General features: G+C 49.1%; 53 protein-coding genes, 2 tRNA genes and 1 pseudogene (1 of these 56 running past the window's edge). 18 read left to right on the top strand and 38 right to left on the bottom strand.

The features are described from left to right. The 5 genes from C9J03_RS20920 to C9J03_RS20905 all read left to right on the top strand — a co-directional run. Positions 1–402 carry the end of a dicarboxylate/amino acid:cation symporter gene (locus tag C9J03_RS20920; protein WP_044621593.1) on the top strand. The gene continues 864 nt to the left of window position 1, outside the view, so the window shows 402 of its 1,266 coding nt (coding positions 865–1,266); its start codon lies off the left edge, out of view; it ends in the stop codon at positions 400–402. A gap of 640 nt (positions 403–1,042) precedes the next feature. Further along, positions 1,043–1,255 (top strand): transcription antiterminator/RNA stability regulator CspE, encoded by a 213-nt coding sequence (gene cspE / locus C9J03_RS20915; RefSeq protein ID WP_082060516.1) that lies wholly within the window; start codon positions 1,043–1,045, stop codon positions 1,253–1,255. 378 nt (positions 1,256–1,633) lie between these two features. Beyond that, entirely contained in the window at positions 1,634–1,771 is a 138-nt protein-coding gene (locus tag C9J03_RS26770; protein WP_162845586.1) for a hypothetical protein, read from the top strand. 14 nt (positions 1,772–1,785) lie between these two features. Beyond that, positions 1,786–1,989 carry a hypothetical protein gene (locus tag C9J03_RS20910; RefSeq protein ID WP_044621594.1) on the top strand — a complete coding sequence of 68 codons (204 nt, stop codon included), beginning with the start codon at positions 1,786–1,788 and terminating at the stop codon, positions 1,987–1,989. A gap of 344 nt (positions 1,990–2,333) precedes the next feature. Then, complete coding sequence (locus C9J03_RS20905) at positions 2,334–2,735, top strand: H-NS family histone-like protein (RefSeq protein ID WP_044621595.1); 402 nt, start codon at positions 2,334–2,336, stop codon at positions 2,733–2,735. 74 nt (positions 2,736–2,809) lie between these two features. On the opposite strand, the gene C9J03_RS27035 is transcribed toward C9J03_RS20905, so the two are convergent. From C9J03_RS27035 to fdrA, 9 genes are all read right to left on the bottom strand, one after another. Further along, a complete protein-coding gene (locus C9J03_RS27035) occupies positions 2,810–2,935 on the bottom strand; it encodes an IS3 family transposase (protein WP_420813020.1) in 126 nt (41 codons plus the stop codon). 177 nt (positions 2,936–3,112) lie between these two features. Beyond that, a complete protein-coding gene (gene allB / locus C9J03_RS20895; protein ID WP_044621596.1) occupies positions 3,113–4,474 on the bottom strand; it encodes an allantoinase AllB in 1,362 nt (453 codons plus the stop codon). Between the two features lie 54 nt (positions 4,475–4,528). Further along, positions 4,529–5,992 carry an allantoin transporter gene (locus C9J03_RS20890; RefSeq protein WP_044621597.1) on the bottom strand — a complete coding sequence of 488 codons (1,464 nt, stop codon included), beginning with the start codon at positions 5,990–5,992 and terminating at the stop codon, positions 4,529–4,531. Between the two features lie 311 nt (positions 5,993–6,303). Beyond that, on the bottom strand, positions 6,304–7,557 hold the full coding sequence (locus C9J03_RS20885; RefSeq protein ID WP_044621598.1) for an MFS transporter: 1,254 nt from the start codon (positions 7,555–7,557) through the stop codon (positions 6,304–6,306). 15 nt (positions 7,558–7,572) lie between these two features. After that, the gene (allC, locus tag C9J03_RS20880; protein ID WP_044621599.1) at positions 7,573–8,799 is read right to left on the bottom strand and encodes an allantoate deiminase; all 1,227 of its coding nucleotides are present in this window, start codon (positions 8,797–8,799) and stop codon (positions 7,573–7,575) included. A 98-nt stretch (positions 8,800–8,897) separates the two neighbouring features. Next, positions 8,898–9,947 carry an ureidoglycolate dehydrogenase gene (gene allD, locus C9J03_RS20875; RefSeq protein WP_044621600.1) on the bottom strand — a complete coding sequence of 350 codons (1,050 nt, stop codon included), beginning with the start codon at positions 9,945–9,947 and terminating at the stop codon, positions 8,898–8,900. 181 nt (positions 9,948–10,128) lie between these two features. Next, positions 10,129–10,929 carry an oxamate carbamoyltransferase subunit AllH family protein gene (locus C9J03_RS20870; protein ID WP_044621601.1) on the bottom strand — a complete coding sequence of 267 codons (801 nt, stop codon included), beginning with the start codon at positions 10,927–10,929 and terminating at the stop codon, positions 10,129–10,131. Between the two features lie 50 nt (positions 10,930–10,979). After that, positions 10,980–12,245 carry a YlbE family protein gene (locus tag C9J03_RS20865; protein ID WP_044621602.1) on the bottom strand — a complete coding sequence of 422 codons (1,266 nt, stop codon included), beginning with the start codon at positions 12,243–12,245 and terminating at the stop codon, positions 10,980–10,982. A 12-nt stretch (positions 12,246–12,257) separates the two neighbouring features. Beyond that, positions 12,258–13,919, bottom strand: coding sequence for an acyl-CoA synthetase FdrA (fdrA, locus tag C9J03_RS20860; protein ID WP_044621603.1), 1,662 nt, complete (start codon positions 13,917–13,919; stop codon positions 12,258–12,260). Between the two features lie 363 nt (positions 13,920–14,282). Between fdrA and allS the strand changes: the two genes are divergently transcribed. Further along, positions 14,283–15,209 carry an HTH-type transcriptional activator AllS gene (allS, locus tag C9J03_RS20855; RefSeq protein WP_044621604.1) on the top strand — a complete coding sequence of 309 codons (927 nt, stop codon included), beginning with the start codon at positions 14,283–14,285 and terminating at the stop codon, positions 15,207–15,209. On the opposite strand, the gene C9J03_RS20850 is transcribed toward allS, so the two are convergent. After that, positions 15,198–16,139, bottom strand: a complete 942-nt coding sequence (locus C9J03_RS20850) for a carbamate kinase (RefSeq protein WP_044621605.1) — start codon at positions 16,137–16,139, stop codon at positions 15,198–15,200. The two genes, allS and C9J03_RS20850, sit on opposite strands and share 12 nt — an antisense overlap. A gap of 309 nt (positions 16,140–16,448) precedes the next feature. On the opposite strand from C9J03_RS20850, the gene allE reads away from it, so the two are divergent. After that, positions 16,449–17,237, top strand: coding sequence for a (S)-ureidoglycine aminohydrolase (allE, locus tag C9J03_RS20845; protein WP_044621606.1), 789 nt, complete (start codon positions 16,449–16,451; stop codon positions 17,235–17,237). Positions 17,238–17,488: 251 nt separating this feature from the next. Continuing rightward, the gene (locus C9J03_RS20840; protein WP_044621607.1) at positions 17,489–18,718 is read left to right on the top strand and encodes a pyridoxal-phosphate-dependent aminotransferase family protein; all 1,230 of its coding nucleotides are present in this window, start codon (positions 17,489–17,491) and stop codon (positions 18,716–18,718) included. A 61-nt stretch (positions 18,719–18,779) separates the two neighbouring features. Here C9J03_RS20840 and C9J03_RS20835 read toward each other — a convergent pair whose 3' ends face one another. Together C9J03_RS20835 and C9J03_RS20830 are read right to left on the bottom strand one after the other, a co-directional pair. Beyond that, positions 18,780–19,274 carry a peptidylprolyl isomerase gene (locus C9J03_RS20835; RefSeq protein ID WP_044621608.1) on the bottom strand — a complete coding sequence of 165 codons (495 nt, stop codon included), beginning with the start codon at positions 19,272–19,274 and terminating at the stop codon, positions 18,780–18,782. A gap of 69 nt (positions 19,275–19,343) precedes the next feature. Beyond that, a complete protein-coding gene (locus tag C9J03_RS20830) occupies positions 19,344–19,835 on the bottom strand; it encodes a MarR family winged helix-turn-helix transcriptional regulator (RefSeq protein WP_044621609.1) in 492 nt (163 codons plus the stop codon). A gap of 91 nt (positions 19,836–19,926) precedes the next feature. Here C9J03_RS20830 and C9J03_RS20825 point away from each other — a divergent pair, with 91 nt between their 5' ends. After that, the gene (locus C9J03_RS20825) at positions 19,927–21,132 is read left to right on the top strand and encodes a multidrug effflux MFS transporter (RefSeq protein WP_044621610.1); all 1,206 of its coding nucleotides are present in this window, start codon (positions 19,927–19,929) and stop codon (positions 21,130–21,132) included. 87 nt (positions 21,133–21,219) lie between these two features. On the opposite strand, the gene C9J03_RS20820 is transcribed toward C9J03_RS20825, so the two are convergent. The 6 genes from C9J03_RS20820 to C9J03_RS20795 form a co-directional block, all read right to left on the bottom strand. Next, the gene (locus C9J03_RS20820; RefSeq protein ID WP_044621611.1) at positions 21,220–22,365 is read right to left on the bottom strand and encodes a glycerate kinase; all 1,146 of its coding nucleotides are present in this window, start codon (positions 22,363–22,365) and stop codon (positions 21,220–21,222) included. A gap of 68 nt (positions 22,366–22,433) precedes the next feature. Continuing rightward, positions 22,434–23,321 carry a 2-hydroxy-3-oxopropionate reductase gene (locus C9J03_RS20815; protein ID WP_044621612.1) on the bottom strand — a complete coding sequence of 296 codons (888 nt, stop codon included), beginning with the start codon at positions 23,319–23,321 and terminating at the stop codon, positions 22,434–22,436. A 17-nt stretch (positions 23,322–23,338) separates the two neighbouring features. Further along, positions 23,339–24,121, bottom strand: a complete 783-nt coding sequence (gene hyi, locus C9J03_RS20810; protein WP_044621613.1) for a hydroxypyruvate isomerase — start codon at positions 24,119–24,121, stop codon at positions 23,339–23,341. Positions 24,122–24,198: 77 nt separating this feature from the next. Continuing rightward, positions 24,199–25,938, bottom strand: a complete 1,740-nt coding sequence (gene gcl / locus C9J03_RS20805) for a glyoxylate carboligase (protein ID WP_044621614.1) — start codon at positions 25,936–25,938, stop codon at positions 24,199–24,201. Between the two features lie 70 nt (positions 25,939–26,008). Further along, the gene (locus tag C9J03_RS20800; protein WP_044621615.1) at positions 26,009–26,494 is read right to left on the bottom strand and encodes an ureidoglycolate lyase; all 486 of its coding nucleotides are present in this window, start codon (positions 26,492–26,494) and stop codon (positions 26,009–26,011) included. A gap of 331 nt (positions 26,495–26,825) precedes the next feature. Beyond that, positions 26,826–28,268 (bottom strand): sucrose-specific PTS transporter subunit IIBC, encoded by a 1,443-nt coding sequence (locus C9J03_RS20795; RefSeq protein WP_044621616.1) that lies wholly within the window; start codon positions 28,266–28,268, stop codon positions 26,826–26,828. Positions 28,269–28,686: 418 nt separating this feature from the next. Between C9J03_RS20795 and C9J03_RS20790 the strand changes: the two genes are divergently transcribed. The 5 genes from C9J03_RS20790 (at position 28,687) to C9J03_RS20770 (ending at position 34,087) form a co-directional block, all read left to right on the top strand. Then, on the top strand, positions 28,687–29,676 hold the full coding sequence (locus C9J03_RS20790) for a LacI family DNA-binding transcriptional regulator (protein WP_044621617.1): 990 nt from the start codon (positions 28,687–28,689) through the stop codon (positions 29,674–29,676). A gap of 170 nt (positions 29,677–29,846) precedes the next feature. Next, entirely contained in the window at positions 29,847–31,493 is a 1,647-nt protein-coding gene (locus C9J03_RS20785) for a glycoside hydrolase family 32 protein (RefSeq protein ID WP_044621618.1), read from the top strand. A gap of 196 nt (positions 31,494–31,689) precedes the next feature. Next, on the top strand, positions 31,690–32,127 hold the full coding sequence (locus C9J03_RS20780; protein WP_082008669.1) for an ATP-dependent zinc protease family protein: 438 nt from the start codon (positions 31,690–31,692) through the stop codon (positions 32,125–32,127). Positions 32,128–32,133: 6 nt separating this feature from the next. Continuing rightward, positions 32,134–33,039, top strand: coding sequence for a 30S ribosomal protein S6--L-glutamate ligase (gene rimK, locus C9J03_RS20775; RefSeq protein ID WP_044621619.1), 906 nt, complete (start codon positions 32,134–32,136; stop codon positions 33,037–33,039). Then, positions 32,999–34,087, top strand: a complete 1,089-nt coding sequence (locus tag C9J03_RS20770) for a succinylglutamate desuccinylase/aspartoacylase family protein (protein ID WP_419761182.1) — start codon at positions 32,999–33,001, stop codon at positions 34,085–34,087. The genes rimK and C9J03_RS20770 overlap by 41 nt, the downstream gene beginning before the upstream one ends. Before the next feature lie 172 nt (positions 34,088–34,259). Here the strand turns inward: C9J03_RS20770 and C9J03_RS20765 are convergent, their stop codons facing one another. The 14 genes from C9J03_RS20765 to C9J03_RS20700 form a co-directional block, all read right to left on the bottom strand. After that, entirely contained in the window at positions 34,260–35,186 is a 927-nt protein-coding gene (locus C9J03_RS20765; RefSeq protein ID WP_044621620.1) for an aminoimidazole riboside kinase, read from the bottom strand. A 124-nt stretch (positions 35,187–35,310) separates the two neighbouring features. Further along, on the bottom strand, positions 35,311–36,006 hold the full coding sequence (locus C9J03_RS20760) for a TetR/AcrR family transcriptional regulator (RefSeq protein WP_162845585.1): 696 nt from the start codon (positions 36,004–36,006) through the stop codon (positions 35,311–35,313). 86 nt (positions 36,007–36,092) lie between these two features. After that, the gene (locus C9J03_RS20755) at positions 36,093–38,687 is read right to left on the bottom strand and encodes an efflux RND transporter permease subunit (RefSeq protein ID WP_044621622.1); all 2,595 of its coding nucleotides are present in this window, start codon (positions 38,685–38,687) and stop codon (positions 36,093–36,095) included. 3 nt (positions 38,688–38,690) lie between these two features. Beyond that, entirely contained in the window at positions 38,691–39,512 is an 822-nt protein-coding gene (locus C9J03_RS20750) for an outer membrane lipoprotein-sorting protein (protein ID WP_044621623.1), read from the bottom strand. 9 nt (positions 39,513–39,521) lie between these two features. Then, on the bottom strand, positions 39,522–40,733 hold the full coding sequence (locus C9J03_RS20745) for a DUF1302 domain-containing protein (protein WP_044621624.1): 1,212 nt from the start codon (positions 40,731–40,733) through the stop codon (positions 39,522–39,524). Next, positions 40,721–41,485, bottom strand: coding sequence for an SDR family NAD(P)-dependent oxidoreductase (locus C9J03_RS20740; RefSeq protein ID WP_044621625.1), 765 nt, complete (start codon positions 41,483–41,485; stop codon positions 40,721–40,723). Before C9J03_RS20740 ends, C9J03_RS20745 begins: the two co-directional genes overlap by 13 nt. 13 nt (positions 41,486–41,498) lie before the next feature. Beyond that, complete coding sequence (locus C9J03_RS20735; protein WP_044621626.1) at positions 41,499–42,257, bottom strand: SDR family NAD(P)-dependent oxidoreductase; 759 nt, start codon at positions 42,255–42,257, stop codon at positions 41,499–41,501. Then, positions 42,257–45,127 carry an aminotransferase class III-fold pyridoxal phosphate-dependent enzyme gene (locus tag C9J03_RS20730; RefSeq protein ID WP_044621627.1) on the bottom strand — a complete coding sequence of 957 codons (2,871 nt, stop codon included), beginning with the start codon at positions 45,125–45,127 and terminating at the stop codon, positions 42,257–42,259. The genes C9J03_RS20735 and C9J03_RS20730 overlap by 1 nt, the downstream gene beginning before the upstream one ends. Continuing rightward, the gene (locus C9J03_RS20725; protein WP_044621628.1) at positions 45,124–45,999 is read right to left on the bottom strand and encodes a beta-ketoacyl synthase N-terminal-like domain-containing protein; all 876 of its coding nucleotides are present in this window, start codon (positions 45,997–45,999) and stop codon (positions 45,124–45,126) included. The genes C9J03_RS20730 and C9J03_RS20725 overlap by 4 nt, the downstream gene beginning before the upstream one ends. After that, positions 45,992–47,278 (bottom strand): beta-ketoacyl-[acyl-carrier-protein] synthase family protein, encoded by a 1,287-nt coding sequence (locus C9J03_RS20720; protein ID WP_044621629.1) that lies wholly within the window; start codon positions 47,276–47,278, stop codon positions 45,992–45,994. The genes C9J03_RS20725 and C9J03_RS20720 overlap by 8 nt, the downstream gene beginning before the upstream one ends. Then, entirely contained in the window at positions 47,271–48,470 is a 1,200-nt protein-coding gene (locus tag C9J03_RS20715) for a beta-ketoacyl synthase N-terminal-like domain-containing protein (protein ID WP_044621630.1), read from the bottom strand. The genes C9J03_RS20720 and C9J03_RS20715 overlap by 8 nt, the downstream gene beginning before the upstream one ends. Before the next feature lies 1 nt (position 48,471). Next, the gene (locus C9J03_RS20710; RefSeq protein WP_052829663.1) at positions 48,472–49,722 is read right to left on the bottom strand and encodes a beta-ketoacyl-[acyl-carrier-protein] synthase family protein; all 1,251 of its coding nucleotides are present in this window, start codon (positions 49,720–49,722) and stop codon (positions 48,472–48,474) included. A gap of 19 nt (positions 49,723–49,741) precedes the next feature. Continuing rightward, positions 49,742–50,200 (bottom strand): acyl carrier protein, encoded by a 459-nt coding sequence (locus C9J03_RS20705; protein WP_052829664.1) that lies wholly within the window; start codon positions 50,198–50,200, stop codon positions 49,742–49,744. A gap of 283 nt (positions 50,201–50,483) precedes the next feature. Next, positions 50,484–51,068, bottom strand: a complete 585-nt coding sequence (locus tag C9J03_RS20700) for a hypothetical protein (RefSeq protein ID WP_044621631.1) — start codon at positions 51,066–51,068, stop codon at positions 50,484–50,486. 200 nt (positions 51,069–51,268) lie between these two features. On the opposite strand from C9J03_RS20700, the gene C9J03_RS20695 reads away from it, so the two are divergent. Both C9J03_RS20695 and C9J03_RS20690 read left to right on the top strand, forming a co-directional pair. Next, entirely contained in the window at positions 51,269–51,826 is a 558-nt protein-coding gene (locus C9J03_RS20695; protein ID WP_044621632.1) for a hypothetical protein, read from the top strand. A 99-nt stretch (positions 51,827–51,925) separates the two neighbouring features. Then, a complete protein-coding gene (locus C9J03_RS20690; protein WP_044621633.1) occupies positions 51,926–52,375 on the top strand; it encodes a DUF3429 domain-containing protein in 450 nt (149 codons plus the stop codon). A gap of 50 nt (positions 52,376–52,425) precedes the next feature. Here the strand turns inward: C9J03_RS20690 and C9J03_RS20685 are convergent, their stop codons facing one another. The 5 genes from C9J03_RS20685 to C9J03_RS20665 all read right to left on the bottom strand — a co-directional run bounded on the left by C9J03_RS20685 (position 52,426) and on the right by C9J03_RS20665 (position 55,661). After that, complete coding sequence (locus C9J03_RS20685; RefSeq protein ID WP_044621634.1) at positions 52,426–53,721, bottom strand: ATP-binding protein; 1,296 nt, start codon at positions 53,719–53,721, stop codon at positions 52,426–52,428. Between the two features lie 9 nt (positions 53,722–53,730). Beyond that, positions 53,731–54,453 (bottom strand): response regulator, encoded by a 723-nt coding sequence (locus C9J03_RS20680; RefSeq protein ID WP_044621635.1) that lies wholly within the window; start codon positions 54,451–54,453, stop codon positions 53,731–53,733. Between the two features lie 236 nt (positions 54,454–54,689). Then, positions 54,690–54,766 (bottom strand) — tRNA-Asp (locus C9J03_RS20675). 128 nt (positions 54,767–54,894) lie between these two features. Further along, positions 54,895–54,985, bottom strand: a tRNA-Ser gene (locus C9J03_RS20670). A gap of 100 nt (positions 54,986–55,085) precedes the next feature. Further along, the gene (locus C9J03_RS20665) at positions 55,086–55,661 is read right to left on the bottom strand and encodes a dioxygenase family protein (RefSeq protein WP_044621636.1); all 576 of its coding nucleotides are present in this window, start codon (positions 55,659–55,661) and stop codon (positions 55,086–55,088) included. Positions 55,662–55,781: 120 nt separating this feature from the next. Between C9J03_RS20665 and C9J03_RS20660 the strand changes: the two genes are divergently transcribed. Beyond that, a complete protein-coding gene (locus C9J03_RS20660) occupies positions 55,782–56,144 on the top strand; it encodes a hypothetical protein (RefSeq protein WP_044621637.1) in 363 nt (120 codons plus the stop codon). 121 nt (positions 56,145–56,265) lie between these two features. Beyond that, positions 56,266–57,441 carry an iron-containing alcohol dehydrogenase gene (locus C9J03_RS20655; protein ID WP_197078557.1) on the top strand — a complete coding sequence of 392 codons (1,176 nt, stop codon included), beginning with the start codon at positions 56,266–56,268 and terminating at the stop codon, positions 57,439–57,441. A gap of 140 nt (positions 57,442–57,581) precedes the next feature. Here C9J03_RS20655 and C9J03_RS27205 read toward each other — a convergent pair. Then, positions 57,582–57,671, bottom strand: a pseudogene (locus C9J03_RS27205) (group II intron maturase-specific domain-containing protein); the annotation flags it as partial.

Here is a 57,671-nt window from a genome sequence, read left to right as displayed (position 1 = left end):
AAAGTAGCCGACTTCACCGGCCCTATCACGATGTCAATGAATGCCAACGGTGCGGTGATGTGCTACGTCTTGGCGATTTTCTTCATGAGCCAAGCAACCGGTATTGTGCTTGAGCCCTTCCAGATGGGGATGGCTATCCTGCTGTCTGTGCTGATGTGCATGGGAACCATTGTCGTGCCCGGCGGGATGATTATCGTCTATACCTTCCTTGCCAGCTCAATGGGCCTACCGCTAGAAAGCGTGGCGATCCTTATCGGTATCGACTGGTTCTCAGGGATGTTCAGAACCCTGCTCAACAATGTGGTGGATGTGATGATAGCCATGCTTGTGTCCGACAAACTGGGTGAGTTTGACCGGGAAGTCTACAACGATAAGAAGACAGCCGAGTACGTCCAAGCTTAATGCTTGCTTGCCATTAAAGGCATTTGACACAAAAGCCAGCAGATACATACCTGCTGGCTTCTTTTATTTTTTGCAATTCTGAATACTATCAGCTGGTCCGTATCTATCTTTCAACAAGCTCTCAAGGGAGCCCTCATCATCCCTTCTATCCAATAGCATTTCAGAGTGGTCTTTTCGCTAGCCTTTGCTTCAAGCAACATAACCAACACAGTTTACTGTATGAGAATTGAACTACTTTTCTAATCAATAGGAGATCAGGCCTCAACTGTCAGAAGTCGCTTCTGCTTTTGGGGTTCTCGGTCCTAAAAATATAATTGACAGCTTAATGGACGAGTTTTGATTAGCCTGGAGGAGAAAAAATGATGCATTGGTTGAGCCACGCGATTTAGATAACTTAACAGCGAATAGGCTAAGCTGTTGTTTTCAATTAAAATTAAAAATAAAAAAGAAATAACTATCTATTATGTATACAACGTGTATAGTAGCTGGAGCTCAATTGGCTTGGGCTATTAATGAAATATTTAGTTCAAGATTTTCTCAGTTTACTTTCGATTCAGTTCGTCATATTTATCCTGTGATACCTTTTTCTTCATTCTCGATTTAATAGCTATTTAAATTAATTCAATATATCGAGGTATATATGTCAAATAAGACAACAGGTTCAGTAAAGTGGTTTGACGAAACGAAAGGTTTTGGTTTTATCACTCCAGATAATGGTAGTGCTGATGTTTTTGTTCACTTCAGAGCTATCGCTACAGATGGTTTCAAAACGTTGGCTGAAGGCCAAAAAGTAGCTTTTAATGTAGAGCAGGGTGGCAAAGGCCCACAAGCTGCGAACGTTACTTTAGCTTAATCGATATTCAGGGAGGTTTCGTTTATTGCCTAGTTATAACGAGATCTCTCTACCCAACGTTTAGTAGGTATTAATTTGAAGCGAAGAACCAATAGAAAAATATATTGGTACTATACAGTACGCGAACATAACAATATCAAACGGGAAAAGATCTTCCCCATAATAAATAGTCACCTTTCTTATGGTGAAGCCACTTAGCCTGCCACCATACACTTGATAAATAGATATGTATAAACGCAATATCTTATTCAGTGTAAAGACAAATAGCTTTGATATGAGCTTTTCATTTGGTGAGTCGATCAACGCAGGTGAAATTAAAGATTCACAAGAGTTGAGTTTCGGAACATTTCATATTCACTCAAAAAGGGAAGTAAAACCTTGAAAAAGAAAGTACCTAGTGAAAAGTCGCATAAAGATAATAATAAAAATGACAAGCCAAATAACATTCATCAAGTAAGAAGAAAAATTGAAGACATTCTGTTAGAGCGTGAACAGAAAAAATTATTAGACCTTTAATGGAATATAAAATTATGCGTAAACCAGTAAAAAAAGCCAGCAAAAAGATGCGAAAAAGTGATTTCGAAGAAAAGTTCACAAAAATGGTTGAGGAATACCAGAGAGCAAAAGAAGTTCTTGATTCCTTGGAAGTAGGCACTACCGAGTATGCGAAAAAGAAAAAACAGTGTGATATCCTCTTCGCGAGTGCCGAACGTTTCATCAATGCACAGAAGTAGCTGTAATTGATTTTTGCTAAGCCTAACGCCCCTAAAGTGAGCAACTTCGTTCTAAAATTCTAATGTCTTTATATCGATGATATTCAAATTAGGTTGAAATGATAGTAGGCATTTACATAGTATATCTATATGAATAGCATGTTTCAGAGACGGTTTGACTATAATTGTAAGAGCATTCTCACTAAAGTACGAAGTCATAGTTCATGTAAGAGTAAATATACAGTATTATGCTTTCTTCACAGCAACGTCTAAAACGGTGCAAGATTAATTTTTATTAATTGTGAGTAGTCTAAACCCTTAATTTAGAGTAAAGTGACACTTTATCTTCTAATAAAGTTATAATTATGAGCGACGTTTTTAAGACATTATTAAACTTACGTTCTTTGCGCGCGGTTGCACGTGAAGAGTTTACGCTAGAACAACTTCAAGAAGCCCTTGAGAAGCTGCAAACTGTGGTCGCTGAGCGTAAAGAAGCTGAAGCAGAATCTCGACAAGCAGAGAAAGAAAAAGAAGAAAAACTGAAGGCATACCGCCAAATGCTAATTGCAGATGGTATCGACCCAGAAGAGTTACTGGCAACCCTAGCTGACACGCCAAAAAAATCTAAGCGTACACCTCGCCCAGCTAAGTATAAGTTCACCGTTAATGGTGAAGATCGCACCTGGACAGGCCAAGGTCGCATGCCTGCTCCCCTTAGGGAAGCAATCGAAAATGAAGGAAAATCACTCGATGATTTTCTGATTTAATTGGTGCAAAGCCTCAATTATGAACTGACCCCGTAAAGTTGGACATTTCTTTTAGAGATTTTCAAGGCCTGATTTCAATATTCTATCGGAGTCAGGCCTTTTAGTGTCACTTTAATGCGTTTGGTATTGTAGTAGTCGATATATTCTTTAATTTGCCCTATCGAGTCATTCGCATCTTCAAAGCTTCGATTGTGGTACATCTCTGTTTTTAAGCCTCTCTTCCTCGCCATCCCTGTCTTTGCTATTTGGGCAGAGCCTAACGAATATCCCCAGTTGAAGTTGGTGGTTCAGAGCTGAAAAAAATCCCCAGCGCTTAGCTGGGGATTTTTTAATAGACAGGCCAACGGCCAGGTTTACATATCGATACCGCCTGTTCACTATACCGTGACGAACTCTCCCTGGAACGGATTGATTACCCCAGCCTCAATATCGTAGACAACCTGGCCTCTCAGCAGCGTCTTCGCCACCTGGGCACCAATAGTCCTGCCCTCATAGGCACTGAATTTATTGCGATACTCCAGATCGTCTGCAGTCAATACATAGGATGAATCCGGTTTAATCATGACAATGTCAGCATCTTTACCGACAGCAATGCGTCCTTTCTGCTCCAAACCGAAGAGATCGGCTGGGTTAGTCGCCATCAGCTTGGCGAATTGGGTCAGTGCCATACCGCGCTTTTGTACCGCTTCATCGAACATGATATCGACGCTGTTCTGTAACGAAGAAATACCGCCCCAAGCATCAAAAATCCCGCCTTCTTTGAGATCAGGCGTACAGGGCGAATGGTCAGAGGTAATAAAGTCAATCTCGCCGTTCAGCAGCTTAGCCCACATGCGATCTTGGTTGTCCTTATCACGGATCGGCGGTGAACACTTGGCCTTGGTACCAATTTCTTCAAACTGGTTGTCGTCAATGGCGAAGTAGTGACCGCAAGACTCGCAGGTCACGTCCTGACCGCTGTTACGGGCTTTGGTCACTTCCTCAATCGCTTCTGGGCTGCTCAAGTGGCAAAGGTGGAGCTTACAGCCGGTTTCCTTTGCCAGGTAAAGTGCACGGCGCACCGCCTCGACCTCCGTGAAGACCGGACGGGAGGCGATGTAATCCTTGGCGGTAAGGCGCCCTTCTGCCACTGCTTTTTTGCCCAAACCATCGCAAATCTCGGCATTTTCAGCATGCATCAGCAAAATCTTGCCCAAGCGTGCTAGCTCGGTCATGCCTTCATAAAGCTCGTAGTTGTTTACGTTACAAAAATCCCCGGACTCCGGATCGGGATTGCCGCATGTTGACACAAAACATTTATAGCCAACCACGCCTTCCTCTGCCAGCTCATGCAAGCGATCAATATTATGAGGTACCAAGCCCCCCAGCGAGGCAACATCAACCGTCAGTTTACCCTTTCCGGCTTCGTATTTGATATGCAGTGTTTCACGGTCAATCGTCGCCGGCACTTGGTTCAGAGGCATTTCGACACAGGTGGTAACGCCTCCTTTCGCCGCCGCTTTGGTTGCGGTTTCATACCCCTCCCACTCGCTACGCGGACCTCCTGGGTCGGTAATATGGACATGGCCGTCGACCATACCAGGCGAAACAATCAACCCAGCAGCATCAATATACTCGTTGGCAGTCCCCAAATCCCTGCCTATTGCCGCAATGACACCGTCTTTTATCGCCACATCTGTTTTAATCGCATCATGTTCTAAAATGACGGTACCGTTTTTAATAATTCTATCGTAAGACATGTTTCACTCCATTTTTATTGGTTAAATTTCAATTTTTTAACAAATGTTCATGTATTATCGGAACGAAAGGTAAAGCTCTGGATTGCGTTTCTCATCCAGTTTCATCAAAACAACGTAGAGCACAAAAGCGGCAATAACACCGGTAAACCAAGACACACTATTCAAAGCACTCAACACAGAGATATATTGGCCGCCAAGTGAAAGAATGCAGGCAAATATCGTCGCATAAAAAGCAATGAGGTTGATGCCATTTTTGTAGTAGTTGAAACTGTCTTCAGAAACATAAAGCGAGTCCAATTTAATGTTCTGCTTCATGATAATGAAGTAGTGGCCGAGCATTACCCCAATCACTGGACCAAGAATACCGCCAATCGTATTCAGGAACAGGAAAATACTGTCCTGGTTTTCCATCAGTTTCCACGGGCAAATAATGACGCTGATCACCCCGGCAATAATGACACCTTGGCGGTAGGTGAGACGGGGAAAGACTGCCACGAGCTGATAACCGGCCGGGATGATATTACCTGTGGCATTAGTCGATATCGTGGTCATCAGTACCACTGTACCGGCAAAGATAACTAGGAATAAGCTGTCCCACTTGGCAATGATATCCAACACATTCCACGTATCCGTTTCAAAATGAATGCTGGCACCGGCAAGCACGCATACACTCGACACCGCGAACAGCAAGTAAGCAAGCATCAAACCACCGAGCTGGCCGGTAGCCTGATCGCGGAAACTGCGAGCATTCTGGGTGAAGTCCGAAGCACTAACGGCAGGCGCAGCCCATACGGCAACAATGGCATTAATGACAATCAGAAACTCGAAGAATCCGGCATCCACCTGCTGTACCTTGGCTGGTACATAGGCGAGGATGCTTTCAAAGCCCACCAGGTACACCGCCCAAATTGCCATACCGCCGAAGACTAGGTAGATGCACGGGTTGAGAATGGCGGTGAAGCGGTTAAGGATCGCCCCTCCTCCCAAGCCAATCAGCATATTGATGGCCCAGAACACCAAAAAAGCAATCAGCCCGGGCGCTGAAATCCCCAAGAAGCTCCAATCTCCACCAATAGCCAAAAACTCGGGCCAAATCTTAGCGATGATGATCAACAAAGCGATGGAGCCAGCATAATTTTGTAAGCCGAACCACATAATAGCGGCAATACCACCACGCAAAATACCGGGAAAAAGGGCACCTTTAACACCGTATGAGGCACGAAGTAGCATGGAAAAGGGAACACCATATTTAGACCCCGGGGCACCGTTAAGGATCATCGCCAGTGCGATAACGATGCCGCTTAGCAAAATAGCAGCCATGATCCCTGACGTGCTCAAACCGAGCATAAAGAAACCACCAACCGCAACGTAATTCGGCACGTTGTGTACCGACCCCTGCCAAAGGGTAAAGTAATTCAGTGCTCGCCAGGTTCTTTTATTTGCTTGCTTGGGTAATAAATCATCGTTATATCCCCTAGAGCGATATTCGTCGATAATCTCCTTGGTTATTTCATTCATCGTATTTCCCTCTGTTATTTATATCAAATCTTCATGTTCAAAAACTATACAGCGACGTATTCTGTATGTATCAGAAGAAAGCCACACAAAAGGTAATGTTTTTGTTTTTTTGCTTATTAACAGAGCATTGTTCAATTCTTTTTTATAGTGAAAAGTTATTTCTTAAAAAACAATCCATTAAGTTTATTAAAATTTATTATTTATATTTTCCTACAAATTTCATGGTTTACTAAAACCAACTGTTAATCATGTTTAATAAACCAAAAAAGCCAGCTAACACCGTTAGCTGGCTTATATAACATTTAATTCGATTATGCAGTTTGCACTTCTGGTTTTTTACTCGCCCTGAGGTTAATCAGCACAAAGAATACCGCTCCTGCCACCAGCAAACCTGCTGATAAATAGAACCCAATCGCTTTAGAGCCTGTCAGATCGGATATTAGCCCTGTCAGTGGCGGTGCAATGATTGATGACGACATGCCGGCGAGGTTGAAGACCGCAAGAGCCCTGGCCATTCTCACTTTCGGAGCACGCTCAGTGACGTACGAGATCAAAATTGGATCCAGTGCCATCTTGCCTAGGAAGCCATAGACCAGAAGGCTGATCATCAACGCCGTGGTATTGGGAGACAGCACCGTGAAGGCCAGCATAAGGGCACCCGCGATCTCTAGTGTCACTACCATCTTCACCGCTTTGGCCTTGAACTTGTCGGCCAAGGAGCTGAAGAACAGTGCGCCGGGTACGGCAATCATTGCCACCAGGGCCGATGCCCCACCAATTGCGGCTCCTTCGAATCCACGCTCCGTCTGCAAGTAGCTCGGAAGCCAGGTCACAATCATGTAGTAGCCATAGCAGGTACAGAAGTACAGGAAATAGACCGCAACCAGTTCCGGCTTGAGCAGTGACGTACCTTGTGGCTCTGCAGCTGTTGTCGCGGTATTTGTATCCGCTTTAGCTTCGGTAGCCTGCTTGGCTGCCTGGTTGGGTTTAATCACCAAGGCAAACACAATGACCATGACAAAAATGATCGCGGCTGAAATGTACAGCACGTTATTCCACGCCATGTCCATGTTCTTTACCAGTACACTGGAGCCAACAAGCCCGATCCCCATACCCACGGCCGACCCACTGTTAACGATTGCAGAGGCAAAAGCCCGGCGCTCCTGGGGCACATGCTCGCCCGACAGTGAGTAGGCGGAGCAGAAGAACGTCGCACAACCCAACCCAGACAGCAATGAACCTGCATACACCATGTTAATTGACGCAGCATTGGCGATCACAAGGGTACCTATGGTGAATAGGCTGAAACCGCAGAGCAGTGTCAGTTTCTGCCCCATTTTTTCGACCACTATCGAGGCGGGGATCTGCCCACCGCAGTATGCAGCAAAATAAAAGGTCGCAATAAGGCCTATCTGGGTATCGCTAATATCACCAAGAGCCGATTGAATCTCTGGATAAATGGGCGTCAGGACAGTTCGATAAATCCAAATAGCAACCCAGCCCAAACAGAGAATAACGACAAGCTTTTTCCAGTACTCAACACCGGACTGATTTTTAATTTCCATTTTCATTCCCGTGTATTAGTTGTAGGCCAGCTCATAAAGCACGTTGATAAGTGCTTCAACACCCACGGTAAGATCATCGATATCGGTTTGCTCTGCAGGGTTGTGGCTGATACCCGCAATACTTGGGATAAAGATCATTCCGGTTGGTACGCGAGGTGCAAAAATCTGGGCATCATGTCCCGCGCCACTGTGCATACGCTTGTAGTTGGCCCCTTTGGCTTCTAGGGTAGAATCAATCAGATCAACCAGGGCAGGATCCATTGGGATCGGCTCTTCGTCCATCCAAAGGTCTACGTCGATTTCAATCTCCATCTCCGCGCAGATCTGCTTCATGTCTTCAATGATCTGATCGCTAAAGCCGATGAGCTTTTCCTTGTCGGTATGGCGGCAATCCATGGTGAACAAAATATCGCCAGGAACAACATTGACCGTATTCGGCTTCGGAACCACCTTGCCAAAGGTCAGGACCAGCGGATCCCCTTCTGCTTTGGCTTTATCTATGGACTGGCAGCAGATCTTGCTGAAGGCGTAAACGGTATCTTTACGGTAGCCCATCGGCGTGGTACCGGCATGGTTCGCTTCACCTTTGAGGGTAATGTTGTAGCGACGCTGGCCGGCAATACTGGTCACAACCCCCAGCTGCTTGCCTTCCGTTTCCAGCACCTTGCCCTGCTCGATATGCAGCTCTACAAAGGCCTTGATATCCTTCCTGACCGTCCGCTCAGTGGCAAAGTCGAAGCCGCATTGTTTCATGGCATCGACGAAGTTGACGCCCTTGTTATCGGTCAAGCCTTTAACGGCGTCATTATCCGCAATACCGACGATGTTCTTGCTGCCCCAGAACACATAAGGAAAGCGGCTGCCCTCTTCTTCGGCCAGCGAGACCACTTCCAGGGTACGCTTGGGCGAGCCATGTTTGTCTTTAAGGTATTGCATCGCAATGAACGCGGCCTCGATACCGAACTGGCCGTCGAGATTACCGCCGTTGACCACGGTATCCACATGCGAGCCCGACATAATGACCTGATCGGGATACTCCGTACCCTCAAGGCGACCATAGATATTACCGACGTCATCGGAATAGGCCTGGAAGCCACTTTTTTCAAATAGCTCCAAGAAGGTGTTTTGGGCTGACAGCCACTCTTTGGTGTAAAGCAGGCGCGTCATACCCGCCCCTTCTTCATAGCCAAACTGGGTAATTTTCTTCGAGGTTTCTTCTACCTTACTTTTTAATAGCTCCATCTTTTCATTCCTTATTTTGTTTCAAAATATGTATTAACGACAGGCTGCTGGCAAACAGGCCCTTAATAATTCGCTTTAATAATATTTATTATTTCTGCTTATCCATTAAACGCAGATTTATGATCGTAGGAGTTGATGAATGTGTGCTCTGATATTAAATACTCATAGACATCATCCACAATCTCTATTCCATTTTCTTTTGACTTAGCTTCAATTAAATCGCTATTTTGACCTGGATAAAGCACTTTATTAAAACCCGGTGCTGGTCGAATCTCGCCTAACTCTTTCATGGTTTGGGCAATAGATTCAATAAAGTAATCTCTTGTCGTGAAGAACTCCGGATTAAGCACAATGTGCAATTGACCAAGATTACGCCCTTCGCTTAAGTCCTCATACATCGAGCTGACACTGCGGCCAAACGGCAGTCCCAGCATGACACCGGATAAAATGTCCACCATCATCATCAAGCCATAGCCTTTGGGGCCGGCGATCGGCAACAGAGCCCTAACGGCATGTGGGTCGGAAGTCGGGTTCCCGGCTTCGTCAACGGCCCAAGTATCAGGTATAGTCTGATTTCGGGATCGGGCATCAAGGATCTTGCCCCATGCCTGTACGGTCGTCGCCATATCGAAATTGATGGTCTTGCCCTCTGGGCCCGGCGCAGAAAATGCGATGGGGTTGGTCCCGTAATACACTTCGCTGCCACCAAACGGGACGACCATCGGGTCTGATTGACACATGGAGATCGCCACCAGGCCGCGCTCTGCCGCCAGTTTGGTAAAGTAACCCAGCGCGCCGCTATGGCTCATGCGCTTAACCCCAACCACGGCCACCCCTTTGGCCTGTGCCATCTCAATGGCTTTTTCCATGGACTGCTTTGCCACAACATGGCCTGCCCCATTGTCACCATCAAACACAGCACTGCATGGGCCCGTTTCTTCATAGCTAAATTGGGGGGCCGAGTTAATACCTCCTTTCGAGATACGCTCCGAATAGTACTCAACCCTAACTGCACCATGCGAATGAACGCCGCGCTCATCCGCAAACACCAGGACATCAGCAACAGTATCAGCATGTTCATCAGATAAACCGGCTTGCATAATTTTTGCTTTAATTAACTGATGAAGCTGAACACTTGAAAGATTCATAATTTACTCCATGATAAATTCACTATTTCGCGGGCTAATAGGTTTATGTCATTTATCTATAAATCTATACTAGCTAAAGAAATATTTTGTTTTGTGATCTATAAACACCTCAATTAACTTCATGATATTTTCTTCTTATATTCAAACTATCATTAAAAGGATTTATATAGTGTTTATAATTTTATTTTTTAACATTTAAGAACAGCCACATACCTAATAATGTATCGGCACCGGAATAGTGGCCATGACATAACAGCCGCGAAGCGTAAAAGTTAAAATCTTCTGGGCTTGAATGTATTAGGTCTAACAGGGAAATCGAAAAATAACCATTTCTGGCTTGCTCTAAATATCCAGCACTAACTGACGTTGTCCAATAATCTAAATCTAATGTCGAAGGCAACAGGCTATGGGCCTTTTCCCTGAGGTTGGGGGAACTATAAGCGCAGGCGAGCATGCCAACCAGCATATCATCGTGACTGGGTGTTAAACCCGGCCCGGCACCAATAACTCCCTCCCAGCATGGTGGTTGCCCATCGAACCACCGGTAAACTTGACTCAGTATCGACTCAAAAGGCTTCTTGTCCCCAGCCTTTGCAATAGTCGACAATGAGCCATATAAACCGGTTTCCTTTGTTTGCTTACTCAGATAATCGGTAAGTTGTTCCAGGGAAATTGATGATACATCCCGCGCTTTGAGCCACACGCCATTTTCCCCTTTGCGCAGGTGAAAATGGTTAACAATCATGCCATTGCTTACCAAGCGGATCGTACGTGCGTCCGGTACAAGCTGGCTCAGATGACTGAACATCTGCGGTGAAACGGCCCACCCCGAGGGGCTCATTCCTGCATCGCTGCGATGGAGTGTCAGCACCTTATGATCTTCGGTCAGGAAATTAATCGCCTTGCTGCCACCGCCGGCAAAACGCAACGAGCCTGGCCTCGACGGTGCCGACAGACTGTAGGCTAGCGCTTCATGTACCATCCAATTCTCCCTCTGAAAAATCGAGGCAGCCCATGGGCCGCCCCATGACATTACTCAGCCTGCAGACCCATGTCTTGGGCAAGGGCCTCCAGGGCCTTTTCGAAACAGGCCAGTGGGGCCCGTACCGTTCCGGCGCCAATTTGACCGATGCCCGCTTCCTTGTGGGCAATACCAGTGTTAATGATCGGCGTGATACCGGTTTCGACAACATGGCGGACATCCAGGCCGAGGCATGCGCCTTGGAAATTCCATGACGGGATCTGCAGCAGTGAGTTTTGCTCCACGAAAATCTCGGCCATCTCTTCAGAGAAATCCAGCGCCGCATCCACACCGCCAACACCGACAAATCGTGTTACGCCAGGCGCGGCGACCATCGCAGCCCCGCCGACACCATACGTTTCGGTAATGGCACTGTCGCCAACATCCGTATTCGCCTGCTCTTGGGAATAGCCGGTAAAATACAATCCTTCAGGGGTATTCACTGGCGCAGTAAACCACTGGTCCCCCATGCCGCTGACACGAATACCAAAGTCCTTACCGTTGCGGGTCATCGCAGTCACAATGGTGCCCGCTTTGATAGTGGCCCCGGCGTCCATCGCACACTTACAAAATGCCATCGCCAAGTTGAGGAAAAACTGATCGGTAATGCTCAGGAAATCAAACACTCTTTTCAACACATCCTTGCTGGCATCCACTGCCGCTATGCTCGGCGCTAGCGTACGGAGTAACAATGAAGAGGTCGCAATGTTACGCTGGTGGAATTCATCCCCCATGGTGATCCCCTGTGCCATAATGGCTCCTAGATCAACACCGCCCTCGGTATTTGCCAGCGCATCCTTGAGCACAGGCATCAGCTCTTCACGCATCCAGTGCAGACGCTGCTGGACTTCGTCACCGTAAGCGCCAAAGCGCATTACTTTGCCGATCCCTTCATTCAGGTTGCAGTAGGCAAAGTTACCATCGGCTTTGTTTTCAACCACAATGACCGGCATGTTGGCCGAGGTGATCCCGCCCATTGGCCCTACGGCGTTATGGTGATGACACGGACTGAATTGCACCTCCCCCCCGGCAAGCATCGCCATTGCATCGGTGTCGGATGTCGCCCATCCCTCGTATAGGCAAGCACTGACACAGGCCCCCTGCATCGGCCCGGTCATCTCTTCCCATTTGATCTGCGGGCCGGCATGGAGCAGGTGCTTACCTTCTGCCAACCATGGGATAACTTCGCCGGCAGAGGTAACATCCACCCAAAATGGGCGCGCAGATTTTACTTTTTCCAAAACGGCTGCGTTGGCTTCACTAATTGATGAATACATATCTTTAATTCCCTATTGCATTTGCTTTAATAGACTGGCCAATTTTGCGTTCCCGCCTGCGATGGGGGCCCACTGGTAATGCACGACTGGCGTCGCGGCAGACTGCAAATCGTCGGCAAAACTGCGCAGTCCTACATTCACTACCCTGATCCCATCGAGCAAAGCGGGTCGCTCTTCAACCGCCTTTGTTCCTTGTTGTTCAATCAGAGCCTCTGACAGCAGCACCGCTTCTTCCAAGGTATTCACCACAGCCACACCGGCCTCAACCAAGGTTTCGATTTGCTGCGAGCGCTGCTGCGGATCCGCCTCTGTTCCTGTTACCGTCGCGATGACGTGCAGCGGGCTTTGGCGCTTCGATTTTGCGCTTTCAACTGCCTCCACCAGCGCTGCCGCCGGATCCGCTGTTGCGCCATAGCCGATAACGACATCGAGCAATAGCACCCCAACCTGCTCATCGACTGCGCGTTTTTCAATTTCGAGGGTACGTGTGGTTGGATCAATCATCGGGTGAGGGCGACCGACGGTATAGTGATCATCACCGAGGTCGATAATGAGGTGGCCGCCATCATTGAGCATAACGCCCTGGTCATGGGCATCATCGACAGCCAAGCCAAGTTGCTCCGCGGTAAGCATCGCGGCCTCGGCAGCCAGAGTCCCGCCCGTGTATAGGCCGAGGATTTTCTTCCCAGCCGTTTTATTACAACCAGGCACATACTGGCGGACATTGGCCAGCATCGCGGCAAGCCTGCCGGCTTCGGCAAGGCTGTTGGCAAAAAAGACATTGCCATCACGCGCCTTTTCACGGCGGGTACCGAGGAACAGCGCCACCACCGGCTTGCTCATCGCTTTCATGGCTTGGATGACCGCTTGTTCAACTTCTGGAGCTGGCGGTTTGGAGACAAAAGCGACAACCTCGGTTTCCTGATCGTTATCCATCATCGCAAGCGCACTCAAGGCACTGGCACCACCGACGTCTGCCGATAAATCACGGCCCCCCAAGCCGAGCGCATGGGTAATACCTTGGCCTGCCAGGCAAACCTGGGACGCCAGTTCCTGAATCCCGGTACCGGAAGCCCCGACAATACTGATCGGCCCTTTCGGCAACACGTTGGCAAAAGCCAGCGGCGCCCCCGCAACCATAGCGGTACCGCAGTCAGGCCCCATCACCAACAACCCCTTTGCAGCAGCTTTTCTCTTTAGCGCGACCTCTGACTCAAGCGGGACATTGTCTGAAAACATCATCACATTCAGATCATTGTCCAGAGCCTCATCAGCCAAGTCGGCGGCATAATCACCCGCCACAGAAATTAATGCCAAATTGGCCTCGGGCTGCTTTGCCAATGCCGTTTGCCAGCGGCGGACGACATCCAACCTCTGCCCGCCGGCGGATGCCTGTGCGATGGATGCCAGTGCGCTATCGAGCTGAGCTGCAATCTCATCGGACACATCGCCGCTTTCAGCATTGGGGTGAATCGCCACACAAATATCATTGGGTGTGGCTTCGTCGAACAGTGGATGCCATAGGCCTGTGGACTCCAGCAGAGATTTGTTTGCCGGAGTGCCCATCATGACAGACACCTCCTCAACATTATCACCATTACTCAATTGCCTTGATATCAGCATCAGGCTCACCGAGTCCTGAAAACAACCTTTTTTTAAAAATGCCTGGATCATGTATGGCCACCTTTCTCATCCCAAAATAAATAACGTTGAAAATTTTATTTTTCTTCAGCGTGATTCCCTGTATTTAGCTAGAGGTTAAGGCAGTCATGGAATTAAAATATTGAGCAATATCACACACAATATATTGTTATAATATTTTCAAAAATAGACTGACTATCGTTCAATCATTATTTATGACACTGGATATAAGAACCTCGACTATTAAAATCTTTTATCAAATCAAGCAATCATTTTAAAAAATATTTTTTTACATTTATATTTGTAACGCATATTAAAATATCGACGTAGATCATTTTTTTTAAGTAATATTCTTTTATAAGATGTTGTGAGTCTCATTCATTTTCAAGGACGCACATGCTAGACAGGGAAACAATCCGATCTTTTATGAAAGTAGCTGAATATGCTAATTTCTCCAAAGCGGCAGAAGTACTGCATAAGACACCTGCCGCTATCAGCTATCGAATAAAGGTGTTAGAAGATGCTGTAGATACCCAGCTTTTTATCCGTACCACACGCAGCGTGCACCTTACCGAAGCGGGTGAGCACCTACTTAGCCAATGTCAGAAGTGGCTCGACTGGATGGAAAGCATGCCGGATGAGCTACGCCAGATAGCCGACGGTATTGAGCGAAATATTAATATAGTCATCAATAATTTACTATTCGACCAACATGCCGTCTCCCAGCTCATTCTGGCATTGCATGAGGCCTTTCCGTTTACCCAAATCAATATCTCCAGCGCGGTATACATGGGGGTATGGGATGACTTATTAAACAACGATTACCACTTGGCTATTGGCGTACCAGGGCTCGATACTATCGATAACACGGTAAAGTTAAGCCCTTTGGGTAAAATGAGCTGGACCTTTACACTGACCCCCAAGCACCCGCTTGCAACCCTCAACGCTCCGCTCAAAGAGTCCCAGCTCAGGCACCACCCTGCGATTAACATTGAAGATACCTCCCAACACATCAACAAACGCACGGCCTGGCTGTTGCGGGATCAAAAAGAGATTAAAGTGCCTGACCTGTCGACCAAAGTCGCCTGCCATATCAATGGAGCGGGTATAGGTTTCCTACCCAAAAACCTAGCTAATCCACTGATTAATGAGGGGTTACTGATTGAAAAAGAAGTGCAGTGGAGCCGTGCTCCGTCTCCACTTTCTATTGGCTGGCGCCAGGACTCTACCGGGGAAGTGACCCAGTGGATTATAGAATTATTCAAAAAAAACGATCCTATAATCCAAGGTTTTTTAAAGAATATCGACCAGTTACACCACTAAAGACGCATCGGGGACAACGGTACAAGCCGGTCTTACACAGGTCCCCTTTTCACCTACCAGAATTTGTTCCACATCCTGAAGGGCACCAATGAATGCAATCTGGCCCGTCCGCTCTACGAACTGAATCACCGCCTCAGCCTTTGGCCCCATAGCACCGTCAGGAGCGGCAAAAGGACGCATCTGACTAACCGTCACATCCCGGAGTGCCCGTTGGTTAGGCGTTCCCCAGTCTTGATAAACCGCATCGGCATCCGTCAGGATCATCAGGTAATCCGCACCGATTTGTTCTGCCAGCATTGCGGCCACCGAATCTTTATCAATCACGGCTTCCACACCTTTATAACCCACTTGCTGCTGAACCACTGGCATCCCACCACCGCCGCAGCACACCACGGTTTTTCCTTGGTCCAATAAACTGACAATAGTACTTGCTTCAAGCACTTGTACGGGTTTTGGTGACGCAACGACGCGGCGGATATATTGGCCGTCTGGTTTCATCTGCCAACCATATTGCGCTTCGAGCTCAGCCTTGTCCTGCGGCGAATAGACCGGGCCAATGTACTTTGTCGGCAGGGCGAAAGCGGGATCGGAAGCCGACACTTCAACCCGAGTCAGCAAGCAAGACACCTCGTTCATCCCCTGCTCTGTCAGGGCCTGCACCAGCATATAGCCCAGCATCCCCTGGGTCTGCGCCACCAAGTTATCAAGCGGATAGGCCGGCACTTCACTGTAGGCCGAGTTTTGCAACGCCAGCAACCCCACCTGCGGACCGTTGCCGTGCACTATGGTCACGTCATAATCTTGATCCAACTGCTTGATCAGCTCTGCCGCCTTGTTGATATTCCGTTGCTGATTGGCAGCAGATAAGACTTCACCCCGTTTGAGCATAGCGTTGCCACCCAGGGCAATAACAATTCTCTTCTTGTTCATCACACACCTTTTTTATATTTGATCTTTGTTATGCAAAATAAAAAAATTTATTATTTTGCGTATTTTTAAAATATTAACGACTCGTTTTTATGTCTAGATCAGCAACGGGATTTATCTGTTTATCAAACATTTTTATTTAATGTTGCTGCCAACATAAAATTAAACCTTTAAGTAAAAATTGAGATACTCAGATCACACTTTTATTATTTCAATTAGATAATATTTATTCACCAACACAGCTTCTGGTAATAGGGCCCATAAAACTTCCTTCAGGGCCCGTTTTTTTAGGTGACATATTCGAGGTATAAGATGGGATACTTAAACAACAATACAGGATACATTAATGATCTGCTGGCAACCCGGGCCGTAATTAAAAAAAACAACTTTGCCATTCTTCCACCAGATGGTCTGGTAAAAAATGTCCTGCCGGGGTTTGAAAATTGCGACCTGACTATCCTGTCATCTCCACAACTAGGCGCCAGCTTTGTCGATTATCTGGTTACCCTTCATGACGGCGGTAACAACCGCTGTGGGTTTGGCGGCGAGGAAGTCGAAACTTTCTTCTATGTCATCTCGGGCCAAGTTTGTGTCGAGGCCGATGGCCAACGCCATACCCTCACAACGGGGGGGTATATCTATTGCCCGCCAGGCACACTGCTGTTTATGGAAAATGCCAACCAGGGCGAGGATAGCCAGGCATTCCTCTACAAGCGCAAGTATCAAGCTATCGCCGGCTACCAGCCCCATTTGCTGGTCAACCACCGCGATAACCTAGAGAAGGTCCACTACGAGGGGATGGAGGATGTCATTGTTGAAGATCTGCTGCCGAAAGATCTCGGCTTCGACATGAACTTCCATGTTCTGACCTTTGCACCCGGTGCCTGTCATGGCTATATCGAAACCCATGTCCAGGAGCACGGCGCGTATATCCTGAGCGGTGAAGGTGTCTACAACCTAGACAACAACTGGATCCCGGTTAAGAAGGGGGATTACCTGTTCATGGCAGCATACGTTCCCCAAGCCTGCTACGCTACAGGCCGCGGAGAACCTCTCAGCTACATTTATTCCAAAGACTGCAACCGAGATATTCCATTGTAATTTTCACTAATGCCAATTTAGTCATATCGCCTTTGGAAGCGTCAGTTTAATCTTTCGCTTCCTTTTTTTAATCGGAATTTGATTTTCAAAAGTTTTTATAAAAAAACCAGACTTCCACCTATATCAATGAAATCCTAGCCCCAATCCCGATATCCTCATGCTAAGTGCTGCCATTCCGTGCCCAGGAAATCAAAACATTCAATAGGTCACAGCAGAAAGCCGACAAAATAAGATCAAGGAGCCCACAATCAATGACGATTAACAATGCACTGTTTGAAACCCTCAATCCCCCCCAGCGCCTGCTGATGGGGCCAGGCCCGATCAATGCGTACCCTCGCGTCCATCAGGCTTTGTCAAACCAGCTCATAGGTCAGTATGACCCGGTGATGACCGAGTATATGCGCCAAACCCAGGTACTTTACCGCCAGGTATTTCATACCCAAAACCCGGAAACCCTGCTAATTGACGGTACCGCAAGAGCGGGAATAGAAGCCGTCTTGGTGTCGATTCTTCAGCCTGGCGACAAGGTATTAATCCCTGTCATTGGCCGCTTTGGCCACCTGTTGTGTGAAATTGCCCAGCGCACCGGTGCCGAGATCACCACCATTGATGTGGAATGGGGCAAGGTCTGTGATCCGCAGCAGATCGAGGACGCCATCAAACAGGTCAAGCCGAAGTTGCTGGCGACGGTTCAGGGAGACACATCAACCACAATGAACCAGCCACTGGCCGAAATCGGGGAAATCTGCCAGCGTCACGATGTCCTTTTTTACTGCGACGCCACCGCCTCTGTGGCCGGTAACGAACTGCTGGTCGACGATTGGCACCTTGACGCCGTGTCGGTGGGTCTTCAAAAGTGCTTGGGAGGCCCTTCCGGCAGTGCACCTCTGACGCTCAGTCCAAAATTTGTCGAGCAGATCAATCGTCGCAAGCACATCGAGAAGGGCATCCGCGACCCGCACCATACCGATGGTATCGAAGCGATGATCCAATCGAACTACTTCGACTTGCCAATGATCCTCGACTACTGGGGAGAGGAAAGACTCAACCACCATACCGAAGCAACATCGATGCTGTACGCCGCCCGCGAATGTGCGCGACTGTTTCTTGAGGAAGGGCCGGCAAAAGTCATTGCCCGCCACAAGCAAGCGGGCGATGCCATGGCGGCCGGCCTGCAGGCTATGGGCCTGAGGCTGTTTGGCGACCAAGACTACAAGATGAATAATGTGGTGGGCGTATACATCCCAGATTTGGTCGATGGCGAAAAAGTACGCCAAGAATTGCTGACCCGGTTTGGGATTGAAATCGGGACATCGTTTGGCCCGCTCAAAGGCAGGATATGGCGTATCGGGACAATGGGCTATAACGCCCGCCAAGAGGCTGTCCTCCATACCCTGGCCGCGCTAGAAGCAGTATTGTTTAAACACCGGGCCCAAATACAGCTCGGCACAGCTGTCGCGGCAGCGATGGAGTATTACTGATTATTGGCGGTACACCGGGGCGCTGATCACAAGGTGCCACCCGAGGGTGGCACGCATTGTTTTACTCTTTGATCGTCACTTTCTCGATGATAATGTCATCGAGCGGCACATCTTCATGGCCGAAACGGGTCATGGTCAGCGCTTTACCAATGTTGTTCACCACCATCATGCCGCCTGTGACTTTACCGAACACCGCATAACCCCAGCCTTGGTTGGTGGTAGCAGTGAAATCAAGAAAGTCGTTGTCTTCCAGGTTGATGAAAAACTGCGATGTCGCCGAATGTGGCGCATCGGTACGAGCCATTGCAATCGTGCCCGCTTTGTTTTTCAGGCCGCGGTTGGCTTCGTTGACAATCGGGTCACGGGTCAGCTTTTCCTTCATTCCCGGCTCGTGGCCACCGCCTTGGATCATAAAACCGTCAATCACACGGTGGAAAATCGTTCCTTCGTAAAAGCCGTCTTTGCAGTATTGCAGAAAGTTCTTCGAGCTGACCGGAGCCTTGTCGAAATCCAGTTCGATTTCGATATCACCGAAGTTCGTCGTGAAAATAATCATAAAAATAACTTTGCTAAGTATGAGTGGCTGGCAGTATACAAAGCTTAGCGGATACCGCAAACACCATACCTATTCCCAGGCAGTCAGCATTTTCGCCAGTAACGCATCAAGCTGTTGCTGCTCCTCCTTTGACAACGCTGTAAGCTTGCGTTGATTGTTTCGGTGCAGCTCCTGAATAATTTCATCTATCAACACCCGGCCTGCCACTGTCAACTGCACCAGTTTGCTGCGTTTGTCTTCGGGATTATCCACCCGCTCAACCCACCCCGCCTTGGTTACCCGTGTCAGTACCTTGGTCAGTCCGCCAGAGCTCAGCAGCATCGAACTGTAGAGCTCGGTGGGCGACAGACAGAAAGGCTCGCCCCCTCTGCGAAGGGTTGCCAACACCCCGAAATCGGCACTTTGCAATGCGTATTGCTCAATCACCTGCGCCAAATCTTGCTGCAAATAGTCATGAAGACGGTGGATACGCAAAATCGGCGGGGAATGTTGCTCAAACGATTCGGGCCAATTTTGTTCGATATTTTTCAGAATATTAGCAACAGTTTCTTGCTTTGCCATCGTTCTACTCCTTCCTAACCCTCCAAATATATCTTGCTGGAAAGATAAATACCATATAATATCTTTCCAGAAAGATAAATAAGAGAGCTATATGAACAAACACATTCCTACATCTTTATTGTTATTACTCGCAGCCGTATTTGCCCTTTCCCCTTTCGCGATTGATAGCTACCTGCCTGCGATCCCCACCATTGCGGGGGATCTCGGCGTCAAGACGTCACTGGTCGCCGTGACTGTGAGTATTTATGTCCTCGGTATGGCCGTCGGCCAGTTAATTGGAGGTCCGTTGTCTGACAGGCTTGGCCGCAAACCCACCATGGTGGCTGGCCTGCTGCTGTTTGCTGCCGGAAGTTTCATGATGGCCGGTGTCGAATCACTGGAAATGCTATGGTCATGGCGTATCGTCCAGGCCCTCGGCGGGGGGATCGCCGTGGTCGGTGTACCGGCAACCATCCGCGACAATGCGGTCGGCAAAGAAGCGGCCCGATTGTTTTCGCTCATTGCCCTGATCATGATGCTGGCTCCTTCCATTGCCCCAACGGTGGGGACACTGATTCTACGCACCCAGAGCTGGCACTGGATTTTCTACCTACTTTGCTTCCTGTCGACCCTGATTGCGCTGAACGCGTTAGTGGTTATGCCCAAGGCAAAACCGGCCAAGAAAGGCAAGGCTTCCGGCGGATACCTGTCCGTCATCAAGGAGCGCCGCGCGTTGGGCTACCTACTGGCACAGGCTTTTGGCTATGCGGTATTAATGACGTTTATTACCAATGCCCCCTTGGCGTATATCGATCACTTCGGGGTTTCAGCCGAGCTATTTTCCGGGCTCTTTATCGCCAATGTGATCGGTATTGTGATCATCAACCGTACCAACACCTTTCTGTTGCGTACCTTTGAGCCATCCACCTTGCTGAAAGTATTTCTGAGCCTGCAGCTGATCGGCGGTATCGTCCTTATCACCAGTCACGTGGCGGCACCGGAAAAATTGTGGTACATCGTTCCGGGCTTCGTGATCTCCATCGCCGCCAACGGCGGGATCATGGCCAACTCCAGCGCTTGTTTCATGCGTTATTACGGCCCAAACGCAGGAGTTGCCTCTGCCCTACTCGGCGCGGTGCAATATGGTGTTGGTGCCGGTGTGAGTGCAATGGCGGCGATGCTGGGCGGGACGTCACTGTGGCCGATGATCATCGCGATGGTCGGCTCTACCGTGATTGCCTTAGCCGGGGCAACTGTCGGTGCTCGGCTGGACACGGGAAACAGCGATGAAGATGCCGCCTCGGCGGTGGCCTCTTGACGCTATGACGACAAAAAAGCCAGAGGGATACCTCTGGCAAAACACGAGCTCGACAACATAGCAATAAAAAAGCAGGCAACTGTAACCCTATTCACGGTGTGGAAGGTTAACCATCATCCCCGCCACCTGAAAAGCTGTTGCCGTCAGGTTTTCTGCTCCGCTAGCCAGCGCCTGGGCCAACGAGCACGGCTTGGACAGCACCGAAAAGCATGCGACGATGCCCACTTGCCGCAATGCATCACAGCCATCGCCAAGCGAGCCGGCCAATGCGACGGTGGGGATCCCCATTGACTGGGCTAATTTGGCGACACCGGCCGGGGTCTTGCCACCAAGGGTTTGACCGTCCACTCTTCCTTCACCGGTTATCACCCAGTCGGCCCCCTGAAGCTGGTCTGGCAGTGAAACCGTTTCGGACACTATGGTTATCCCTGGCTTCAACTCCGCCTGCATGAAAGCAAGCAGGGCCGCCCCCATGCCGCCAGCCGCACCGGAGCCCGGCACGTTGACAACCTGACACCCCAGTTTTTCGGCGATACAGCTGGCATAACAGGTCAGGGCACTGTCTAGCTGCTCGACAATCTCGGGGGTGGCTCCCTTCTGCGGACCAAAAATGGCGGAGGCTCCCCGTACGCCGACCAATGGATTATCAACGTCACATGCCGCGACGACGTCCACTTTGGCCAGCCTTGGATCCAATCCCGCCATGTCAATATCTGCGATTCGGGATAACTGGGCACCACCATGACCAATGGGATAGCGGTACTTATCAAGGAACCTGACACCCAGTGCTTGCATCATCCCTACCCCGCCGTCATTGGTTGCGCTGCCCCCAATCGCGACAATCAACCGTTTGGCGCCGGCATCCAGCGCGGCAGAAATCAACTGCCCAGTCCCGAAACTGGTTGTCAGGCGAGGATCCCGCTGCTCATTGCTTAGCAGCTCTATTCCCGATGCCCGTGCCATTTCAATCACTGCGGTTTCACCATCACCCAGCATGCCAAACTCGGCGTCGACCTGCATATCCGGCAACGGCCCCATCACCGATACCGTTTGGCGATGACCTTGGGTGGCATCTACCAGCGCGTCCAGGGTGCCCTCCCCGCCATCCGCCATCGGCACGCAGACTACCTCACAGGCAGGCAGGCGCTGCAGGATGCCTTTTTTTATCGACCGACACACCTCGGCAGCACTTAAGCTCTCTTTGAATGAATCCGGGGCAATGACTATTTTCATCCACCATCTCCTTTGCAAAACACATTAGCCAAAAACCACAGCGGGCACTACCGTGCCCGCCGTGTTGGTTAGCCCCGAATAGAGTGGTTACTCATATGCTCAAGCGCTTTGATCATCGCAGAGTGATCCCAGCCACTGCCGTCAAGTGCCGCACAAGTGTTGAACAACTCTTGTGCCGTTGCGGTATTGGGCAAGTTCAACTGCAATTCACGGGCGCCACTGAGGGCAAGATTGAGATCTTTTTGGTGCAGCTGGATACGGAAGCCCGGCTCAAAGGTGCCTTTCACCATGCGTTCGCCATGCACTTCAAGAATTTTCGAAGAGGCAAAACCACCCATCAATGCTTCACGGATTTTGGCCGGATTGGCACCTGCCTTTGAGGCAAACAATAGCGCTTCACCAACCGCTTCAATATTGAGTGCCACAATGATCTGGTTAGCGACCTTGCAGGTTTGGCCGTCACCATTGCCGCCCACGAGCGTAATGTTCTGCCCCATCACCTCAAACAGCGGCTTAACCTGCTCAAAAATGTCTTCACGGCCACCGGCCATGATCGATAGCGTTCCGGCCTTGGCACCCACCTCGCCCCCGGAAACAGGAGCATCGACATACCAGGCTCCCAGCGCTTCCACTTTCTCGGCAAAACCCTTGGTGGCCATCGGTGAGATAGAGCTCATATCAACCACGACTTTACCCGGGGCCAACCCTTTGGCCACACCAATATCAGAGAACAGGACCTCTTCAACCTGAGGGGTGTCCGGCACCATGGTAATGATCACTTCGGCCGCTTCCGCAACGGCGGCCGGGGTGGGGCAGGCAAACCCTTTTTCGCCCAGCAATTCCGCTGGCGCAGGCTCGAAGTGTTCGGAGAAATACAAGGTATAACCTGCATCCTGCAGATTCTTCGCCATTGGCTTACCCATGATCCCCGTTCCGATAAATCCGATATTTTTCATCCTACTTTCTCCCTTCCTTAAACTAAATTAAATGCTTTAAGCCAACCCAGACCGGCCTGAGTGCCATTTGCCGGTACGTATTCACAACCAACCCAGCCGCTGTAACCAATATTGTCTAGGTGAGCCAGTAAAAATGGGTAGTTAAGCTCACCGGTACCCGGCTCATGGCGCCCCGGATTATCAGCTAACTGGACATGGCCAATCTGCGCCAGGTGAGTTTCCAGTGTCCGCGCAATATCGCCTTCCATAATCTGCATGTGGTAAATGTCATACTGGTAACGGATGTTGTCAGAGCCAACATCTTCCAGCAGCCCGAGCGCCATACGGGTGTTGGAGACAAAGAAACCGGGGATATCGCGGGTATTAATTGCCTCGACGACAAAAGCGATGCCAGCCGCCTCCAACAACCCGTTGGCAAAGCGCAAGTTGTCGACCAGTACCCGGTAGGCCTCGTCATCGGAAACATGGTCTGGTTTGATCCCGACCAGACAGTTGACCTGGCGGCAGCCCAATACCTGAGCGTACTCGATTGCTTTAGTCACCCCCTGACGAAACTCCCCAACCCGCTCAGGATGACAGGCAATGCCCCGCTCCCCGGCGGCCCAGTTGCCGGCGGGTAAATTGAATAGCACCTGCTGCAGGCCGTGGGCTTCTAGCTGGGCGGCAATATCGGCCGCCGGAAAGTCGTACGGGAACAAGTATTCCACGCCACGGAATCCGGCCTCTGAAGCCGCCTTGAAGCGCTCCATAAAGTCGAGTTCGGTAAATAGCATTGAGAGGTTTGCTGCTAGTTTTGGCATATTCGATGCTCCTTCGTGCTGCGGCTGCCTCAGCCGCAACAAAGTTGAAATAAATGATCTGTCACTCAACGGCGGGGTTATAGGTCTATGGTTTCTTCAAATTCCATCACCTTATCGATATCCGGCCCCATCGCGATATTGGTCACACGCTCGGTCAGCACCTCGACAACAACAGGCACCTTGTACTTCTGAACCCACTCTTTCGCCTGCTCCAGCGCCGGGCCGATATCTTGCGGCTCATCAACACGGATGGCTTTACAGCCCAGCCCCTCAACCACGCGCTTGTGATCCACGCCGTACTCTTTCACTTCCGGCGCATTCTGGTTTTCAAACGAAAGCTGAACGCAGTAATCAATATCGAAGGCGCGCTGGGCCTGGCGGATCAGCCCCAAATAGGCGTTGTTGATCAGCACATGGATATACGGCAGATTGAACTGCGCCCCCACCGCCAGCTCCTCGATCAAAAACTGGAAATCGTAATCTCCCGAGATGGCAACAACCGGCTTGGTCGGATCGGCTTTCACAACCCCAAGAGCAGCAGGCATCGTCCAACCAAGCGGACCGGCCTGGCAGGCATTGATCCAGTGTCTCGGCTGGTGAATATGCAAGAACTGGTTCGCTGCGATCTGCGCCAGGCCAATAGTCGACACATAGCGTGTCTCTGGACCAAACGCCTTATTCATTTCGTGGTAAATGCGCTGGGGCTTGACCGGCGTACAGTCAAAGTCTTCACGGCGGAGCATGGTGCGCTTGCGTTCGGCACAACTCGCCACCCACTCAGTACGGTCTTTCAGATCGCCCTTTGCCTTCATCTCCTGCGCAGCTTCGATAAATGCCGAAAGCGCGTCATGGGCATCGGAGGCGATACCCAGATCCGGCGAGAAAACACGCCCAATCTGGGTCGGTTCGATATCGACATGAATGAACTTACGCCCTTCGGTGTAGGTTTTCAGATCGCCCGTATGGCGATTGGCCCAACGGTTGCCGATACCAAACACAAAATCCGACTCAAGGTAGGTGGCGTTGCCGTAGCGATGGTTGGCCTGACACCCCATTCGCCCTGCCATTAGCGGGTGTTCGTCCGACAGTGATCCCCAGCCACGCAGTGTCTGGATCACCGGAACGTTGACCAACTCTGCGAATTCGCGCAGCAAGGCTGAAGCATCAGCATTGATGATCCCGCCACCGGCGACCAAAACAGGTTTTTCCGCCTCGTTCAGCATGGCCAGCGCAGCCTGGGCCTGCGCTTTGGTCGCCGATGTCTTGGCTGGCGCCATTGGTTGATAGAGATCAATATCAAACTCAATTTCGGTCATCTGCACATCAATCGGCAAATCCAGCAGGACAGGGCCAGGACGGCCCGAGCGCATTTCATAGAAGGCCTTCTGGAACGTCCCTGGTACCTGGCCAGCTTCGCGGATCGTCACCGCCATCTTGGTAACCGGCTTGGCTATCGCTTCGATATCAACGGCCTGGAAGTCCTCTTTGTGAAGCTTGGCAACCGGTGCTTGGCCTGTGATACAAAGGATCGGGATCGAGTCTGCAGAGGCCGAGTACAGGCCGGTGATCATATCGGTGCCCGCAGGGCCCGATGTGCCGATACACAGACCGATATTCCCCGGAGCGGTTCGGGTATAACCCTCTGCCATATGTGATGCCCCTTCGACATGCCTTGCCAGCACATGCTCAATACCGCCAATTTTTTTCAGTGCGGCATACATCGGGTTGATGGCAGCCCCGGGAACACCAAATGCCGTATCGACGCCTTCTTTCTTTAAAATTAATACCGCCGCCTCTATTGCTCGCATTTTTGCCATAATATGTATTCTCCTAATCCAGGATGAAATTTTTCCTATTCAAACAGGATGAATTGATTTTTAAATGTTATTAAAAACTAATGGTATAATTAGTCGATAAATGCTTAACAATACAATTATCTTCACCGGCACGGTCAATGGTTAAAAAGTCTGTTTCTTGGTTCTTAGCAAACAGCAAATAATGCCAAACATTGCGGTGATAATTAATTCCTTGATTTCCATTAGTAACAAAGGCGCGTAAAGTCGACTCATCAATATTCTCATCCCCCTTTGCCACTATGACAATAAAGCGCTCACCCTTTAGTGGGAAGAATGCCTGACTGCCTTTAGGGTGTTTTTCCAATAAATCAAATGAGATACCCTTCTCAAACCCAGCGGCTCGCACAATACTGATCAATGGTGACGATTCATCTGATACATCAATGGCTCCAAGCCCATGAAAGCGCTGCCCAGAGCGATTATTGATATAGAAGAAATCGGAGTTATCCGTCTCCAACACATCACCAAAAGGGGCAAATGCCTCTTTGGTGAGAGGCTCTACTATTAGTTCTCGCATAATTAAAGTTACCTGATTTAATTGCCAAATTCATTTAAAGGGTTAACCGTTATTAAACGACTAACAATCATCCCCGGCATATTCCCTTTTCTGACAATTATAAAAACAGACATTCACCTTAAAATACTTGAGCTAGAGCACACTTTTTTTTCTCGCTACTTTTTTCAAACAATACGAAATCATTTAATAAAAATAATTTATTATTCTCATGGTTAAGGCAATTATCAAAATTAAATTAAAATTAATTAGGCTATTAAATAAAAAAGGTGAGCTTTTCAGCTCACCTTTTCTCACAATTATGGCATCTGCGCCATCACATTATCTAAACAGGTTAAACCGTTAGCGCTTTACTCCCCGCAGCTTGCTTTTTTTTATAGCCAAGAGCAATCGTCAAGCTAAACGCAACGGCAAAGGCAATCACCATACCCAACACATAGGATACGACCGAGGTCGGCGCAATGGAGATGATGCCCGGCAGACCTGCCGCCCCCAGCGCTGTGGCTTTTACCTTGAACAAGGTAATGAACGCACTCGCAGTTGCCGCACCGATAATAGCGGCAATAAATGGGTAGCGGTATTTCAGGTTAACACCGAACATCGCCGGCTCAGTAATCCCCAACAAGGCCGTGACACCCGATGGCATCGCGATCCCCTTGGCTTTTTTATCTTTGGTCGTCAGGCCATAAGCCAGACAAGCCGCACCTTGCGCAACGTTGGACATCGCTGCAATTGGGAAGATAAACGTACCGCCAGTCACCGCAATATCTGCCAGAAGCTGGGTCTCAAATGCAATGAAGCTGTGGTGCATACCGGTGATCACAAACGGCGCGTAAACCAACCCAAATAAAGCACCGCCGATAAAGCCTGCGGACTCGTAAAGCCAGTTAAGGCCATCACCCAACAAGAAACCGGCATCACGGGTGATCGGGCCGACAAGCGTGAAGGTGAGAAAACCGGTGATGAAAATGGCCAGCATCGGAGTCAACAAGTTATCCAATACCGATGGGATAAATTTGCGCAGACCATTCTCAACCTTAGCAAGAATGAAAGCCGACACCAATACCGGCAGTACTGAGCCTTGGTAGCCAACTTTTTCGATCTCAAAACCGAAGATGTTCCATACCGGGATATTGCCGCTAACACTGGCACCACCGAAGCCCCAGCCGTTCAACAGGTCTGGGTGAACCATCAACATACCCAGCGCAGCGCCAAGGAAGGGGTTACCGCCAAATTTCTTCGATGCCGAGAATGCCAGTAAAACAGGGAGATAAACAAATGGGGCGTTGGCAAACGTATTGATCATCGATGCCAGATCGGCCATTCCCGGATAGGCTTCAATGAGTGACTGTCCATCAATAAACAGGCCCTGTGCGGTCAGCAGGTTAAAGATCCCCATCAACAGACCACCCGCGACAATGGCCGGGATGATCGGCACGAAAATATCGGACAGGCCCTTCACTGCACGCTGAACAACGTTCTGTTTTTGTGCGCCAGCAGAAGCCACCTCTTTTGTCGACATCTCTGTCTGACCTGTCTCTGCTGTCATCGCCGCATACACTTGGTTAACGATACCAGAACCAAAGATCACCTGGATTTGTCCGGCCACCTGGAATTGGCCTTTTACCCCTTCGATGTCATCGATTGCTTGCAAGTCAGCCTTGCTCTCGTCATGCAAAGCCAAACGCAAGCGCGTCGCACAGTGTGCCGCTGCTGCAATGTTTTCTTTTCCACCAAGCTTTTCAATAAGTTGCTTGGCAATCATCGGAAAGTCCATCTTTCTACCCCCGTCGCGAATGCTCTTCACGCTCAGACATTTAAATTCCACCCTCAGCATGCCTGCTGGTATGGGTACATGTTATTAAAATCATTTCGGCTCCCGGAAAGTCACAAGGTGTGCCATTCGGCTTAGCAGGTGTTGGGACTGCTCACATTGCCAACTCCAATCGAACCAAGTCCAGTTACCTTGAACCTAAGTAGCTCGAGTTGATTTCGGGAACGTTACCGAAACAGTTTTTACGATAGAGTCAGGTGCCGTCAAGCTGTGGTTTAATCAGTGTGAGGGCGATCGATAATTATGGCTATCTCGCACAATCAAATGTGATCAAGATCACCTTAACAGGGTAATCACTAGCACAGTGATTGCAATGCATCCCTAGTTTGCAGGATCATCGAGGGTAACCAAGGAGTTATGTATGGCAAGCCTACACGATGTAGCCCGACTTGCCGGGGTATCGAAATCAACGGTTTCCCGGGTGATCAACGACGAATATGGCGTTAAAGAAGCCACAAAAATCAAAGTAAAACGTGCGATTGAGGAATGCGGCTACGTAGTCAACCAAGTAGCAAAAGATTTAAAATCTAATAAAACCAACCTGATAGGAATTATTGTTCCCCGCGTCGCCTCTAATGCCACCTCGCAAGGTGTCGATGGATTGAGTGAAATCTTCGAACAAGCTGGCAAACAAGTACTGCTGGCTAACAGCCGTCTGGAGGCAGGCAAGGAGCTGCAATACATTGAACTGTTCAACCAGAAACGGGTTGAGGGTATCGTGATGTTTGCTACCCACATCGATGAGCAGCTAGTCACAGCCATCAAGCGATCCAAGGCGCCAGTGGTGCTAATCGGTCAGGACGGCTCCAGTTTCAACATCCCCAGTGTCATCCACGATGACTACCGGGTGGGATATTGTGCTGGCGAGATTTTGAACCAAGCAGGCTGCAAGCATATCGGCTTTCTCGGGGTACAAAGCGATGATATCGCTGTCGACCAGCAACGCTTCGACGGTTTTAGCCGCGCCTTGAGCCATATGGCAGCCGAGCCACCTAAGTTCCATTGCCAAGGGCAATTCTCAATAGCCTCAGGGCGCCAGGAAATGGCAAATATTTTGTCTAAAAATCATAAAGTTGACGGCGTTTTTTGCGCAACCGACCGTATCGCAATCGGTGCGATGCAAGCCATTGCCGCAGCCGGACTAGTGCCCGGTGAAGACATCAAGGTGATCGGTGTCGGTAACGATGAAATGGCCTCTGTCGTAACACCAGGCCTGTCTACTTTTGCCTATGGCTTCGAGCCTGCAGGCAACAATGCCGCCAAAATGCTGCTGGAAATCATTGAGCAAGGCCGCAGCCAGGTGTCCAAACTGGTACTGGGCTTTGACTGGATCCCGCGCGAAAGCGCTTGATAACCAGCCTTCATTCCTTACCCACCGCCAGCACCAAAAAGCGATCCAACGCACAGTTTTCGTCATAAAGGGGAGCAAATACAGCGCTCCTCTTGCACTGATTGCTGCATTTTTTGTATTTTTGGAACGTTCCCGAAATTATCAAACAAACTGGTTAAGGCCTCAACCCCATGACACTGACAGATATCCTTGCTGCCTGCGGCGGCCCCAACAACCTCTTGCGTGCGCTGCGCGTCGAGCAACAGGTGATTCTGGAACTTAAGGATCCTGAGCTTCGCTCCGATCTTGCACGTGTGTTGCCATTCCACAGCAGCCTCAATCAGGTAGCCTGGACGCCGGAAGTGCCTTTATGTCAGGCTGACTGGGAGCAGCTCGGGCGTATTATCGAGCAAAACCAGCGCACTCAACTTGCGGCAGTGTGCGAGATCACCCAGTCACCGCACCGGCCGCTGTGGCATATTGCCCCACCGCAGGGTCTGCTCAACGATCCTAACGGCTTCACCTACCACAATGGCGAATACCACCTTTTCTACCAGCTCTACCCTTTTGGCTGTGTGCACAAAGACAAGTACTGGGCCCATGTCACCAGTTCCGATCTGGTTAATTGGCAAAGCCAGCCGATGGCGCTCTACCCATCGGATTGGTTCGACAGCCATGGGGTGTTCTCTGGCCATGCTGTCAGTACCGACGATGAACTGATGCTGTTCTACACCGGCAATGTCCGGATTGGCGAGCAGCGCCAGCGCATTACCACCCAGTGCCTGGCCACCTCGAGCGATGGTATCAATTTCACCAAACACGGACCGGTGATTGACAGCCTACCGCCTTCAGTCACTCCCCATTGCCGCGATCCGAAACTGGTAAAAAATGGCGATCACTGGCTGATGCTATTGGGAGCCCAGCAAGAAACTGATGAAGGCCAACTGCTTGGCCGCCTGGCAATTTACCGCTCTTTTGATTTACGCCAGTGGGAGTTTGTTTCACTGACTGGTAGCGAGCTCAATGACTTCGGCTACATGTGGGAGTGCCCGGACCTATTCGAAATGGGCGAGCAACTGGTTGCCATTATCTGCCCTCAAGGCATCGAAGCCGATAGTCACTACCATAACGTCCCGCACCATAACGGCTACCTGCAAGCCAGCTTGGATGAGAATGATCGGCTTGAATTATCAGAGTTCTACACGCTGGATCACGGCTTCGACTTTTATGCCCCGCAGTCGACACAGGCACCAGACGGCCGCCGCCTGATGATAGGTTGGATGGGACTGCCAGATGAAATCAACCAGCCAAGTGTTAAAGACAAATGGCTCCACCAGCTCACCTGCCTGCGAGAGCTATCTTGGCAAAACGGTAAGCTGTATCAGCAGCCTGCCCGTGAGTTGCAGCAACTTCGCGGCGAAACACAGAGCTTTAACCTCGAGGCTAACAATGAAAAGTCTTCGTTGGATCTGGGGAGCAAGAGCTTCGAATTGCAAACGATCTTACCGTGGCCGGCATCGGGGCAAACCACCCTGCGGGTGATGGACAACGGCAGCGAGTACTGCGACATCATCCTTGATGCCGACCAACAGCGGATCCGCCTAGATCGCAGCCATGCCCAGCCAACCGACGGTGAAACCATCCGTGAATTGCCTTGGCCACACAGCCAAGCTGTTGAACTGCAGCTTCTGGCTGACAACTCATCGCTAGAGCTCTTTATCAATCAAGGCGAGTTTGCCATGACAGCCCGTGTATTTACCGCTCAAGATGCCACCGCTGTTCGGCTGATTAGCGATGAACCCGTTTCTATTGATGCTAAAGCGTGGTTGTTAAGCTAGAGCGGAATCATTCCCCCCTATACCATGGCTACCTGAAGGGTTTTTCCTGCGTTTCTAGGGTAGCCATGGCCCCTCACCAAACTCACACACCTGCTAAGATCGGCTAACAGATAGAAAAACAACGACTCTGCATCAACTATACTGTTTTCAGTTCCCTTACAGCGAAAGACTTAACCAGTCACTGCAGGTAGACGTTTTGAAAACAGACAACAAAGTCATCGTTGGATGGCGAGAGTGGGTTAGCTTACCTCAACTAGGTATTGAGCGAATCAAGGCCAAGGTCGATACCGGGGCTCGGACATCCTGTTTACATACCTTTGCTATCGAAGAGTTTCGCCACAACAATCAGCAATGGCTGCGCTTTTGGGTACACCCAATCCAAGCAAACACCGATGTTGTTGTTCAGTGCGAGTCCCGCGTGATCGATCAGAGGCTCGTCCGAGATTCCGGCGGGCATGAAACACAACGTTATATCATCCGTACGGAATTGGTTGCTGGTAACTCCTCTTTTCCCATAGAGATGACTCTCACTCCCAGGGACAACATGAGATTTCGCATGTTGATCGGTCGAACGGCTCTTCATTCACGCATGATTGTCGATCCTGGCAAGTCTTTCTTATTATCAAAGGAGTAAGTTGTTGTGAAAATAGGTATTTTATCCCGCAATAAAGATCTTTACTCAACACGTCGCCTTATCGAATCGTGCCAAGAGCGCGGGCATGAATACAAAATCATCGATGTACTTCGCTGCTACATGAACATCAATTCCACTTCGCCTTCGATTCACCTCAAGGGCGATGAGCTTGCAGGCTTTGATGCCATTATTCCTCGCATCGGCGCATCGGTGACTTTTTATGGTTGTGCGGTGTTACGGCAGTTCGAAATGATGGGAGTGTTTCCGGTCAATGAATCCGTCGCCATCACCCGCTCTCGGGATAAATTGCGTTCTCTGCAATTACTTTCCCGTAAAAATATCGGCATGCCGATCACAGGCTTTGCCAGCAAGCCCGGCGATATCAAAGATTTAATTCACATGGTTGGTGGCGCTCCGGTGGTTATAAAACTACTGGAGGGAACCCAGGGCATTGGCGTTGTCCTTGCCGAAACCCAGAAAGCTGCAGAAAGTGTGCTTGAAGCCTTTATGGGGCTGAGAGCCAACATCATGGTTCAGGAATACATCAAAGAGGCCGGAGGGGCCGATATCCGCTGCTTTGTCATTGGCGATAAAGTCATTGCCGCCATGAAGCGCCAGGCTCAACCCGGAGAGTTTCGCTCCAACCTACACCGCGGTGGGGAAGCCTCTCTGGTGCGCATTACCCCCACAGAAAGAAAAACGGCGGTCGATGCAGCCAAAGTCATGGGCCTGAATGTGGCAGGTGTGGATTTGTTGCGCTCCGAGCGCGGGCCGTTGGTGATGGAGGTGAATTCGTCCCCCGGGCTGGAGGGTATAGAGCTGGCAACCGGTAAGGATGTTGCCGGTATGATCATTGACTACATTGAAAAAAATGCCAAACCCCAGCGGACCCGTACCCGTGGCAAAGGCTAGCCGGAATCAGGCTTTTCAATGCGGCGAGACTCTGGTGCCTCCAGGCAAGAGGGTGAGTGTCGACCTAGAGGTTGCCAGACTATATACCCATGCCAACCTATCTGTCACATTAGAAGTCGTCAATGGCCGTCTCGCCGGGCCGGTACTATTGGTTGATGCTGCTATTCATGGTGATGAATTAAATGGTGTCGAAATTGTGCGTCAGCTTCTGACAAAAATCGACCCCATGAAACTGAAAGGGACCTTAATCGCTGTCCCCGTGGTCAATGTGTTCGGTTTCATCCATAAATCAAGATACTTACCGGACCGGCGGGATCTCAATCGCTGTTTTCCCGGCTCAGCTCGCGGATCTATCGCTGGGCGAATCGCCCATTATTTTTTTACCAATATCGTCATGCAGTGCACCCATGTGATCGACCTCCATACAGCGGCGATCCACCGGACAAACCTCCCGCAAATACGCGCCAACCTCAGTCATCCTATTTCAGCCGAGATGGCGATGGCCTTTGGTACACCGGTAGTGATTGACGCCTCGTTACGTGATGGGTCATTGCGCGCTGAAGCGGAAAAAGCAGGCATTTCTGTTATCACTTATGAAGCAGGAGAAGCATTGCGTTTCGAACCCTTTGCCATCACCGCTGGAATTAGAGGCATTCAAAGGGTCATGCGCCACCTCGGTATGACGGCGCAAGGTAAACTAACACGAGCAAAACCGCCTGTCGTCGCCAGGGCGACCCGATGGATACGAGCTGACTTTGACGGTATTCTCCGCTCGCACGTTACTTTAGGCCAGAGGGTCGAAAAAGATCAAACCCTGGCCATCATTAGCGATCCACTCGGCAGTGACGAGGTAGCCATTAAAGCCCTGCAAGGGGGGATCATCATCGGCCAACAAAGTCTTCCTTTGGTCAACGAAGGAGATGCCATTTATCACCTGGCTTATTTTGAGGAGCCTGACAGTTTCGTCGAGGAAAAGGTTGAGTCGTATTTAGATGATGTCTTGGATGATATGGATAACGAGATCAAATCCGGGATTGGTAAGGCATAGCTTATCGCCCGTCACTTTTCCCAACCATCAGGTTAGCCTGACGCACGCTCCAGCCTAAGTGCTTTACTCCCGGCGACCATAGGTAGTATTAACCAAACAAGGATCTTGCATTAGCGAGATCCTTGCGGGTTTCCAACCGTCCTTTGCTTTGGCAGCTTGGCCTACACAGGCTTTACACTGCTAAGTATTCAGCCAACTGCTTGGCCGTCGGCAGCGCCGTCATGGCGCCTTTGGCAGTGGTTGCAAGCGCACCACAGGCATTGGCTTGCTTGATAATGCCCAGCAACTGGGATTCATCCTGCCAGTTATCAACGCTCACCAAGCCCGCCAGCAAACCGCCGACGAAGGCATCACCGGCACCGGTGGTGTCAACGGGGTTGACAGGTTTCCCGGTAACCAGTTGCTGTTTACCCCCCTGCACCACCAACGCCCCTTTCTTACCTTGCGTCACGATAACCAACGGCAATTGATATTGCTGCTTAAGGTAAGCCAGCGCTGCTTGCAAATCCGTCTGTTCTGTCAGGAACAATAGCTCATCATCAGAAAACTTCACCACATCAGAGAGTGCGACCGCTTGCATCACAACAGGTTTGAGCTCAGAAGGTTGGGCCCAGACTTCTTCACGAAGGTTAGGGTCAAAGGACACATAACCGCCCGCGGCTTTAATTGCTTTCATCGCAGCTAAAGTAGTGCCACGGGAAGGCTCATTAGCCAAGGCTATCGAACAAACGTGGAGCCACTCACCCCGAGCGAAAGCAGGTACATCGTCTTTTGATGTGAATTGATCGGCACTTGGCTTCACCATGAAGGTAAAGCTGCGCTCGCCCTCATCGTCCAGGTCAACAATGACAGTCGAAGTACGGTGCTCTTCATCCAGCTTCATCAGTTCGGTGCCGACGCCTTCGTCAGAAAGCACCTGCTTCATAAAACGGCCCAGCGGATCTTGGCCGACACGGCCGAAAAATGCAGTCTCTCCCCCAAGGCGAGCAATACCCACGGCAACATTTGCCGGTGCGCCGCCAGGACATTTTAGGTATGTCCCCTCGCCTTCGGGGATCAGATCAACCACTGCATCACCTGTGACCCATACTTTTGCCATTCACTTGTCTCCACAACATTTAACTGAGTTAATTATTGCTAAACCGATTTAGCTAAACAACCAAAAAAAGCCTCGGTTCAAAAAAATGTGATCGAACTTAAACTTCTAACCTATCTGCTGGTACTCAGTATGAGTGAATTTCTGGAATCGTTACTCCGAGAAGGGTTTCACGTGTTTGCTGCCAATAATGCAGATAGTCAGCATCTCGAGTGAGCGGTTGCCACCCCAACCCATCCAACAACGAGCTTAAGTGGCATCGAGTCACGCTTTCCAACGAGTCATGACCAATAAGAGACATGCCGAACACCATTGCACGCACCGCGTAAGCGATAGATTCTGCGGTTTTATCCATGGGCAGATCACCGCACTGCTGGGCGGCACAGATTGTTTCAACCAGCAGGTCATTAACTTGCTCTTCCACTTCCGCGTATAGCTCCTGCATGGTGCTGGAGAGTTTAGTGCTGACCAGAGGGTCATTTAGCGACAGGACACAGTAATGTAGCCTCGGATATTTTTCCTGGATAAGCACATACACCAAGGCGCAGCTCAGTATTCTTTCGCGAGTTGAACACTCGCCTTCCAGAACCTGTTGCATCATCGCCTTTTGCAGCTTCAGCGTTTTGACACTCAATGCTGAGATAATGTCTTCTTTGCAACCGAAATGACCATACACAGTCCCTTTCGAGTATTCTGATATGTTTGCCACCTTTTCCATTGTCAGCGCCTGAATACCTTCCTTGAGCAAGATCTCATAGGCAATATCCAAAAATAATGATTCGCGCTGCCGCCTTTCCCTTTCTTTCCTCGTTAATTTACTCATTCCCTTCCATAACTCTGCGTAAAACAATTGCCAAGATAAAGAGATCCAAGCTGCACCTTGTTCCTTCAAAGGTGCAGCTTGTTTCATCATACGGTTAGTGGATCTTTTACCGTAACGACGTTATCTGATGGAATCAACCAAGGAGCCAGCAGAGTAATTACGTAAATCGACATGATGCCACTGATAAACAAAGATAAGCCAACCAAAGTTCCCAAATCAACGATAGGTTTAAATTCTGAGAACAGCAGGGCAATAAAGCCGATACTGAACACAAAAACATTGGCAATTATCGAACGGCCCGACTGTGATAGCGCCTGTAATAACGCATCATCAATGGATAGTCCCTGTTCTACACCATGCTTGGTTCTAAGCAAATAATGAACGGAGTAATCAACAATACCTAGAATTAAGAAAGAAATAATCGCAGTTCCAATATTCAACTCAATACCAAAGAAAGCCATGGTTGCATAATAGATCACTACTGTTGCCGCCAGAGGCAGGGTACCGACTAACCCCATCTTCCAAGACTTCAACCACAGACTCATGGTGAGTACGACGGTTAAGAAAGCCAAGCCAATACTGAGTACCTGACCGGAGATCAGTTCATCAAGTACTGCCGTCCAAATAATCGGAGCGCCCGCCAGCTTATAGCTGATACCAGCCGGCGTATTGTCTTCCAGCCAAGGGATAAGTACATCGAGAAAAGCTTGGAACTCACTGGCAACCGTGGTGTTCATGGTATAGAGCATCACCGTTTTGGAGAAATCCTCATTGAGAACATTAGTCAGGTCGCTGCCACCGCCGTTCTCGTACATCAGGATTGACTGGCGAATAATATCTTGGCCAGAGATGGCTACTTCCTCAACCAAACCGGTTTCTTCATCGGTATCGGTGAATGTTTCCTCTCGATATGGCAGGCGGTCGTACTCTGGGGCCATGTCGTTGAGCACCAGGTTCATCCGCCTAACATACCTGGCAGCAGAGTAACTAAACGTAATATTTGCCTGCTGGTGGATGAACTTTTCCAGTTTGTCGACAAACATGATAGTGTCATAATCAAGGGCGGCACCGGGTTCACCCGCATCGATTTCGATCCAGCCCGGGCTGGTTCCCGCGACATTGCCATTGATAAAGTCATCCGCGATACGAAACTCGTTGTCCGGAGCAAAATAGCCACTCCCCATATCGTCCACACTGACCTGCAGTGCCATTGCCACTAATCCCGCCAGTACCACTGAAGTCAGCACCATAAAACGCGCACGATAGGCAATAACCGGTTTAAAAATGCTGATCAGACAACGACTGATAAGGTATGAATCACCGGGTTTGTTATCCTGTTTTTTGGCTTGGTTCTTCGGCTTCAGCAACGAGAGCCATGCCGGGATCAGCAACAACGAAATAACCATCGCCACAAACATTCCGAACGACATACTCAGGCCGAAATTTTGCAGGTTACTGATGCTGGTAGTGGTTGATATGATGAACGTCAGGCAGGTTGTGATTGTCGTCAGAACAACCGGCGCTGTCATCAACCGTATGGTGACAACAACCGCCTGCTTGTTTGATTGCTCCTGGCGGCGCTGATGGTAATACTCAGCCATGACATGGATTGCATCGGAAGAGCAAATCGTAATTAAGAACACCGGTAACACACTGGTTATCAAGTCAACGGGAATACCGACCATCGCCATCGCGCCCATGGTCCATATTGTGCACATCACAACATTCACCAATGGGATGGCAACGCCAAGCCCCGACCGAAAAAAAGCAATCAAAATCAGCGCTATGAGCACCATCACCGCAGGCAGCAGCGTCCCCAAGTCGCGGTCCATAATTTTCTTTTGCTCAGCAAAGAAAACAGGAACACCCCCAATATAGACTTCATCTTTCAGTTGAGGGTTCGCGGCTTGGTATTCATCAACCAGAAGGCGGATGGCATCGTATGCCCTCAGCTGTCCCTCGGCATCATCCTGGAGCACGCTAACTTCAATAACCACCAGTCCAACGTGACCCAGTTTATCCACCACTCCCATTTCCATCAGCTCATTTTTCATGATCGCTTTTTGAATATCAGCCGAATTGCTGTCATTGTGGTTTAGCGTGATACTCGCGCGGAGTGTTCCATCAGGCTCAAGGAATACATTCTCAGTAGCTGCCATTCCAGCCATTTCTCGGACAGGATCAAGACGTTCAGCCAACACCCGGAGGTATTTCGCATCAGCCGCTGACAATGACTGGCCATGGCCGTCGGCGACGAACTGCCTGACGGGCGCGGCATCATCCTGACCAAGTTCTCCGGCCAGAACACCCGCCACTAAAGCTGCTAGCTCTGCATGTTGTGGATATTGTTTTTTGAGCAACGCCAACCTATCAATATCCGATTGATCAGCCAACATTATCTTTCGAGCCGATTGGGTCAGGCTAAAGATGGCATTCAAGCTTTCCTGGTTGAAAATAGTGTCATGGTTATAAAGCGCAATTAAAATAGAGTCATAGGTTCCCGTAAACTCTTCCCGCATTTCCAGCAAACTGCTTCTCGCCGGATGGCTCTCTGGCAATAAGTAAGGATTACTGTCTTCCGTCAGATAGCTAATCTGATAGGTAAAAAAACCAGTAATCAAAACTAACAACAAGATTATTGATTTTGCATACTTGGACACAAAATTGATATATGAATTCATGACTTAACCTTCATCTCCCTGAATAAGCTCTTTAATCGAAGATATTTTCAGTCCATTTTTCAAAGCCCGCTTACTGAACTTGTTATTATCCAAACCGACGTTATATTCTAAATTATTAAAAATCATCTCTGATGATGTATCATTGACTAAGTTTATTGTTCTCGCGTTAGTGATTGTCCAGATCCCCTGAACAGCCTCGACTTCAATGGCCTCTTGCCGTTTGAATAGCACTTCCTTGGCATCGAAATAATCACTACGTACAAAAATCTCCCTCTCTTTGTCGACCCACCGCTTCACCTTGTGATAGCCGGTTTTGTTAATCACCTCCTGTGAGGAGGGAATTTGCTCGATAACCCAAGTCTCTCTGCCATCGATAATTTCTTCCCCAACAACAGTCGATTGATAGTCACCGATCCGAATTTTATCCAGATCATAGTATGAGAAGGTACTGCCCATAAATGACCCTCGCTTATCGTTAGAGCCTATCCGGCGGATCTTGCGAAAAGCTGGTAAATACAGCCATTGGTCATCCGCGCTGCCCGTCTGCTCTGGATAGGTATACATCAGAAAGCTTACCCCGCGGACATCGACTGAGTCATAGAAGTAAATATATGTCATTTCCTTATCGTCACTATCTTTCTGCAACATATACATATTTCTGGCTCTGACATTACCATCTGAATTAATTAAATTCAGTTCAACATCTGATATATATGAATGACCATCATCACGGTCACGAACAGAAGTTAATATACTGTCAGCATCAGGATTTGCATGAGACAGGAATGAACTAAACAATAGCGCTGCAACAATTCCCTTTTTCATTTTTCCACCTTACAAATAATACGTAGTCGACACCCAGATCCTGTCGTTGTTTTTATACTGGCCAAAGAAGTTGTTTTCATTGCCATTCAACAGGTCAACATTCAATTGCAACTTCCAAGCACTAGTGGGGATATAGGCCAGTTTCACTTGATACAATCCACCGCCTCCGTTGGCATCGGCATAACTTGCGGCAACTCTGGCCGTTAATTTGCTGGCCATCAAGCTGCCCTCCGCAGACAGTGTATATATCGCATCAGACTCAGGGACTGCCAGTTCATCGGACCAGCCACTGATATACCGGTCTGATATTTGGCCGGTGATCAGCCAATCGCGGTAAAGGTAATCAATACCGAGCAATCCTTGCGTCGTATTATGCTTCTCCCTGGCAAAAGACGCCGTGCCATAACTTTGCTGGTAAAACCACGCTAACTCTGTACGCATAACAAAGTCGCCTAGCGAAAATGACAGGCTATTGCCCAGCATTCGTTGGTCATGGTACTTGCCTACCACCTGTTGCCGCTCGGCAATAAAAACCGGATCGTCCTGATATCCCGCAAAAGCATAAAAGCTCGTATCGGCATCAAACAGGATAGTAGAGAGACGGAAGCCAAACTCACTGCCGTGAGGCTCGTCAAGCGGCACCCCGTCCAAAGCCGGCATGGCAAACTCGCTACCACTGGCGACGAACTGATTAGGTTCGAAATCAAATAACCAGAGCAACTCTACGTCCCAGTCGCCAAGGGTGGACTCAGTCCGCAACATAGGCTGGGCAATCCGGTAGTCATCAATATCAAACAACACAAAGTCTTTGAGATCTAACGGATTGACAACATCCGTGACCCTGAGATCATCGGCTTCCCCCCAAACAACTTTTTGGAACCCCAAATATATGAACCAATCTGCCCAACTCCACGACAAAAAAGCTTCATCGAGCCACAGTCGGGTTGCATATTCATCCCTCGCCTTGCGGCTATACTGATTAGTCCAATCAAATACCGCGTCGTATTGCATTTCGCCATCAAAGTTAAATGTCAGAGTTTCTCCGAAATATTCGAACTTCAATCCCGCGGCATTGACTTGAGAAGTCAGCGTTTCACTGCCATGCAAACGTGAAGATGCTGCAACGGATAACCTAGGTTCAAGGTACCAATCATTGGCTTGCACTTGGGGCACCGTTATTGCCCCAATGAGCAGACCGGACAAAGCCGCTATACGCCACATCCGAAACCTCCATCAATTACAATCCCTTGCGCGGTAATCATCGCGGCAGACGATGAGGTCAAAAAAGCAATGGTATCGGCCACATCGCTATCTTTGACTAACTGTTTGAGGGGGATCCTTTTCTTTATTTGACGGATCATACGATCGACCGTGATCCCTAACGCATCCGCTTGGGGGGCAAGTTCACGACGCAACATCGGCGTGTCCACCCAACAGGGCATCACGGCATTAACCGTGATTTTTCTCGGAGCCCAATCCAGTGCCAGGCTCTTAACCAGCCCCAATAAGCCATGCTTAGAGACGCAATAGGCAGAGTTGGAGACTTTTCCCGCCTTGCCAAGCACCGAAGATAAAATCACCACCCGGCCGTGAATATTAATATGGGGCTCTAAAGCCGCCAGAAAGCGCTGGGTCGAATGGAGGTTCACATCCAGCACCCTATCCCACACAGACTGTTGGTCAATCTGATTTTCATTACTCAAGGCATGGCTGATGATGATCTTATCGACGCCATCTCCCCGGCAGCAGAAACCTGATACCGCAGCCTGCATTGCATTAATATCAGTGAGATCAATGCAACAGAAAGTAATGCGCTCCTTCTCATCAGCAGTAAGCGATTGCTTTATACAATCCAGCCCTGCTTCATCAATATCAATCGCCACAATATGGCGCTTGGCCTGGGTCAGCTCCGTTTTTACCACGGCGGCTCCAATCCCGCTGGCCGCCCCTGTAATGACAACTATCCCTTTCATCGTTCTTCCTTACCTAGCCCAATACAAGACCGCCATCAACGGTCAGCACCTGCCCTGTGATGTAATGGTTTTCGGGGCGGGCCAAAAACAGAACAGCCTCAGCAATATCACTCGGTTCACCAAATTTCCTAGCCAATAAACGTTGCTTCAATTGCTTTTCAAAGTTATCCAACAGCTCCCCTGTCATTTCAGTTTTGATAACCCCTGGCGCGACGGCATTGACCCGAATGCCCTTCTTCCCCACTTCTACTGCCAAAGCCCGTGTAAGGGCTTCGACCGCCCCTTTTGAGGCGGCATAGTTTGTTTGCCCCTTATTCGCCCTAACTGCAGAAACTGATGATAAATTAACGATGCTCCCGCTTCTTGCGGGCAGCATCAGTTTGACCGCCTCACGGCAAAACAGCATAGTACCAACGACATTGGTCGCTAAAACCGCTTCCATGTCGGTCTTTTCCATACTGACCAAAAGGCCATCGCGGGTTTGGCCAGCATTGTTGACCAACACGTCAAGCCGTCCGTACTGCTGCTCTAGCCTTCCAAAGAACGTGGTTACGGCCGCCTCATCACTGACATCCAACTGGTGGGAAAGAACCCGGGCACCGGCCCTTTCAATATCGGCCATCAGCGTGACCGCCTCTGCTTGGTTGCTGCGATAGCAAAAAGCAAGGTCATAACCCTTTTGGGCAAATGCCAACGCAATACTGCGTCCAATTCCCCGCGTCGCGCCAGTAACCAAAGCTACCGGTCTTGAAGTACTTTCGTTCCGTTCCATTACATCGACTCCGATACCTTAACTTTGCCTAACTTCATACCGTGCTCACGCGCTCGTTGGGCTATCCACTTCACCTGTCCTTTGGTTAGGTTGCCGTAGGAGTAATGAGTTGGATATTGCTCCATGCCAAGCACTACGGTTTCTGCCATGCAGGCATAAACCTGACCTTCGCCAAGATAGGCCCTTACTCTGGGATCCAGGCTTTCATTATGCGGGGTTTGTACAATCCCTCCCCGGATACACCGGATATCAGGCCGAGCCCCCAATACGCTGTCCGAAAGGTTATGTGGGACTGCAATATCACAAACAATCGCGCTTTGCTGGATCATGCCGATATCAATAAATGCATCAGACGCATTTGAAGCACAGATAACAGTATCCGCCTGGCTAATTGCAGCGACATCCGTTGAAATCAATACCGGACCAACGGATAAATATTGCTGGCACCAATCAAATATTGCCTCTCCTGCAGTCTTATCCGGCATTTGGCTAAGCCAGTTGGCTATGAGTTCTTGGTGGTTCTGCAAGACCGAGGCGATACCAGAGGCAGGCTGACGTGGATCTTGCAAGCTTTCCCATTCGGCTTGGTAGACCTGATATGCAACCTTCTGTAGTCGCTTCACAGAACCCTGCCGGCCACTCCCCACCAGAATGAGTTGCTGACAGTGCTCTGCAACGAGCAAACTGTATACCGAACCGATGTTGCCAGCCGCACCAATGACGGCAGCAGAGACTATAGGGTGGCCTCTGTCTTGCGCAGCATTCACTAGCGCTTCGTGAGCCATCGCTATGGTCAGTGCATTTCCGGTGGTCAGGGAAATACCAGCAGTCTGTGCCGCCTTCCCGTTATTCATCACAATCGAGGTGAACATCCCGAGCCCGGCGTGCTTACAACCATCGGCTTTCGCTGCGGCCAGCCTTTCATCAATCGCAGCCCGAAGTGGCTCCAGTTGATTATTTTCAAGCTGCTCACTAATTTGCTGTGAGGTAGAATTGATGGGGTATAAAATAAAGTCTACCGTCTGCCCTTGGCTGGACTGCATCCTGACGGGAGCAAATGGGGCAACCCGCTTATCAAAGGCAAAGCGCCTGACTAAATCATCACACTGGGCATCTGTCCAATGTTGCAAGGAGGCATCCACTTGGCGCAGCCAGTCACTGGAAATCAAATGGTTAACAAAGGCCACCTTACTATCTGCTGGCTGTGAGTACTGCTGTTCTATCCCCAAAGAGGCGTACCATGGCCGGAAATCTTTTGGCTCTTTAGTCGGGTGGGGCTCATCATGAACCAGGAAATGCATCAAATACCCGGTGTCTTGGTACCTCAGAGCCAAGCACATCCGCTCGAGGGCATAGATGAGTTCGTCTATTTGTTGTTGGGTCAACAAAATAGTCGGCTCTATCCGGAGCACATTTCCTGCACTGGCTGGCGGAGCAACCCTGATCCCGTGCTCATTGAGCAAATGCCCGGTTAGCAAGTAGCCCAAGGCCCCTTGGTAGGCTGATGTCCGGATCAAATGTGCTGGCGCATGATCCTGATCCTGAAACTCAACACCTAAAAGCAGCCCCTTGCCACGAATATCCTTAATCACATCAGGGTAGGTCTGATGCAGCTCCTTCAATGCCACAAGCAGGGCCTCCCCCAGCTCCCGGACCGTGGATAGCGCCCGTCCGTCATCTTCCGCCAAGCGGTCGAGGTATGCAGCAGCCAACTGGCAAGACATTTCGTCTTCGGCAAAAGTCGAGCTTTGTAAAATATCAAAACCTTCCGCATATTGGCCCGAGCGAATAGCCACCACCCCTAGCTTAGATAGGCCCGCGCCCAAAGCTTTTGACAGCACAACATAGTCAGGCTTTAAGCCAATTTGGCTACCGGCAAGAAATGAGCCGCAACGGCCACTACCGGACTGCACTTCATCAGCAATGAGTGGGCACCCAAGCATATCTCTGACCCGGTGTAATACTTTTGCATCAGCTTCGGTTAAAGCATATACGCCCCCTTCCCCTTGGACAGGTTCAACCAATAACGCGGCAACACTAGGAATAGCAACCTCTTCAAGTACGAGCCCTTTTTTGGTTTTCTTGGGGAGCAACAATGAGGGCCGATCCAACCAGGTCGTATCTCCATGGCATAACCTTTCAAGCTGGGCAATAGACACAAATTCAGTCCGTAAACCCAAACGGCGGAATGGCTGGCGGTACATGATACCGTGCGTAAGCTGGATAGATGTAGTGAGCTTGCCATGGAAGGCATGCTCCAGTGCTATAAAAACAGGTGGCTGCTGTAATACACTGGCATTGTGCTTGCTGACATAGGCTATCGCTTGATCACTGGACGCATTCGTAAGCTCAGGATGCAACATTGCCTGGGCCTCAGACAGCGCCAAGGACAACGTGGTATTTTCCGCAAAGGCCAGACCTAATTGCTCCAAGGCGCGCTCGGACTGCTTCGATAAAAGCTCAAGCTTTTGACCCCGGCTCATTTCGCTGTGCTTTATCGCTACCTCAACACTTTCCGCTCCGGTCGAAGTAAAGGCACAACGAAATGGTTCCGGCCAGCCTGTTTCTTTTCTCAGCAAAGGCTGTAACTTTTCAGCTAAGGCACCGGCACCATTGCGAATGGAAAACTGGTGGTGAAAAGGCGTATTGGCTTGTAACAAATCTACAGCCTGCTGTCTGAATGCCGGGTCGTTATGGCCAAACAACACAGCGCCATAACCGCCTAAGAGATCGAGTACCTGCTTTTCGGCACCGAGGCCATTTGAATAATATAAATATTGCCCTTCGGCACGGTGATAAACTTTATCTAGCCCGATACTGGTAAGGGCTGCCGATAAAGAGGGTTTACAGTATTGCAAATAGTGATTCATTCGGTATCCCTTCTCAGTATTGCTCGTGCTGTCCGTTTGCTGCCATAATCCGCTTCTACTGACCATTGCCCCTGATACTGTTCAGAGAGCACATGCTGCAAGCTTTGTGTCATAGCCATGACAATGCCGCCCCATTCCAATCCTTTCCGTTCGCCAAACATTGCACCATCAAACCGAGGGGCGTTTTCCTGCGAATTCGAGCTAAAGCTATTTATCCATGCCTGTACATTGGCACCACGCCGTTTAGCATGCGATCTGGACTCAAGAATGAGGACCGCCGCACCAGTGTGCTCCGTATTGGTGGGCAAGGGCCTTTGCTCAGCAACCGCGGTATAGCAATCTTCATCACAGCCCGACATAACAACCATTGCCACTTCCGCATATCCAGCGCGCAGCTGAAAACAAGCCTCATCCAAAGCTGCTACCGAGCCGGCTTGATCACGAATAAAGGCCACACCATCATTTCTCAGCCGCCATATTTGACTGATGATGCCAATCAGGTTATTGCTCAGGGCTTTGGTAATTAGAAATGGATTGACTTGACGGGACCGCCATAATGTCGCAAGCAACGACGGCTCAACTTGGCGATCCCATCCTTTCAATGCATCAACGAAATCGTCAAAATCAGGGTGCTGGTATCCACTTTGTGCGGTATACAGGGCCACTTTGTCGCGTAACGTTTCTTCATCCAGCCCGCAGCTTTCAACTGCCTGATGACAAGCCGCGACAGCTGTGGGAATAGATCGGGTCGAGAACCGCCTTAATTTTCTGGGGATCAGTTCCGGAGCGGATTGGCTTTGCGCATCAGGATTTGAAGGCGACTGTGGCAAAACCAAACCAAAACCGGTAATTGCTATTGCAGATTTATTCATTGTACTTACCAAATACCAAGCTAGAATTTATGCCACCAAAACCAAATGAATTGGACAGGCAATGAGTTAGGCTGTATGGCCTTGCGATATCCGGAACATAGTCAAGGTCACAAAGGGGATCTGAGTTCTGTAGGTTGATTGTCGGAGGAACAAGACCATGGTGTATCGCCAGGACAGTGGCAATTGCCTCTGGAGCGGCCGCAGCCGATATCCAATGACCAATCATGGACTTAGTTGCTGAAACCAATGGTAATTGAGAGCCGTTTTCCCCTTTCGAGCTTACACTGCCGTAACCAAAAATCGTTTTGATTGCTGCAGTTTCTATCTTGTCATTTAGCGGGGTCGATGTACCGTGGGCATTAATGTAGTCAATCGCATCAGGCTTGATTCCCGCATCAGCCAAGGCGCTTACCATCGCGGCTTGTGCCCCTCTCCCATCGGGCCGAGGTGCGGTGACTTTGTAGGCATCCATTGAGCTTCCATAGCCCTGCACCTCTGCATATATTCTTGCACCACGGGCCCTGGCAGAAGACTCACTCTCTAACACCAAATAAGCACCTCCTTCTCCAGCCACGAGCCCGCCACGCTCTGCATCAAAAGGACAACAGAGTTTATTTTTTCGGTGGTTGGCTGTTGCTGTTGCCCCTAGCAAAAACAATCCAGACATCGTCCGTGCATTCAACACCGAGTCAGCCCCTCCAGCCAGCGCCTGTTGAAGCTCCCCCCGCCGAATTGCTTGGAAAGCAGCACCTATTGACTGTGCGGCACCAGCACAAGCACCGTTAATATTCACTACGGGCCCTGTCGCACCACTTTGGTGGGCAATTTGGACACTGATGTTGTCATTGCCACTTTGAAGAGCAGAAAACTGATTGGCACCTGCAGCCATCGTCTGTTTCGAAAAAGCATGAATGCCATTTCGGTTAACTTGGCTAAGCTCAGCATCATTAATTTCGGGTACACCGCTACAGCTGAATACACCGATACCTTCGCCGCACCGAATATCAGCATCAGAAAGAGCTTGCTGCGCAGCCAAAGCCCCGAACAACACACGCCTTTCTACAGGCTTGGTATCGACCGGCCAATTCGGGAAAGCCTGCAGTAAATCGCAAACATCAACAGTTGAGGCATATTGAACGGGAAATTCTGTACCTTCTACTTCTGACCACTGCTTGATCCCATTCTTGCCGTGGGAAATAGCCTGCCAAAAATCGGCTAGCTGGTGGCCATAGCAGCTGATCACGCCCATCCCCGTAATCACTACTTTTTGATTAACCATGCTGGGCTCCTTTTCCATCACCAACCAGCGCGTTAGCAGTTGATGTTCCCCCAATCAGTAGAAACACCTGTTGTCCCTGCAAGCCATAACAGGCTACCAGCACATGTTGACAATTAAGCGGCACACAGTCTGGAGCGTTGAGTACTGGTGCATCCACCAATTCAAGGTCCAGGTTTGACTGGGCTTGGTTGCTACTCAACATCTCATGCCGCTTGAGAATTTCTAACGCTAAGTTAACCCCAATCGCAGCTCCAGCAGGGCCTGTGGTTCCTATCACGGTATCAAGTAACAACTGGTGAGCACCGGGGAAGAAACGGCTCAACGGCGCGACCATCTTTTGTGCTTGCTCTGGCAGCCCGACATGAATAATCTGCATCGGTTTTTCAGCTGATGTGCCGTCACGGCTTTGCGCCAATTGAAGCGCAATCTGATCAAGCAAATAATCGCTGGGCTGGAAGTTAGCACTGAATCCCCGGTGGACACTTAACAAAACCCCTTCAGCTGATTGTGGAGACTGACTAAGCAATACCGTGGCTACAGCTTCGGCAGGGCACCAGGCTTGAGCGCTAACGCCAGACAAATCCGATTGATAGGCCAAGAAGTACCAAGGGGTGATTTTCTGGCTCCCGCCTGAAACCAAAGCAACATCACACCGGTTTTCCGTCAGGTTAAAATACGCCTCGGCAAACGCATTACCTCCGGCATCGGCGTGGGGTGAATAGACACCATTCGCCCCCGTTATTTGCAACCGCTCGGCAATATGGCTTGCCGTCGTCGAATTTAGTAGGGTCAAGCCAGACAAGGGTTTTATTTGGGATAGCCCCTCTCGAGCAAGCTGATTGTAATCGCCACGGAATGAAATTTGCGCCCCATCATCGTCACAATCAACAGTGCCCAAGCCAAGAAATAACCCCGCTCTTTCCCCCCCAGATTGTTCGCCAAAATGCATGCGCCAACTGTTAACGCTGTTCTCTATCACCCAGCGAGACTGTTTTTCCGAAGTCTTACGAACAATGCGCGACACTTCTATTTTTTTTAGATCGGTATCTCTCAAATAGGCAGCCTGATCCGCAAGTCCTAGGCTGGTATTATTATCAAGGGCCGTAACGGGAAAAGAAGCTTGTGAGAAAAACACGTCCCACCCCATACTTCCTGGTAGCTGTTGCTGCCCTTGTTTTAAATACGCTGGCATATTAGGGGCACTCCTTGGAAAAAATTAAGCAACAATTTTCCCCACCAAACCCAAAGGAGTTGCTGAGAACGTGGTCGATGGCCTGAGAAGCACCCCACTTGACAATATTAAGCCGTGGCTCATCCGGCTTTGGCTCAATGAAATTAAGTGTTGGTAATACCTGTTGCTTTTCAATGGACATTACCGACAGCACCGCCTCAATCGCTCCACTGGCGGCCAACGAATGCCCTAACGCAGATTTTGTCGACGTTACTGACGTCGTCTTAGAAAACAAACTAGCTATCGCCCGAGACTCGGCTTGGTCATTACTCACTGTTGATGTTCCGTGTGCATTTATATGGCTGATGGCATCAGGTGATAACCGTGCATCTTGCAGCGCCTTTTCAATGCATTCACGATATAAGCTGCCATCCGGGTTGGTTGCCGTTAGTTTGTAGGACTCAATTTGCCTCGAAGCGCCACTAATATAAGCCAACACTTTTTTCCCTCGGCGTTTGGCAAATTCTGCATTTTCCAGTATCAAAAATGCAGCCGCATCAGCTAATACGCACCCCGCGCGATCCTTATCAAATGGTCGCGATGTTTGCGCAGGAGTAGTAAATGTTTGACTGCAAGTCGCACCCAGCTTAGTAAATAGCAATTGCATAATCGGTTGTGTACCAAATTCAGAAGCACCACAAATAGCAACGTCTAATTGTCCTTGTTGAATACGGCGGAAACCTGACATGATTGCGGCTGCGCCAGCTGCACAAGCATCGCCGAAGACTAAACTTGGACCTCTTATAGACAAACGAGATGCGATATAGTCTGATACTAAGTCTGGCTTTAAATATTTTAGTCGCTGCAATACCTTTGATTTATCATCATCTGCTATATTACCCCCTCTGTAGTAATCCCATAGAACATTCAAATCTTTATTATTTGGGAATATTTTATTTATGCCTAAAAAAAGGCCTGCATTATTTAGCATTTCTTTTCTTAGCCCAGCAAAATGAACAGCCTGTACGACCGCATCAAAAGCCACATAGGTTCCTTCATAGTTATTATCATCACACTTTATATGTTTATCTCTTAGTTTAGAAATAACTGATGAAGAAATAGGTGAACTCACGATATTATCAATACCTAAATCAAGGAGTCTTGCATCCTTTTTTATGGTCGACTCCCCATTGAAAAGTGCGGAGAATTGATCTTCAGCACTAAGGTGTTCACCCGTTACAAGCCCTATCCCTGTTACAGCAACAGTTTCCATGACACCCCATCAGACCTAATTAGGCAACAGCTTTCAATTGTTCACAAAAAGTCGATACATAGTGATGGATAACATCTTCACCAGGTAAGCCACTTTCTTTAATAGCAAAACAGACATTTGCCCAGTTAGAGACTGATGTTGAAAGATAGACTTCTGTCAGGCTTACTCCTTCTGTTACGTTTTCAGCAGAATATTTAAAAGGGCTCAGTTGCAACAATTCTGCGCCTTTTGCTGTCAAGCGTTCATTTACGACAAAAACACTGTCTTCATCCGCAACTTCCAATGCATGAGCTATAACGCTTTTCTGTGGCATTTGAATCTTGAAAGTTTTCCCTAAGGAAAAAGAAAGATCAACGATATCTAGGGAATCGGCACCTAAATCATCCACAAGCGCATCATCCAAACCAACTTCATCATTCTCTAACTCTAATACTTCAGCAATAATTTCAATAACTTTATCTTTAAAAACGCTATCCATTTCAATCCCCTTTTTAAATATGAGTTACTTTTTGACCAAGCGTCAAAACGATTGAGAAATTACAGCAACAGATAATTAAAAACAATCAAAACAATAGTCAGAAAATATCATTTATTTGTTTTCTCCGGCGCTATTACCATAAAATACTAACTTACAATCATCTCAAATACTTTATTGTGTGACATGTGCTGGAGAAAACAGATATTTATAAAAAAAGTCTCGCTATTTTCATAGCGAGACTTTTTATTTATAACTTAGCTATAAAGGAATAATAAAATAAAAACTATTCTATTTGCTCATAGGTACTTTGCATTTCCTCTGGCGCGATGCCGTAGCCACCGTCGGTTAAATAACCATCCCTATACACTTTCATGCCAGCATCGTTCCAATCGACAGCGATAACCGCTGTTTCACCATCAAGACTACCCAACAGGCTCAAAACCTCTTCCGTGATGGGGATGGCCTTAATACTCTTTGCACGTTTAAACGGCATGAAAGTATCGAACAGGGGTAATTCGCCATAGGTGTCCAACCATGTTGCTTTTGGTACTAACCACTCGTTGTAAACGGCACCAACCACAGGGGAAGGGTTACGGGCAATAACCACCTCTTGCGTTACCGTGTTTTCAGTCTCGAGAACAGGCTTGCCATCAACAGCCACATAGGTAGGAAATGCCTTACCCAACTCCAGCTTGTGAGGAAGTCGCCCCAAGGTAACCGCTTTCTTGCGATACTCCGTCGCCTCTTCGAACTTCACCATAATTTCTGGTACCGCCTGGAAAGAAACAGGCATAGGTGGCGTCGACGAAAAAGCAGGCCAGGAGGACAATAATGCAAACGCGCAGGCAACAAGAGAAAGCTTTCTCATTTTTAATCTCAACAATAATCTGAACAGGGCTATATTAATGCTTCAATGGCCTTATTGTCATGCCTTAACAACATAATCTTCACAACCGCCCTTAAACCATGACTTCCATCAAACAAGAATATACACACCATTGCATTGGTCACCCATTCATTAGATGATAAGCAAACCTACCCATATCCTTAAGGAATACGGAGGTAGCTATGGACAATCATGCCTCTTGGCTTAAGTGGCTCATGCATACCATGACACTGGCACCTCTGGCCCATCTCGCCATCGGCTTGCCAGTCTACTTTATCTTGTTCTCCGGTTCGGTGGTGTACACCGTCGGCCTGTGCTTATTCACTGCGGCCAGCATTCTGCCGTTTGATTTCATCCACTCGCTTGCCCTGACTTACGCCGTATCAGGCAAATTACTGGTTGGTTTTACCCTCTACCATGGCTGGCCGGTGCCGCTGGTCAGCTTGATCCCAGCCTTATACCTAATTGCATTGCTCATTTTGCGCTATAAACTCAGGGACACCAATTTCAGGCAATGGGCAGCCTACCTGCTAGAAAACGTCTGGCGTTCCATTCTGCTTTCGTTACTCATGATGCTTATTGGTATTGCCGTCGGACTCAGCATCCATCTTTGCGCATCCTTATCCGGGCTTTTGGCAGCCGCGTATCTGTTTTACCGAGTTTGCCATTTTTATGTCCCGCTTTGGAGCAAGCTGTTAAGAAGCCGCCTAAATCAAGCCCCCCACCATCATGACTCATAGGGCACCTAAACCAGAGCAATCAGGATAAGCAAACCAATCAGACTTAGCCGCGCTTTCTTAAGCTATGCTTTTTAAAAGCAAATAATTAGGGAGCGCGCAATGACTTCAACCCCCAATCAAATAATGACCCGCCTTGCCTATCTGGGGTTAGTCCCATTTGCACTTAGCCTAATCTGTATCTGGGCGGACAAGACCCTATTCGGACTCAGTGCTCATAAAGTATTTATCGCCTACAGCGCAATTATCCTCAGCTTTCTGTCAGGTATTCTGTGGGGAAATGCAATCGACCACATGAAAACCAGCCTCAGCCGCAACGCCCTGCTGCTCAGTAACCTCTTCGCCCTGATTGCCTGGGGGGTGTTGCTGCATTCACCGGACAGTTATACCTGGTCGGTACTGGTGCTGCAATTTGGCTTCGTTGCCATCTGGTTTGCCGAGAAAAAAATCCGCGAAGTCGAAAAAGAAAACAGCCCTGCCGATTACCAGCCCATGCGCAACAAACTCACCGGCATTGTCGCCTTCTTTCATCTTGTCGCTTTGGCAAGCTAAGCCGTTCAGTCGAAAAAAAAAGAGGAAGCCAAGGCTTCCTCTTACACAAGTCAATCGATCTGGCACCGTGCCTCGGGCAAATAAATAGTAAACCTTGCCCCGCCGCTATCACTTTCGCCAATCAGCAATTCCCCTTTATGCAAAGATACAACCTGAGCAACAATCGCCAGCCCCAAGCCATGACCGCCGGACTGCCGGTCTCGGGAAGTACCAACCCGGTAAAAGGGCTTGAGCACATTTTCTCTCTCTTTGGGCGGAATACCGCAGCCGTCGTCGTCGACCTGAATCGTCAAAGCTCCCTGCTGGCAAAACGCTCTAACAACAATGCATTGCTCGGCATAACGAAAAGCATTACGGATAATGTTAGAGACTGCCCGCTCTAAATGATGCGCATCAACATCAAAGTCACAGTGCTCCGGGCAGTCCAAAACCAGTTGCTTCGAGGTGTCCTTCTGGCAATGAACGATGGTGCGCTGCAATACTTCAGCGACATCCTGCTGTTGCAACTGCAATGTGACGCCAGAGCGCTCCATTTTGGCAAAGTACAACAACTCTTCGATTAACGCTTCCAACTCATCGACATCCTCATAAATACCGCCTAGGTGCTTTTTCTGATCGGCGTCTAGCGCCGACTCTTCGAGCAAGTCGAGTTGGCACTGCATTCGGAAAAGCGGCGTCCTGAGTTCATGGGCAATGGCGTTGGTCAGGTGTTTGTGGCTCTGGATCAGATCAGAGATCTTGTCTGCCATCTGGTTAAAACGGGCATTGAGCCGGCCAACCCGATCGCCGGCTTTTTCCGACGCTCGCACCGTAAACTCACCATTGGAAAAGGCCGTTGTGGCATTTTCCAGCTTACGGAACCGGTTAGATAACAACTTCAGCATTATTGCGCTGTAGAGGGCGAACGTGACGAAAAAAGAGACCCAAAGTAATTTGAACTCCAAATCAAGCATCAGCCAAAGATCTTGCTCAGCATCTGGCTGGAGGAAATAGACCCACTTCTGGTCACCATACACCACCCAGTATTGGTTTTCGCCCTCGAACAAGGCACCGCGACGACTCAGTTTCTCGTGCTGGGCTGGGCTCAGCCCAATTTCATCCCAGCTAAACCGCTGATAGGTCAAATGGCTGCGCTCGGCATAGCCTGCCAGCAGCGTATCTGCTTTCTCTTGGCCCCGCTGCGCGGCCACATCATCCAATATCTGCATCACGCTGGAAACGTAGCTGATCTCCAGCTCTGCCTCGTAATCAGTTGTCAGCTCCTGGGTCACAAAGGAGAAAGCCAATATGCATAAGAAGAAGAGCCCGGACAAACCAACAAAAAACTCTAAGTAGAGACGCTTCATCGCAACGCCTTACCAGCGGTCTGGTACAAACAAATAGCCTTTTCCGCGCACTGTAATAATCTTCCTTGGCAAAGAAGGGTTGTCCCCCAACTTCTTGCGCAGGGTAACAATCTTGTTGTCGATGGTACGATCCAATCCATCATATTTGATGCCACGAGTCTCCATCACCAAGAATTCCCGCGTGAGTACCTCGTCCGGATGACAAGCCAGCAACCACAATAAATTGAACTCACTGTCCGTCAGGCTTACGGCCTCGCCGTCCATTTCACAGCTGCGGCTGCGGTGGTTGATATTCAATGTACCGTATCGGTACTCCAGCCCATCAGACGGCGCAGCGGCACTTTCATCCTCACTCTCCGGATTGGCGCTATTAAGCTCACGGCGAAGCAGCATTCTGATCCTTGCCAGCAAAACGCGGGGCTTGATCGGTTTATTGACGAAATCATCACCACCCACTTCCAAACCAGCCACATGATCAATGTCATCGTCGCTGGCGGTCAGGATCATGATCTTACTCTTAACTTTGCCACGGATCTTGCGGCAAATACTCAGCCCATCCATGCCCGGCAGCATCAAGTCCAGTACTACTAAATCTGGTTGATGACTAATGATCACGTCTGGTGCTTCTAGCCCATCATGTACGGTGATCACTTCAAACTGCTGTTGCCGAAGGTAATTTGCCAATAGCTCACACAGCTTCTCATCATCTTCGACTAACACAATCTTTAACATGTAACCAACCTACACCAAATAAAACAACGTTCAAAAACGGAGGATACACAATTTTCAAACCTATTTCGATAGGAGATAGGATCAAAAGCTAACATGCATGTAAGCTAAGATTGCCATCGTACAAATACAGAAAAGCCAACTGTCAGATAAGACTTATATCATTGGATGATGTGCGGTAATTTCGTGAGCGTTAGATACAAAAAAGCCCTTGTCTTTCGACAAGAGCTTCAGTGTAGTGGCGGAGCGGACGGGACTCGAACCCGCGACCCCCGGCGTGACAGGCCGGTATTCTAACCAACTGAACTACCGCTCCAATTCTGTGTGAAACTCGACTTAAAACCTAGTTTCTAGAATATGGTGGAGACGTTCTGGGTATGGAGAATTTGAACCCTGTTTACCCAGAAGGTCAAATAACCAGTATTGCTACTGACTATTAGAATGTGGCGGAGAGATAGGGATTTGAACCCTAGATACGCTATTAACGTATGCCGGTTTTCAAGACCGGTGCTTTCAACCACTCAGCCATCTCTCCGTAAGTGCGGCGTATATTATAAAGCTTTGAGGATAAAGTAAATACCCCAACAGCCCAACCGCTTTAAATTACACCAATATCCGTGTATTTTTGGGGAATTTTAAGCGGTCAAGACAAAATCAAACTCACCGATTTGAACATCTCGCTGCTTTACCACCTTAAACTGCAGATGTTGCCGCTCCCGGCCCCCCCACCACTCATTACCGGTTTGCCCCTCAAGGTAAAGCTGAGTGGTAAGCAATTCATCAACCCCACGCCATAATTTGACATGAATGTGTGGTGGACGGCGATTATAAGGTACGGGACGGATCGTTCGAAAACGATACTCGCCATTGTTTTTGGTCACGGCAGCACCGCAGCCCGCAAAATGACGATCAAAGGCTTGGTGATTAGGCTGTTGCGGATGATCATAGATACCTTCGCCATCACACTGCCAAATCTCGACCCTGATACCAGGCAGTGGGTGCCCTCGCTCATCCACCACCCGCCCTGATAACTCAATGGGCTCACCAGCGAGGCCTTGCTCGTGCAAAATCAAATTCGCTCTCAGTGGGATCGGCTTTACTGGATAAAACGGCCCTTCTGCCTGCGACGGGGTCACATGAAAAGGCTTCTTTGCCCAACTTGGTGCTACAAGCAGCATCGACCACAATGCCAAAAAGTGCCTTCTCTTCATTACTTATCTCCTCTCCCTAATTAACTTACAGTGTGGCAGCCAATCAGGAATTTGCGCGCACCGACCCTGTCTATTCTGGTCGTGATGTGCCAAGATCATAAAAAACAATTAGGAGATAAAATGCGCCTTTGCGAAGCAAAAATTGTCATTCCGGCCCATATGCTACCCGGGGGCGTTGCCCCTGTAGCCCGTGAATTTGGTTTTGAACATGTTGAAAAACAGCGTATCGAAAGTAACAACACCATTGCCTTGACCCAATTTGGCTTTCACACCCCCTCAGCCCTAGCCAATGAGCCAAATACAGATAAAATTTTCGATAAAGCAACAGAGCACTTTCTTTGGTATCTAGCCAAAGGGACCCCCTACCAAATTACCATGCGATTTACCAACGGTAGCGAAAGAACAACAAGTTACGTATACCAAGACAACAAACTCACAGCACAGGCCTCCTCTCTGGCGGTGTTATTAGCCAATAGCCAATAGCCAATAGCCAATAGCCAATAAGCATACAGCATCATATTTTCGCTTAATTATGAAGCACATCCCATACACGCATAATCGACTCTGGTTATAATTCAAACACGTGTTTAAAAGGATGTTTACTATGTTGCTCTACAAAACAGTGGTTGGAATCAATAAACAACTCAACAAACTCATTACGATTCCATTCCCCCAGCTAGAAATGGGTACTGACAGTGTTGCCAATGCAGGTGCTTTGATGGCAGAGAAAGGAGCACAAAAAGTACTTATTGTTACCGATACGATGATCCACTCACTGGGACTGACAACCTCGCTGTGCGATTCCCTGCAGGCCCAACGCATCGAGTATGTTATCTATGATGAAGTGAAACCCAACCCAACAATTGCCAATGTGGCAGTAGGGGTGGACCTGTTCCGGGAGCATAGCTGCAATGCCATTATTGCCATCGGTGGCGGCTCACCAATAGATTGTGCCAAGGCGATTGGCGCCAAAGTGGTAAGGGATAAACCCGTCCGCAGGCTTGCAGGCAAGTTAAAGATCAGGAAAAGGCTTCCCCCATTTATGGCGATTCCTACAACAGCAGGAACCGGATCAGAAGCCACCGTCGCTGCCGTCGTTTCTGATCCCAGCGCACGTGAGAAGTTTACGATTGTCGATCCTGCCATCCTACCTGATGTGGCACTCATTGATCCCAAACTTATGGTTGGCTTGCCCAAGCCAATTACTGCCGCAACCGGAATGGATGCGTTGACCCATGCCATCGAGGCATTCATCGGCACATACCACACTCCCCTCACTGATAGATACGCCACCGAAGCCACAGAGCAAATTTTCATCCACCTGCCTGTCGCATTCCACGATGGAACTAACCTCGAAGCCAGGGAACAAATGGCCATCGCCTCCTATAAAGCCGGTTGCGCCTTTACCCGCGCCTACGTTGGCTATGTTCATGCTTTCGCCCATCAGCTAGGCGGCATGTATAACATTCCCCACGGTCTCGCCAATGCCGTATTACTACCGAATGTATTGACACTCTTGAAACCTTACTGTGAGCATCGGTTAGCACTGCTGGCTGAGGCTGTCGAGCTAAGCACGGCACAAGAGTTTATCGACGCGATAAGTAGCCTCAACGCCGAACTCGGAATTCCAACCTCTTTTCCAGAGCTGAAGGAAGAAGAGATCCCGCTAATCACTAAGCGGGCTCTAGCCGAAGCCCATGGCACTTACCCAGTACCTGGCTACCTCACCCAACAGCAGGGCGAGTCGCTACTAAAACAGTTTCTTGAAATATCAGCATAGAGAACCGCTGATAATAAAAGGCGCTGCAGGTTCCTGCGGGGCTTTTTTATCTAGGCCAATCGACCGCGCTTACGTTTCAACCTGGGACGCCAATTTCAACACATAATCGAGTAGGAGGAGGCCTCACGGCCTCCGTCCTCTCACACCACCGTACAAGCGTGGGTCGCATACGGCGGTTCCGAATATATTTTCAGTGACTCATACCCATCTCTCAATGAGTACATGCCCAT

It is taken from the genome of Photobacterium gaetbulicola, assembly GCF_003025515.1.
GTDB classification, from domain to species: Bacteria; Pseudomonadota; Gammaproteobacteria; order Enterobacterales; family Vibrionaceae; genus Photobacterium; species Photobacterium gaetbulicola.
Note: the sequence above shows the minus strand (reverse complement) of the source record. Positions and strands in the feature narration are given on the sequence as shown.

Coding starts and splice junctions, on each gene's coding strand:
- cspE (WP_082060516.1), top strand. CDS start 1,043: ATGTCAAATAAGACAACAGGTTCAGTAAAGTGGTTTGACGAAACGAAA.
- C9J03_RS20910 (WP_044621594.1), top strand. CDS start 1,786: ATGCGTAAACCAGTAAAAAAAGCCAGCAAAAAGATGCGAAAAAGTGAT.
- C9J03_RS20905 (WP_044621595.1), top strand. CDS start 2,334: ATGAGCGACGTTTTTAAGACATTATTAAACTTACGTTCTTTGCGCGCG.
- C9J03_RS27035 (WP_420813020.1), bottom strand. CDS start 2,935: ATGTACCACAATCGAAGCTTTGAAGATGCGAATGACTCGATAGGGCAA.
- allB (WP_044621596.1), bottom strand. CDS start 4,474: ATGTCTTACGATAGAATTATTAAAAACGGTACCGTCATTTTAGAACAT.
- C9J03_RS20890 (WP_044621597.1), bottom strand. CDS start 5,992: ATGAATGAAATAACCAAGGAGATTATCGACGAATATCGCTCTAGGGGA.
- C9J03_RS20885 (WP_044621598.1), bottom strand. CDS start 7,557: ATGGAAATTAAAAATCAGTCCGGTGTTGAGTACTGGAAAAAGCTTGTC.
- allC (WP_044621599.1), bottom strand. CDS start 8,799: ATGGAGCTATTAAAAAGTAAGGTAGAAGAAACCTCGAAGAAAATTACC.
- allD (WP_044621600.1), bottom strand. CDS start 9,947: ATGAATCTTTCAAGTGTTCAGCTTCATCAGTTAATTAAAGCAAAAATT.
- C9J03_RS20870 (WP_044621601.1), bottom strand. CDS start 10,929: ATGGTACATGAAGCGCTAGCCTACAGTCTGTCGGCACCGTCGAGGCCA.
- C9J03_RS20865 (WP_044621602.1), bottom strand. CDS start 12,245: ATGTATTCATCAATTAGTGAAGCCAACGCAGCCGTTTTGGAAAAAGTA.
- fdrA (WP_044621603.1), bottom strand. CDS start 13,919: ATGATCCAGGCATTTTTAAAAAAAGGTTGTTTTCAGGACTCGGTGAGC.
- allS (WP_044621604.1), top strand. CDS start 14,283: ATGCTAGACAGGGAAACAATCCGATCTTTTATGAAAGTAGCTGAATAT.
- C9J03_RS20850 (WP_044621605.1), bottom strand. CDS start 16,139: ATGAACAAGAAGAGAATTGTTATTGCCCTGGGTGGCAACGCTATGCTC.
- allE (WP_044621606.1), top strand. CDS start 16,449: ATGGGATACTTAAACAACAATACAGGATACATTAATGATCTGCTGGCA.
- C9J03_RS20840 (WP_044621607.1), top strand. CDS start 17,489: ATGACGATTAACAATGCACTGTTTGAAACCCTCAATCCCCCCCAGCGC.
- C9J03_RS20835 (WP_044621608.1), bottom strand. CDS start 19,274: ATGATTATTTTCACGACGAACTTCGGTGATATCGAAATCGAACTGGAT.
- C9J03_RS20830 (WP_044621609.1), bottom strand. CDS start 19,835: ATGGCAAAGCAAGAAACTGTTGCTAATATTCTGAAAAATATCGAACAA.
- C9J03_RS20825 (WP_044621610.1), top strand. CDS start 19,927: ATGAACAAACACATTCCTACATCTTTATTGTTATTACTCGCAGCCGTA.
- C9J03_RS20820 (WP_044621611.1), bottom strand. CDS start 22,365: ATGAAAATAGTCATTGCCCCGGATTCATTCAAAGAGAGCTTAAGTGCT.
- C9J03_RS20815 (WP_044621612.1), bottom strand. CDS start 23,321: ATGAAAAATATCGGATTTATCGGAACGGGGATCATGGGTAAGCCAATG.
- hyi (WP_044621613.1), bottom strand. CDS start 24,121: ATGCCAAAACTAGCAGCAAACCTCTCAATGCTATTTACCGAACTCGAC.
- gcl (WP_044621614.1), bottom strand. CDS start 25,938: ATGGCAAAAATGCGAGCAATAGAGGCGGCGGTATTAATTTTAAAGAAA.
- C9J03_RS20800 (WP_044621615.1), bottom strand. CDS start 26,494: ATGCGAGAACTAATAGTAGAGCCTCTCACCAAAGAGGCATTTGCCCCT.
- C9J03_RS20795 (WP_044621616.1), bottom strand. CDS start 28,268: ATGGACTTTCCGATGATTGCCAAGCAACTTATTGAAAAGCTTGGTGGA.
- C9J03_RS20790 (WP_044621617.1), top strand. CDS start 28,687: ATGGCAAGCCTACACGATGTAGCCCGACTTGCCGGGGTATCGAAATCA.
- C9J03_RS20785 (WP_044621618.1), top strand. CDS start 29,847: ATGACACTGACAGATATCCTTGCTGCCTGCGGCGGCCCCAACAACCTC.
- C9J03_RS20770 (WP_419761182.1), top strand. CDS start 32,999: ATGCCAAACCCCAGCGGACCCGTACCCGTGGCAAAGGCTAGCCGGAAT.
- C9J03_RS20765 (WP_044621620.1), bottom strand. CDS start 35,186: ATGGCAAAAGTATGGGTCACAGGTGATGCAGTGGTTGATCTGATCCCC.
- C9J03_RS20760 (WP_162845585.1), bottom strand. CDS start 36,006: ATGAGTAAATTAACGAGGAAAGAAAGGGAAAGGCGGCAGCGCGAATCA.
- C9J03_RS20755 (WP_044621622.1), bottom strand. CDS start 38,687: ATGAATTCATATATCAATTTTGTGTCCAAGTATGCAAAATCAATAATC.
- C9J03_RS20750 (WP_044621623.1), bottom strand. CDS start 39,512: ATGAAAAAGGGAATTGTTGCAGCGCTATTGTTTAGTTCATTCCTGTCT.
- C9J03_RS20745 (WP_044621624.1), bottom strand. CDS start 40,733: ATGTGGCGTATAGCGGCTTTGTCCGGTCTGCTCATTGGGGCAATAACG.
- C9J03_RS20740 (WP_044621625.1), bottom strand. CDS start 41,485: ATGAAAGGGATAGTTGTCATTACAGGGGCGGCCAGCGGGATTGGAGCC.
- C9J03_RS20735 (WP_044621626.1), bottom strand. CDS start 42,257: ATGGAACGGAACGAAAGTACTTCAAGACCGGTAGCTTTGGTTACTGGC.
- C9J03_RS20730 (WP_044621627.1), bottom strand. CDS start 45,127: ATGAATCACTATTTGCAATACTGTAAACCCTCTTTATCGGCAGCCCTT.
- C9J03_RS20725 (WP_044621628.1), bottom strand. CDS start 45,999: ATGAATAAATCTGCAATAGCAATTACCGGTTTTGGTTTGGTTTTGCCA.
- C9J03_RS20720 (WP_044621629.1), bottom strand. CDS start 47,278: ATGGTTAATCAAAAAGTAGTGATTACGGGGATGGGCGTGATCAGCTGC.
- C9J03_RS20715 (WP_044621630.1), bottom strand. CDS start 48,470: ATGCCAGCGTATTTAAAACAAGGGCAGCAACAGCTACCAGGAAGTATG.
- C9J03_RS20710 (WP_052829663.1), bottom strand. CDS start 49,722: ATGGAAACTGTTGCTGTAACAGGGATAGGGCTTGTAACGGGTGAACAC.
- C9J03_RS20705 (WP_052829664.1), bottom strand. CDS start 50,200: ATGGATAGCGTTTTTAAAGATAAAGTTATTGAAATTATTGCTGAAGTA.
- C9J03_RS20700 (WP_044621631.1), bottom strand. CDS start 51,068: ATGAGAAAGCTTTCTCTTGTTGCCTGCGCGTTTGCATTATTGTCCTCC.
- C9J03_RS20695 (WP_044621632.1), top strand. CDS start 51,269: ATGGACAATCATGCCTCTTGGCTTAAGTGGCTCATGCATACCATGACA.
- C9J03_RS20690 (WP_044621633.1), top strand. CDS start 51,926: ATGACTTCAACCCCCAATCAAATAATGACCCGCCTTGCCTATCTGGGG.
- C9J03_RS20685 (WP_044621634.1), bottom strand. CDS start 53,721: ATGAAGCGTCTCTACTTAGAGTTTTTTGTTGGTTTGTCCGGGCTCTTC.
- C9J03_RS20680 (WP_044621635.1), bottom strand. CDS start 54,453: ATGTTAAAGATTGTGTTAGTCGAAGATGATGAGAAGCTGTGTGAGCTA.
- C9J03_RS20665 (WP_044621636.1), bottom strand. CDS start 55,661: ATGAAGAGAAGGCACTTTTTGGCATTGTGGTCGATGCTGCTTGTAGCA.
- C9J03_RS20660 (WP_044621637.1), top strand. CDS start 55,782: ATGCGCCTTTGCGAAGCAAAAATTGTCATTCCGGCCCATATGCTACCC.
- C9J03_RS20655 (WP_197078557.1), top strand. CDS start 56,266: ATGTTGCTCTACAAAACAGTGGTTGGAATCAATAAACAACTCAACAAA.